Source organism: Pseudomonas sp. S3E12 (assembly GCF_001702295.1).
Classification (GTDB): Bacteria; Pseudomonadota; Gammaproteobacteria; order Pseudomonadales; family Pseudomonadaceae; genus Aquipseudomonas; species Aquipseudomonas marginalis.
In genome coordinates, this window is record NZ_MBDT01000008.1 from 1 (window position 1) to 54,641 (window position 54,641).

The following is a 54,641-nucleotide window of genomic DNA, read 5'->3' on the forward strand; positions in this document are numbered from 1 at the left end:
GACGAAAAGCGCATGATCAACTGCCGCGCCGACCTCAACCAACTCGTGCCCTTCAAGTACGACTGGGCCTGGCAGAAATACCTCGACGGCTGCGCCAACCACTGGATGCCGCAAGAGGTCAACATGACCGCCGACATCGCCCTGTGGAAAAACCCCGAAGGCCTGACCGACGACGAACGCCGCATCGTCATGCGCAACCTCGGCTTCTTCTCCACCGCCGACTCCCTGGTCGCCAACAACCTGGTGCTGGCCGTGTACCGCCTGATCACCAACCCGGAGTGCCGCCAGTACATCCTGCGCCAGGCTTTCGAAGAAGCGATCCACACCCACGCCTACCAGTACTGCATCGAATCGTTGGCCATGGACGAAGGCGAGATCTTCAACATGTACCACGAGATCCCATCGGTCGCCAAAAAGGCAGCGTGGGGCCTGAAATACACCCGCTCGATCTCCGATCCGAAGTTCGAAACCGGCACCGTCGACACCGACAAGGAACTGCTGCGCAACCTGGTCGCCTACTACTGCGTGCTGGAAGGCATCTTCTTCTACTGCGGCTTCACCCAGATCCTGTCCATGGGCCGCCGCAACAAAATGACCGGCGTGGCCGAGCAGTTCCAGTACATCCTGCGCGATGAGTCGATGCACTTGAACTTCGGTATAGATGTGATCAACCAGATCAAGATCGAAAACCCGCATTTGTGGGATGCCGAGATGAAGGAAGAAGCGACCCAGATGATTTTGCAGGGGACGCAGCTGGAGATCGAATACGCGCGGGATACCATGCCGCGTGGGGTGCTCGGTATGAACGCTGCGATGATGGAAGACTATTTGAAGTTCATCGCTAACCGTCGCCTGTCGCAGATTGGTTTGAAGGAAGAGTATCCGGGGACGACTAACCCGTTCCCGTGGATGAGCGAGATTATGGACTTGAAGAAAGAGAAGAATTTCTTTGAGACTCGGGTTATTGAGTATCAGACGGGTGGGGCGTTGAGCTGGGATTAATTCTTAGCACAGCTAAACCGAGAAGCCCTGACTTGTTCAGGGCTTTTTTATGCAAGCTCGCTTGAAACCTTCAAGACAAAGCAGCCAATTCAGTTACCAATGGCGTTGTCCGCTCATTCCTGTCAGAACGTAGGAAATTTCGTAGACGCAATAATGGCTACTCAGTATCGTCCGAGGGTTTTCTACCCTCGGCGGCTGTATGGACATTACGAAAGACAAAACGGACTGGAGCGACGCGGAGCTGGCAGCTGCGGTCGAGGCGTATTTGAAGATGCTGACCTGGGAAAAGAGCGGCCAACCTTTTAACAAAGCCCTCGAAAACCGCCTTCTACGCGAAGGCCCGGTGGCAGGCCGTGCAAAGGGCTCTATCGAGTTCCGTATGCAAAATATCTCCACCGTGCTTGTGCGTATGGGCTGGGACCGTATCGAAGGCTATAAGCCTGCGAAGAACGTAGGCACAGGCGTCGAACAACGTATCCGCCAAGCGCTGGCCGCACAGGGTGTATTCGAATCCGAAGACGCCGCCCAAACAGCAGACGAGCAAACGCTTATCCGCCGCGCGTCCAAACTGCAGCAGCAACCGTTCACTCAGCTACCGGACGGCATTGCCCAGCCGCAGAAGGTCTCGACCGTCAGCACCGCTTTTGTTCGCGACCCAAAGGTACGCGCCTGGGTACTGAAAGAGGCCGAGGGCATCTGCGAAGGCTGCGGCGCTAACGCGCCGTTTGAGGTCGACGGTTTGCCATTTCTTGAAGTACATCACGTCAAGCACCTGGCCCAGAAGGGTTCGGATCGCATCACCAATGCTGTAGCCTTGTGCCCCAATTGCCATCAGCGTTGTCACCGGTCGAGTGACCGGGAGGCTTTCACCGAAGGGCTTTACGCCAAGGTCGGAAGATTGGCACGGGAGTAGACTCCTGCTGTCACACCTGATGCACGCTCAAAAAAATACTAGATAGGACCGAGGCCAACCCGTGAACCCAGACATGCTCGAAGCCGGCCCTGTGGATGCCAAAGTACTCTCCGTCTTTGACTTCGACGGCACCCTGACCCACCACGACAGTTTCGTGCCCTTCCTCAAGTTTGCCTTTGGCACCGGCGAGTTTTATGGCCGAATGGTCAAGCTGGCCGTGCCCGGGCTGCGCTTTTTGGTGCGGCAGATCAGCCGGGATGAGTTGAAGGCGCAGTTGATCCGCACCTTTATGACCGGGGTGGAGAAGACGTGGGTGCAGCAGAAGGCCGAGGAGTATTGCCAGCGCAATTGGGCACGGTTGATGCGCCCGGCGGGGGTGTTGTCGGTGGAGCAGGAGTTGGGCTCGGGGGCGGTGGTGACGCTGTGTTCGGCGTCGCCGGCGTTGGTGCTGCAGCCGTTTGCCGATCGGCTTGGGATCAAGTTGATTGGCACTGAGCTTGAGGTGGTCGACGGGGTGTTGACCGGCAAGCTCACCGGGAATAACTGCCGGTGTGAGAATAAAGTGCTGCGGCTGGAAGCGGTGTATGGCGATTTGGGCGAGTATCGGCTGCGGGCCTGGGGCGATACGCGTGGGGATCGGGAGTTGTTGGCGGCCGCGCAGGATGCGCATTTTCGGCATTTTCATGCGAAGAAGAAAAAGCGGGCTCGGTTGCAGCGGTGATTCGGGGGGCGCAGAACCTGGCGGCGTTCGGTGAGGCGATGAGCCCGGTGATATGCGGGTATCTGCTGATCAACGCGGCGCCGGCCAGCATGTTCTATGCCTTGGGTACACTCACAGCGATAGGCGGGACCTTGTGCTTCCTCAGCGGACGACGGGTTGCAGGTTCTTGCTGATATTTACGCGGGTTCCCGCTATTAATAGCGAAACCTCTCACGGACCCGAGCCCCATGAAATTCGACACGGCCTACAGCCTGAGTCTCGATGACAAGCTGTCGATCTACGACGTACGAGACCTGAATTTCGACGAAACCGCCACCTACGATTCCGACCAGGACAGTTTCCTGTGCCCCAACGATGCCTGTCGTGCCGCCTTCGAAGCAGGCAATGTGCTGAGCACGTTCAACGCCAAGAACGTCAACTACCAACGCACCCCGCACTTCAAAAACACGCCGAGCACCCGGCATATCGACGGCTGCCGCTATGCCAGTCTCCACAAGAGCGCAGAGGGCGAAAACGGCGATGAGCGTGAGGATAATTTCCCATCGGAGTTTGTGCTGACACGTCGTACGTACGAGCGTAAAACCGCGGAGGTCGGCACCGAGGGGCTGGTCCCACAAGATTCAGCGAAAACACCTTCACCCCGCAGCGGCGAATCTGTCAGTTCCAACGACACCACCCCGGACAAAACCAGCGTGTTTGCCCACCCCGTGGAATGTTATGTGTCGAACATCGACGACAAGGAAAAGCTGAAAAACATGCCGCTGAAAATCGGCGAGCACTCCGCGACTTACGCGGCGTTTTTCAAGAAGATCGAATACCTGCAAGACAACAAGGGCCTGATCTACTGGGGCAAGGTCAAAGCGATCAAGGACTACACCAGCAGCTTTCGCATCGACTTTGAAAAGAAGGTGTGGCTCGACAAAAAGCCCTACTCGGTCAACGTCTACCTGAGCAAAAAGCTCATCGAGAACTACCGCAAGCGCAAGGCGTTCCTGGAGCAGATCAGGGCGGCGGCGGACAGTGAGCGGGCGTTGTATTGTTTCTTCTACGGGGTCACACCGGAGCTGAAACAGGTGCCCAGCAAGAAAAACCCCGAGCAGACGTTCGGGGTGTTCAGCGCGAATATCGAGAACCTCGATCACCTGATCATTCGTGAGGCGCCGGGGTTGGAATAGTGGGTCGATAAACATCCAGTTGATGAGCGGTCAAAACAACTGTACAAAAACACAGTATAGTTTGCCTTCCCCCGTCGAACCCTGGAGAAACCCCATGTCCTCCCTGGCAATGAGCTCTTTCGTAGAACAGCAGATCGTCCTGCATCAATTCACCGCCAAACACAGCGTACAGGCCCGCGCGATGCTGGGCTGGAGCCGCGAGGAGCTGGCCCGCCAGGCGGGTGTAACGGTGGATGCCATCCAACAGTTCGAAAGCCAGGGCGACGTGGCTGATGAAGCCCGCCTGGCATTGGCTTTTCGGTTTGAGGCGCAGGGGCTGGTGTTTTTCCCGGGGTTTGCGCCGGGGTGGGGCATGAGTGTACGGCGGTTTGACACCGCCCCTGCCGAACCCGCAGCACAAAACATTATGTCGCGGTTGATGGGCTCAACAGCGGCATCAATTGATTCACCAGCGCCCCAACCACATGGTGCGTAGAGTCCAAGCGGATCACCGGACAGGTCAGTGCCGCCAACCAGGTTTCATGCCGACGCAGGCTGCGTAGGCTGTGGTTGCCGTTGTCGTAACGAGCGGCCCAGGCCAGGAAGGCGACGCTGTTCTCGTGGCGACTGCCACCTTCCAGGATTTCATCACCGTAGCGTTGCACTTCCCTCAGGCGCAGGCGGTGCAGGCGCACGTGCGGGTCGAGGCGCAGGAACACCACGTGGGTGAACTGCGCGATCATCGCGTCGCCCCAGCCGCACAGTGAACCGGACAGCACCCAGCCTTCCAGGCCGGCAGTCTGCTCCTGCAGCAGGCGGATGCGTTCATCCTTGGGCCGGGCAACGGTGAAGGGGGCGTCGGTTTGCTGCCAGTAGTAGTCGTCAGTGTCGAAGTAAGCGACGTCCAGACTCTCTGCCAAGGCCCTGCCCAGGGTGGTAGTGCCCGCCCCCGCAGCACCGAGGATATGAATTCGATAGGCCATGGCGTCCCTCCATCGCATTGAGTGTGTCTTTTGAAGGCGTCAGCCCTTGAGTTTACAAACGCCAACAACCGCCTGTTGTTCAACGCCCGGTCCTGGAACCTGCCTTCGCGGCTTGCTCGTAGCCATGGGCTACGGCAAGCAGTGTGGGTTCGGTCCAGCGGGCACCAAAGAAGTATGCACTGGCCGGCATGCCGTGCTCGTCTTTGCCGGAAGGTACCGAGATCCCTGGATAACCGGCCACTGCGACTGCAAAATAGCTGTTCGTTTCAAAGTCCGACACCACGGCATCGAGCTTTTCCCCGTCAATCAGCTCATCCACTGTGCTGCGAAAATCCTGGATAAGTGCATCCCATAGCGGCTTGCGCTCCTCGGATGTCAGGGTGGATGCGTCGATTTCCTTGAGCAGCGGCTGGTGGTCGATGTCGTTGCCATCGCGTTTTTCATTGAACGCGATCAACTCGGAAACTGACTTGACCGGCAGCCCACCGCGCTTGTCCAAGTAATCATTCAACTCACTCTTCACATCAGCAAACAATAGTTCGCCATAGCGTGATGCATCCGCCAGCCGCATGTTTACCGGTACGAGTACTGCACCTTGTGCGCGAAGCACATCAAGGGTTTTTTGAAACTGAGGGCTATTGTCCACCGGCAGGTTTTCACCATTCACGGAAAAGGTTGCGGGATAACCAATACGTTTATCCTTCAAGGCGCCAGGCTTGAGCAACGCGGTGTAGTCAATGCCTTGGGGGGCATCCACATTGGCTGAATCCTGAGGGTCGCTGCCCGACATGGCGTTGAGCAACAACGCGGCATCAAACACCGAACGCGTCATGGGCCCCGGCGTGTCCTGTCGATGGCTGGCAGGAATGATGCCGCTGCGGCTCAGCACCCCCACGCTCGGCTTGAAACCGACCACCCCGTTAAACGCCGCCGGGACTACGATCGAACCATTGGTTTCGGTGCCGACGGCCAAGGGCGCCAAACCAGCCGCGACCGCTACAGCCGAGCCCGAGCTTGACCCACCCACCTCTGCGTCCGCTTGATGTGGATTGAGCGTTTGCCCGCCCCGCTGGCTGAAACCGTCGGGGCTGCCGCGAAAGCCGGCCAGTTCGGTCAGGTTGGTTTTACCCAGGATCACTGCGCCTTGCTGGCGCAGGCGTTCGACGATAAACGCGTCCTTGATCGCCGCAGCCCCCACCAATCCGAAGGCGCCTGCGCTGGTTTGCTGGGTGTCGCCCGTCTCGATATTGTCCTTGATGAGCACGGGAATGCCATGCAGCGGTCCTCGGACCTTGCCGCTGGCGCGCTCGCGATCCAGCTCGCGAGCAATCTCCAGCACCTGCGGGTTGAGCTCGATGATGGCGTTTAATCCAGGGTCGCGTTTGCGAATGCGCTCCTGCAGGAAGGTGACCAGATCTTCCGATGTGAGCCCGCCTGGCCTGGCCATTTGTTCACTGAGCGCGCGAACACTGGCCCATTCCGTTCCCGGCGGTACCGGTTTGGAGGTATCGGCTGTCAACGGCAACCCCATCCAAGACGCCGCATGGCTGACAAACGCATTCACACCATATCCAATTCCAAACATGAACCACCTCGGGAGAAGAGTAAGAAATGACGAAGGACCATCATTGAGCCGTGCGCCAGTCTAAAAACTTCCCTCTCCCCATCCTGCCTGATGCAGGCAGTTCAACCCGTGGGATTGTTCAACACACCCGGTAGCCCATGCTGTGCATTTTCCAGGCAACAAGCATTGCGATAACCCTGCGCCAGCGCCGCCAACGATTCCTTCGACCATCGTGCACCGTAGAGCCACAACGTCCCGCCGCCATCGAGAGCCTCGCCAAACCTCGGGTAACCACTCCAGCACGCACCATGGAATGCAGCACTTTGGCTGTCCGACACGAGAGCATCCAGCCGGTACTCATTTACAAGTTCATCGATTTCATTATGCGTGTGCAGGTTGAACGTGAGGGTGCCGTCGACCCGTTGCGCCGGCACCGGTATCAGTTGCGCCCCGGCCCGGCGCAAAACGTTCAGCGCCCGTATGAAGGGCGCACGGTGTTGAATCGGTTCGTGACCATCGCCACGTCCATATCGGTCGGCATACCCCACGCGCCTGCCGGCCAACACTTGCATGGCGGTAAAGGGACTGTTGTTCTGCACCAGCGGAACCTCCACCATCACCTGGCCCTCTGGTTCGATACCGCTTAAGGCAATCAGCATCAACGAGGGATCACGCATGGGTCTGATGGGAAGTGCCGGTACGTTATACCCGGGGATCAGGCCCCCACCATTGGGGTGGGTTTGAGGGTGGGGATCGACATCAAACGCGATACTGCGGGGGGGCGCTTGATCGGTGGAAGGGCGCAGGCATGAAGGCGCCGAATTGGTCATATCCAAGAGCGCAGGCAACGGCTGGCCCACCTGGCAAACCGCATCCGCTCGAGAAAACTTTCTGCATTTGCTGTCCATCGGAACGTCTCCCCTGAAATCATTTTCCGGGGATCATCGCATCCTCGTCGGAGCCTGTCGCAGACCCGAAACAACTTGAAAACTCCTTTTCCATTACCTCTGCGCCCTCAGCCCACAAGGTGCTCTTGTGCACCTTGGGTTTCCACTTCCAGCCACCATGCATATCCACGCTCCGGCTGGTTCAAGCTGAACGCCTGGCCCATCGGCGGTGTGGTAATCGACACATTGCGCTCCCACGCCAGCGCCATGATGCGGTCGAAAGGTTCGTGCCAGGCATGGAACGCCAGGTCGAAAGTGCCGTTGTGGATCGGCAGCAGCCAACGGCCCCTGAGGTCGATATGCGCTTGCAGGGTTTGCTCCGGCTGCATGTGCACATGGGGCCAGTCGACGTTGTAAGCACCGGTTTCCATCAACGTCAGATCGAACGGGCCGTACTGTTCGCCGATGCGTTTAAAGCCGTCGAAGTAGCCGGTGTCGCCGCTGAAAAAGATGCGGCGCGTGCCGTCAATCATCACCCAGGAACACCAGAGGGTCTGGTTGGCATCAAACAGGCCGCGCCCGGAAAAGTGCTGCGCCGGCGTGGCGACAAAGCGAATGCCATCCACCTCGGTGCCTTGCCACCAATCCAGCTGCCGCACTTTGCTGGCGTCGACACCCCACTTGACCAGGATGTCGCCCACGCCCAGCGGCGCGATAAAGTAACGGGTCTTGCCGGCCAGTTGGACCACAGCCTTATGGTCAAGATGGTCGTAGTGGTTGTGGGAAAGAATCACCGCCTCCAGGGGCGGCAGCTCTTCAAGACGGATAGGCGGCTGGTGGAAACGCTTGGGGCCAGCCCAACTGAATGGCGAAGCACGCTCGGCGAACACCGGGTCGGTCAGCCAGAACTTGCCGCGCATTTTCAGCAATACGGTGGAATGCCCCAGGCGGAACACGCTGTGATCAGGCGCCGCCAACAATTGCTCGCGGGTCAGCGGTTGCACCGGGATCTGCCCCACCGGGCGCGTGCTGCGTGGTTTGTTAAACAGCATGTTCCAGAAGATACGCAAGGTCTTGCCAAAGCCACCGTGCTGCACGGGGGCCTCGTTGCTGAAACGCCCCAGGTCCTGCTCGGCAGGCTTGGGCGCCGCAGGTGAAGACTTGAGGCGGGTTGAGATGGTGGCCATTACAGAGTGACTCCTACGGTCCGCTCATAAGTTACACTGCACAGTGTAGTTTCAAGATTGCAACAAAATCCGCAGCAAGTAAACTACCCAGTGTAATTTACCCTCAAGAGCCGAACGCCACCCATGACTGCCCCTCAACGCCTCACCGACCGCAAACGCCAAGCCATCGTGGCAGCGGCCATCGCTGAGTTTCGCGATAACGGCTTCGAGGTCACCAGCATGGACAAGGTCGCCGCCACCGCTGGGGTGTCCAAGCGCACGGTGTATAACCATTTCGCCAGCAAGGAAGAGCTGTTCGCCGAAATCCTTCACCAGCTCTGGGCCAGCAGCGTCGCCCAACTCGATGTCAGCTACACCAGCGAGCGCCCGCTGCGCGAACAATTGCGCGGGTTGCTGGACGCCAAGATGAAGATGATGTCGGACACCAATTTCCTCGATCTGGCCCGGGTAGCCATCGCCGCCACCATCCACTCGCCGGAACGTGCGCAAGACATGGTCACCCGCCTGAGCCAGCGCGAAGAAGGCTTTACCCAGTGGGTACGCGCCGCCCAGGAAGACGGCCGCCTCTCCTGCACCGACCCGGCGTTTGCCGCCCACCAGATTCAAAGCCTGCTCAAGGCTTTCGCGTTCTGGCCGCAGATCACGTTGGGCCAGCCGACCCTGGATGCCGCTCACCAGGCGCGCGTCATTGAGTCGGCCATCGACCTGTTCCTGGCCGGCTATGAAGTCAGCGCCCCCCGCCCCGAGTAAAAACCATTGCAGGAGCGACATTCCTGGTCGCTTTTGACGCATTCGCCCTCTGTTTTGCGCAAATGGCCTGGAAGGCCACTGATTATTCCTATGGGAATAACTGACAATATTCACAGGCCTTATGCGATCAACGGTCGATCCGGTGACCGCGCGCCGCGGTAAATGTGGAAAACAGCTGAACCAGGAATTTATGGAAAACAGACGAGGCAAAGGGCTCTCATTTGCCCGGCGTATCTACCAGCCAAGGATCATCGGCCTGGGTGTCGGCAGCATCAGCGTCACCGGCGCCCTGTACCCGCTCGCCATGCCGGGCTGGGTCTGGGCATTACTGCTGTTCAATGGGTTTGCCTGGGCGCACCTGGCGTACCAGCTGTCCACCCGCTCGCCATTCCCTTACCAGGCTGAACAGCGCAACTTTCTGTATGACTCGGTACTCGGCGGGTTCTGGGCGGCGGCCACGCAGTTCACGCCGCTGACAGCCGTGACCATCCTGTCGATGATGACCATGAACAACGTCGCCGCCGGCGGCCGGCGCCTGTTCCTGCGTGGCCTGCTCGCCCAGGGGCTGGGGATCGGCGTGGCGTGGGCGCTGTTCGGCATCCAGTTCAACCCCGACGTCAGCCTGCTGCAGGTCTACTCCTGCCTGCCGATGCTGACCCTCTACCCCATGGCCATCGGCATGGTCTGTTATCAACTGGCGATCAAGCTCTCGGAACATAAACGCGCCCTCAGTGCCCTGAGCCGCACCGACAGCCTCACCGGCCTGCTCAACCACGGCTCGTGGAAAGATCTGCTGCACCTCAAGTTCCACAAGTGCCAGCAGCAGCAAAGCCACGCCACCATCGCATTGATCGATATTGACCACTTCAAGCAGATCAACGATACCCACGGTCATATCGTCGGCGACACGGTGCTGCGGCAACTGAGCCTGGAACTGCGGCGCAACCTGCGGGAAAACGACCTGGCCGGACGTTACGGTGGCGATGAGTTCTGTGTGATTCTTCCGCAAATGCCTCTGGAGCAAGCGGCGCAGATCATGGAGCAGATGCGCGAAACATTCGGCAACTACCGCACCCCGCACATACCGGAATTGCGCGTCAGCCTGAGCATCGGCCTGGCGGACTTCCAGCCGCGCTTCACCGACGCAGCCATGTGGCTGAACGCGGCGGACCGGGCACTTTATGCCGCCAAGGACACCGGGCGTAATCGAGTCAGTGTCAACGACGATCGGATAGCCTGTTCCGCCTGACGTTGTCCTGCGACACCGGTCTGAATCCTCCCTGCAGCCCCGCACGAGATAGCACAATGCCTCCACTGGTCGCCTACCCAAAAATGGTCCTGCCCATGGGGCGAACTTCTTGTCAGGCTGATGACTCTTAACCCGTTGTTCCACCCCCCGCTGTCAGCACAAGGAAGCTGACAATGAGCAGGTCAACCGTAGGGCAAATGCCTTACGGAGGCAGGCGCCTATACATGGATCCTCCCAGACGCGTGCTTGCCCGAGCCCCCGAACATGCTATTCAACGCCCATAAGAAAACCATCGATACCCTGCAACACACCGTGGCTCACCAGGCCAGCCTGCTGGACGCCATCGAACGCTCCATGGCGGTGATCGAATTTGATCCGCAAGGCCTCGTGCTGCGGGCCAATGACAACTTCCTCAATACCCTGGGCTACCGCGCCGAGCAGATCGAAGGCCAATCCCACCGGATGTTCTGCACGCCCGCCTTCGCCCGCAGCGCCGAGTACCAGCAACTCTGGGCCAACCTGCAAAAGGGTCAGTTCCAATCAGGTACCTTTGAACGGGTGGGCGGCAATGGTCAGTCGGTGTGGCTGGAAGCCAGCTACACCCCGGTACGTGATAACGCGGGCCGTGTGATCAAAGTGGTGAAGTACGCCCTGGACGTTACCCCGCGCCTGCAGGCCGAAAGCGAGGCCAACGCCAAGTTGGAAGCCATCGGCCGGGCCATGGCCGTCATCGAGTTCAACCTCGACGGCACGATCATCACCGCCAACGCCAACTTTCTGCAGCGCATGGGCTATAGCCTGGCGCAGATCCAGGGCCAGCATCATCGTCTGTTCTGCACCCCGGAGACCGCCGCGAGCTCAGCCTACAGCGAGTTCTGGCGACGCCTGAACCAGGGTGAATTGTTCAGCGGCCAGTTCGAGCGCGTGGATAAAAACGGCCGGCCTGTTTGGCTCGAAGCCAGCTACAACCCGGTGTACGACGCCAGCGGACGCCTGCGCAAAGTGGTGAAGTTCGCCTCGGACATCACTGCGCGCGTGCAACAACATGCCGCTGACGCGCAGAGCGCCGCCCAGGCTTATCACCTGTCCCTGCACACCCAGGACATGGCGGAAAAAGGCGCCGACGTGATCCAGAAAACAGCCAGCGGCATGCGTGAAATCTCCTCGGACATCGACAACTCCTCGCAACTGATCGCCAAGCTGGGCGAGCGTTCGCAGCAGATCACCACCATCGTCAACACCATTCGCGGCATTGCCGAACAAACCAACCTGTTGGCACTCAATGCCGCTATCGAAGCGGCGCGCGCGGGTGAACAGGGCCGTGGTTTTGCCGTGGTGGCCGATGAAGTGCGGCAGTTGGCGGCGCGCACCAGCGGGTCCACCACGGAGATTTCCAGCATGATCGCGGTGATCCAGGCTGAAACCCGCCAAGCCATCGACAGCATGGACGCGACCCGCGACCGCGCCGCCCAGGGCGTGGAGCTGGCCGACCAGGCCGGTACGGTGATGCTGCAGATTCGCGAAGGCACCAGCGAGGCGGTGCACGCGGTGAGTGCGTTTGCCAATGAGCGGGGTGCCCACTAAGTAGGCCACGGGTTATTCATGTGTAAGACAGGTCGCCAGGACTATAGTGATTCACTGTCTTAACGTTGATGACCCGAGCCGACCATGACCCCCGACAAGCCCGAAACCGCCCCCGTCGATCACCTGCGTTTTCACCGCCGCCACGCCCACCTGGCGCCGACCTTCGGCAACGATACCTTTGCCCTCAAGGCCGAGGCCTTTGCGCGCTTCTTTGGTACACCGACCTTCCTCGGTGCGCAAACCGCGATCGTGATCTTGTGGGTGGTGCTGAACGTAACCGGCATCACCCACTTCGACGTGTACCCGTTCATCCTCCTCAACCTGGCCTTCAGCCTGCAATCCGCCTATGCCGCGCCGCTGATCCTGCTGGCCCAGACGCGCCAGGCGGCACGCGACAAAGCCCAGTCCGACGCCGATGCGCAACACCGTGAAGCCCTGGCCATCGCCAATACCGAACGCCAGGCCCAGGCCGCGCAAACCACCAGACAGCTGCTCGAATTGCTGGAGCAAAACACCCGGCTGACGGAAATGACCAAGCAACTGACCGAACACATCGAAACCCTGACGTGCGAAATGCATGAGCACTACGTGCGAAAACCTCAATAACAACGCGAATGCCATGTGGGAGGGAGGGTGTGTCAGGGTTTCATCTGCACATGCCGGCCCAACTCATCAAACAGCGTCACCACCGAGCGCAACGCGCGGCAATCGGGGCGCGTCAGCAGCCATAACGCGGTGTCGTGCCCGGCCAACGCGGGGCCCAGGGGTTGCAGGCCGTCATCCAGCAGAAAATCAGGCAGCGCCGCCACCCCCAACCCGGCCCGCACCAGTTCGGTCACCGACAACATGCTGTTGCAGCGATAGCTGGGGCGTACACCGGGCAGGTGTTCGCGGCGCCAGGTCACGGTGGGATGGTCGGGCAGGAAGTCGTCCGGCGCGATCCAGGCCAGGTCCGCCAGTGAGCGTGCGGCGTGTTGATGCGCATACGTGAGGCTGGCACATACCTGATACGCCACGGCCCCCAGGCAACGGCCGACCAGATGCGCCGGCGGAGTCCTGGTCAGGCGCAGGGCGATGTCGGCATCGCGGCGGCTGAGGTTGGCGAAATCATTCGACGTGCTCAGCTCCAGGGTCAGCGCCGGGTAGTCAGGCATGAACTGCGCCAGCGCCGGCAGCAGCAGCCCTTGCAGCACCGAGTCGGTACAGGTCAGGCGCACCGTGCCGCTGATCACCTCGCCGCCCTGCTCCACGCCGATGCGCGCCGCCTCCAGCGCTTGTTCGGCACGTTCGGCCTGCTGCGCCAGGTTGCTCGCCAGGTTGGTGGGCAGGTAGCCGGCGCGGCTTTTTTCAAACAGCGTCTGGCCCAATGCGGCCTCCAGCCGTCGCACCGCGCGGAACACCGTGGACACATCCACCCGCAATAACGCCGCCGCCCGCGCCAGGGTGCCGCCACGCACCAGGGCGAGGATCAACGACAGGTCGGGGTAATCGAGTTGATAGTGCGTGGCTGCATTGAGCATGTGGGTAAACGCCAATATTGATTGCGTGCGCGCCAATCTATAGTGCGTATCAGGACACCACAAGCCATGGGACGCACACGATGAAAGCCACCACCCTGCACCTCGCCCTGATCGGCGATTACAACCCCGATGTCATCGCGCACCAGGCCATTCCCGTCGCGCTGCAACGGGCCGCCGAAACCCTCGGTTTGCAGGTTCAAATGCAATGGCTCGACACCGACACCCTCACGCCCACCACAGCATTGCACGGCTTCGACGGTTTCTGGTGCGTGCCCGCCAGCCCCTACCGCGACACCGACGGCGCATTGCGGGCGATCCGTTTTGCCCGCGAACAGCGGCGACCTTTCCTCGGCACTTGCGGTGGTTTTCAACATGCAGTGCTGGAATACGCCCGCAACGTGCTGGGCTGGGCCGATGCCGAACATGGCGAACTGGCGCCGGGCGCTGAGCGCGCAGTGATCACCCCCTTGAGCTGCGCACTGGTTGACGCCACCGACAGCCTGCGCCTGACACCCTACACGCGCATCGCAGAAGCCTATGGCCGTCTTGACATCGAGGAAGGTTACCGCTGCCGCTACGGCATCAACCCCGAATTCGCCGATGCGCTGCTCGAGCGCGAGATGATTCCCAGCGGGCATGATGCAGCCGGCGATCTGCGCGCGGTGGAGTTGCTCGACCATCCATTTTTCGTCGCCACCCTGTTCCAGCCTGAACGCGCCGCCCTCAAGGGCATCACGCCGCCTTTGGCGATTGCCTTGCTCAAGGCCTGCCAGGAGCAATACGCATGATCGCCAAGACCCCCGCCCCGCCCTACTACGCAGTGATTTTCAGCTCATTGCGCACCGACGGCGATCAAGGCTACGGCCAGGCTGCCGCCCGCATGCTGGAGTTGGCTCGCGATCAACCGGGGTTTCTCGGGGTGGAATCGGCGCGGGAGGATGGCCTGGGCATTACCGTGTCCTACTGGAGCAGCGAGGCGGCGATCCTGGCCTGGAAGCAGCAGGCCGAGCACCGGGCGGTGCGCGAACAAGGACGTGCCACCTGGTACTCGGCGTTTCAGACACGGGTGTGCAAGGTGGAGCGGGCCTACACATTCCAAGGCCAGTAACCGTCGTATCGCCTGGCCCTCTGTGGCGAGCAGGCCTGTTGTGGTGAATGGGCCGGTTGTGGTGAGTGGGCCCGTTGTGGTGAGCGGGCTTGCCCCGCGCTGGGCTGCGAAGCAGCCCCAATTCAGTTAACGCGGTTCTCCTGACTAACCGCAGCGTCTGGCTCAGGGGCCGCTTCGCGCCCCAGCGCGGGGCAAGCCCGCTCACCACAACAGGCCAGCTCACCACAACAAACCGGCCTGCCACAGAACGCTCGCTCACCGCCTACGCCGTCTAGCTCACCAGACTGCGCAGCGCACTGATCTGTGGAATCTCCACCCGTTTCATGTACACGCGCAGCGGCTCGCTGATGTTGATGCGGTCGTCGATATTCTGGTCGAGCAGCAACTGGATACGCTCGCGGGACAGGGTCATGGTCTGCTCGGGGGCCGGCAGCCAGACAAATTCAGCGGTGGGGATAATGCCGTCGTCGGCCACGTCCATGCCGAAGGAGTCTTCGCTGAAACGCACGATGTACTGGCCGGTCTTGCGGTTGAGGCCAACAAAACCGTGGAGTTGGTCGGCGGCCTGGCAGATAAGCTCGGAGGTGATGCGCATGGTAAACCTCACTGAAAAGTCCCACAGGGACTGGAAAGATGGTTTACACGCGTGGCAGAAAATACCGTCCTCTGGCGGGGCGGCTGTGAGCAAGAGTACTGCAATGCCGCGCAAAAAAACCGAGAAAATTGGCACGTGCGCACGTTAATGTCGGTTTGGTGATAGCGCCTTTCGCAATCAATTGTTAAAAAGGAGGCCTTCTCAAAGCTACCTCCACGAAAGGACTTCGCATATGCCTGTCACGTTTTCCAAGAGCGCCCTGCTGCTCGCACTGGCGCTTGGCCTCGGCCAGGCACAGGCTGCCGAACCGATCAGCCCGGCTGAACTGGCGACAAACGAAGGCATTCCCTACCCCGCCGTGATCGCTCACCGTGGCGCGTCCTACGACGCGCCGGAATCCACCGCCGCCGCCTACAAAGTCGCGCGCGACCTGGGAGCCGACTACCTGGAACTCGACCTGCAGCGCAGCAAGGACGGCGTGCTGTTCGCCCTGCACGACAACAACCTGCAGCGCACCACCGACGTGACCACCAAGTTCCCTGAGCGCAAGGACGCTCCGGCCAACGAGTTCACCTGGAAAGAACTGCAAACCCTCGACGCCGGCAGCTGGTTCAACGCTGCCTACCCGGACCGTGCGCGTCCAGGTTTCGTTGGCCTGAAGATCCTGAGCCTGGACGACATCATCAAGATCGCCGAAGGCAACCCGCAGCACAAACCCGGCCTGTACATCGAAACCAAGGAGCCCAAGCAATTCCCGGGTATCGAAGCCGACCTGAAAAACAAGCTGCTGGATAAAGGCTGGTTGAGCTCCGCCGGCTCCAAGCTGGGCAAGAGCAACACCGGCGTCGGCCAGGGCAAGGGTCGTGTGGTGCTGCAGACGTTTGAAAAAGACAGCTTGAAAGAGCTGCAGAAAGAGATGCCGAACACCCCGAAAATCCTGCTGTTGTGGGTTGGCCCGGGCAGCATCGAGCCGAAATCCACGCAAACCTTTGCCGAATCCGGCGAACCGACCAAGGCCGCCTATTACGCCAAGCAAGAGCCGAAAGACGCCGCCGAGTTCGAAAAGTGGGTCGACGAAGCCAAGCGCCTCGGCGCCATCGGTACCGGCCCATCGGCTGAGCTGACCGACCACGGCGACCAGAGCTACACCGACCTGGTGAAACCTGAAATGAACAAGCTGACCCACGACAAGGGCCTGCTGGTGCACGTCTACACCGTGGACGAGCCAGTCGACTTCGACAAAGTGATGAAGGCCGGCGTCGACGGCATCTTCACCAACCGCGCCGCCGAGCTGCTGAAGTTCTACAAGCGCTGGCCGTCGTCCAGCGTTCAGGACCTGCTGAACGACTATAAGTACTGAGTAAGCCGGGCATTGGTGTCAGTGCGCCATTAAGGATGAGTTAAGTTGCGCCGGTTAATCTGGCGCCACTTAAACAGCTCACCAGAGAAGGATACACACCATGAAAACCCTGACCGCCCTGTTCGCCGCCACCGCCCTGACCCTGACCGCCGGCCTGGCCCAGGCCGATGTTCGCCCGGACCAGATTGAAGGCCTGCTCAAGTCCGGCGCCGTGATGCCGTTCGAGAAACTCAACGCCGCCGCCGTCGCCACACACGCCGGTAGCAGCATCACCGACACCGAGCTGGACCACAAAAACGGGGTACTGGTCTACGAAGTCGACCTGACCGACACCGCCGGCAAGCGCTTTGAAGTGAAGCTCGACGCCAAGACCGGCGCGGTGCTGGAAAACAAGCAAGACACTTGAGTTGAACCTAGAAAAAACGCGCCACCTCCGGGTGGCGCGTTTTTTTATGCGCACCGTTAAAACGTCATATAACTGTCATACCTCCTTGCAATGATTCGCCCACGCGAACCTGTGAAACGTCCTACAGGCGCTTTCTCTGCGAGTCTCCATGAACCACAGCCTCGACCACAGCCACCAGGACTCCGACCTGTTTGGCTTGCTTTACGGTTTTCGTTTTCGTCCCGGTGAAAAGGGCGAACAGATTGATTCGGCCGCAGCCCTTGCGGCCTTGCAGCAACCCGCAGACCCGGAAGAGTTCCTGTGGCTGCACCTGAACCTGGCCCACGCCGCCTGCGAACGCTGGATGCAGGCCAACCTGGATTTACCCGAAGAATTCTTCGAGGCCCTGCACGAAGGCTCGCGCTCCACTCGCATCGAACACGTCGACTCAGCCTTGCTGGCGGTGGTCAACGACGTGGTGTTCAACTTCAGCAGCATGGTGTCGTCGGATATTTCCACGCTGTGGGTCTGCGCCCGCAGCCGGCTGTTGATCAGCGCACGCCTGCAACCCTTGCACTCGGTGGACAAGTTGCGCTCGTCGGTCAAGGCCGGCGAACGCTTTCGCTCGCCGCTGGAGTTGCTGGTGCACCTGCTGCGCGACCAGGGGGAAGTGCTGACCCAGATCGTGCGCAAGACCAGCATCAGCGTCGACCATATCGAGGACCAGTTGCTGTCCTCGCGCCTGTCCACCAACCGCGCGGAACTGGGGGCGGCGCGCCGGGTGCTGGTGCGCCTGCAACGCCTGCTCGCTTTGGAACCGGGTTCGCTGCTGCGCCTGCTCAACCGCCCGCCGCAATGGCTGCAAAAGGAAGACGTGAAGGAACTGCGCAAATCCACCGAGGAGTTTGCGCTGATCATCAACGACCTGACGGCGCTGGGCGAACGGATCAAGCTGCTGCAGGAAGAGATCGCCGCCAACCTCAACGAGCAAAGCAGCCGCACGCTGTTCACCCTTACCGTGGTGACGGTGCTGGCGTTGCCGATCAACATCATCGCCGGCTTTTTCGGCATGAACGTGGGCGGTGTGCCGCTCTCACAGGACCCGGAGGGGTTCTGGATCCTGGTGGCGTTGGTCGCGACCTTCACGCTGATCGCCGGGCGCTGGGCGTTTCGCAAGTTTTCAAATTGAAATGAAACCAACGGTCGAATCGTCGCACCGCCCCTCCCCCATGAGGACTACGGTGTTTTGTAGACCAGTGGCAGATCCAATTACCTAAACAATGACCTGCGGCAGCATCGCTGTAACATTCTGCAATGAATATGAACGGCATCCTCCCCACACGGATGCCCGGCATGGCCACCCCTTCCCTGACTGCCTCCACGCACTCATCCTCCGTCGATTCAAAACCGCGCCTGGACAAGAAACCCGGCCTGGTGACGGTGATCGTTTTCTTCGCCGTGCTTGCCATGGGCCTGTTGTTTACCGCCTACAGCCTCATGCACGACATGCACGAAATGGGCGCCCAGCTCACCACGTGGACGCCGTTCCTGCTGCTGGGTGTGGCGCTGTTGATTGCCCTGGGTTTCGAGTTCGTCAACGGTTTCCACGATACAGCCAACGCGGTGGCGACGGTGATCTACACCAACTCGCTGCCGCCGCAGTTTGCGGTGGTGTGGTCGGGCTTCTTCAATTTCCTCGGTGTGCTGCTGTCCAGCGGCGCGGTGGCGTTCGGCATCATTGCCTTGCTGCCGGTGGAGCTGATTCTGCAGGTGGGTTCATCGGCCGGCTTCGCGATGATCTTCGCGTTGCTGATCGCCGCGATCCTGTGGAACCTCGGCACCTGGTGGCTGGGTTTGCCGGCCTCGTCGTCCCACACCCTGATCGGTTCGATCATCGGCGTCGGCGTGGCCAATGCCTTGATGCACGGGCGTGACGGCACCAGCGGTGTGGATTGGAGCCAGGCGATCAAGATCGGTTATGCGCTGCTGCTCTCGCCGCTGATCGGCTTCGCCTTTGCCGCCTTGCTGTTGCTGGCCCTGCGCGCCTTTGTGAAAAACCGTGCGTTGTACAAGGCCCCCAAGGGCGACACTCCGCCGCCCTGGTGGATTCGCGGCATGCTGATCGCCACCTGCACCGGCGTGTCCTTTGCCCACGGTTCCAACGATGGGCAAAAAGGCATGGGCCTGATCATGCTGATCCTGGTGGGTACCCTGCCGATGGCCTATGCGCTGAACCGCGCCATGCCGGCCGAACAGTCGTTGCAGTTCGCCGCAGTCGCCGAAGTGACCCAGGTGGCGCTGATGAAAACAGCGCCGCTGGCGTTGGCGGGTGACCCGCGGCCGGTGCTTTCGACCTACATGCGCACCAAGGAAGCCACGCCCGAGTTGATTCCCGCCCTCGCCGCCCTCGCCGGCCAGATCGGTGACCAGGTCAAAGGCTACGGTTCCCTGGCCAAAGTCCCCGCCGAAGCCGTGGGCAACGTGCGTAACGATATGTACCTGAGCAGCGAAACCATTCGCCTGATGGACAAAGGCAAGGTCGGCAATTTCGACGCCGACACCCAAGGCAAGCTGCAACTGTTCAAGCAACAGATCGACGATGCCACGCGCTTTATTCCGCTGTGGGTGAAGATTGTCGTGGCCATCGCCCTGGGGCTGGGCACCATGGTTGGTTGGAAGCGCATCGTGGTCACCGTGGGCGAGAAGATCGGCAAGACCCACCTGACTTACGCCCAGGGCGCCTCGGCCGAGACCGTGGCGATGCTGACCATTGGTGCAGCGGATATGTTCGGGCTGCCGGTATCGACCACCCATGTGTTGTCGTCGGGTGTGGCGGGGACCATGGTGGCCAATGGGGGTGGGTTGCAGATGCGGACCATCCGCAATTTGCTGATGGCGTGGGTGCTCACCTTGCCGGCGGCGATTCTGCTGTCCGGCAGCCTCTACTGGCTGTTCACCAAACTCTTCTGACCAACCTCAGATTGAAAATGTGGGAGGGAGCAAGCCCCTCCCACATTTGGATGTCAGTTGTTGAAGAGTCCCGCCATGGCCTTGAGCCGTTTTTTGTACACCCGCCGCGCCTCCAGTGCCTGCTCCAACGTCACCGCCACAAACCCCGCCCGCTGGTTCGGCTGCATCTGCCCGATCAAGTCCAGGTCGGCACTGATCACCGTGCCAATCATCGCGTAGCCGCCGCCCGATACCGCATCGCGGTGCAGCACAATCGGCTCCAGCCCCGCAGGTACCTGGATCGAACCGATGGGGTAGCAACTGTCGACAATATTCGACGGATCAGACCCCGCGCCGAACGGCTGCTCACGCGGTTCAAAGCTCAGCGCACTGCCGCCCTTGAAGCGGTAACCGATGCGATCCGCCTCGGAGCCGACCGTCCACGGTTCGGCAAAAAAACTGCGCTTGGCACCCGCGGTCAAGCGCTCGTAATACAGCCCCGGCACCACGCGCAACGTGACATCGCCGCCCACCGAGCGGCGCAATGCCATCGGCAAACTGTTGCCTGCCCGCCCGAGACCGCTGGCTTCACCGATGGGCAGCTCATCGCCTGCCTGCAAGCGTCGCCCGTGGAAACCACCAAGGGCGCCGAGGGTGTAGGTGGAACGGCTGCCAAGCACCAACGGCACGTCAATGCCACCGGCGACGGCGAGGTAAGTGCGGGCACCGGCCTTGGGAAATTCGAAACGCAGCACCTGCCCGGCACGTACCTGGAACGCGGTGTCCTGATGCACCACTTCACCGTCCAGGCGCGGCGACATCAACGCACCGCTGAGCGCGACCAGGGTATCGCGTTGAAACGCCAGTTCCGGCCCGATCAAGGTGCATTCCAGGCCGGCAGCACCCACCGGGTTACCCACCAGATGGTTGGCCGCACTCAGGGCGTATTGGTCCAAAGCACCCGATGGCGGAATGCCCAGGTGGTAATAACCTTCACGGCCCAGGTCCTGCACAGAGGTGGCGAGGCCGGGTTTGAGGACCTTGATCATGCCAGCGCCTCCTGCAGGGTTTTCGGATAGCCGATGGGGTCGGCGAGAAACGCATCGAGGGAAAATTCCACCGGGCGAATGCGCAGGTCGAAACGTCCTGCCTCCACCTCGGCAACCGCCAGGTCGTAGGCGTCCCGGTCGATGGGTTTGAATTGCACGATGTCACCCGGCCGGAAGAACACCATATGCGCCTTGAGGTAGGCCAACTGCTGCGCGGGGTCGTAGATCGGCGCCGGGGTCACACCAAACATCTGGTAGCCGCCGGCGCCGCGCACCGAGTAGATGCAGCCGAAGCAACCGCCATGGCCGAGGGTCAGCTTCGGCGTGTCGGTGCGCGGGCGCAGGTACTTGGGCACCTGCAACTGCCGCTCGCGCTCGACCATCTGGAACATGAACGGCAAGCCCGCGACAAAACCCACCATCGAGACAAACCACGGCGCACCACTGTGGGCGGCGATAAACGCCTCGACATCGGCCAGGCCATTGATGCGCGCGGCATATTCCAGGTCGGTGCCGCCGGGGTCTTGATGGCGGTCGCGAAACCGCATCAGGGTTTCATGGGTCCAGGGGTCGTTATAGAGCACCGGGATTTCGATGATGCGCGTGTGCAGGGTGCGTTCGGCCACGGCCTGGGCTTCGGCGCTCTGCACGGCGTCGAGCAGCACATGGGGGGCGATGCGGTCGGGATCGAAGCGAATCTGGAACGAGGCATTGGCCAGGCACACATCCAGCACGCCCTCCAGCGCCAGGCGCTCCACGGCACGGGTCACGGCCATGCCCTTGAAAAAAGCCTCAAGGGACATGCTCTCGCTGACTTCGGCGAACAGGTGTTCATCACCGCCGAAGCTGTAGCGGATGGGGGACGTTTCAGCCATGTCTGTTCCTCTTGGAATCGTTATAGAAAGGCAGGCAAAAAAGTAAATGTGCGATCTTATTAGGGTGTTTTGACTGTGATACCGGCCTGGTCCAACGCTTCACGGGTGGCCTCCACCAACTCCAGCGCGCCGGGGGTGTCGCTGTGCAGGCAGATGGAGTCGAATTCAATAAACAGGTCTTCGCCTTCTACGGTACGCACCAGCCCCGTCTGACATGCGCGCAGGACGCGGGCCGCGACAGTGGCCGGGTCCAACGCACGTACGTTGCGGGTAAACACAATGGAGCCGGTGAGATCGTACTCACGGTCGGCATAGAATTCGCGCACCACCGGCTGCCCGAGTTCCTTGGCCACGCGCCAGATCACCGAGTTGGGCATGCAGTACAGCAACAGCGTCGGCTCGATGATTTGCAGGTTCTGTACCAGCAGGCGCGCGGCTTCTTCGTCGCGGGCCAGGTGCATGTAGAGCGCGCCGTGAGGCTTGATGTGTTGCAGGGCCATGCCCTGGGCGCGGGCGATTTCGCGCAGGGCGCCCAGTTGGTAGAGCATGTCGTCCACCAGTTCCTGGGCCGGCGCATTGATATGCCTACGACCGAAGCCCACCAGGTCGCGAAAGCCCGGATGCGCACCGATGGCCACCCCCAATTGCTTGGCACGCGCGACGGTGCGGCGCATGGTGCCGGGGTCGCCGGCATGGAAGCCGGTGGCGATATTGGCGGAGCTGATATAGGCCATCAGCTCCGCGTCGACGCCGTCGCCGATGGTCCAGGAACCGAAGCCTTCGCCCATGTCTGAATTGAAATCCACTGCCTGCATCGGGGACGCTCCGCCAAAAGGTGATGCTCGAAAGTAGGCTGCGGCTTGACCCCTTGGGAAGATCTATTATCAGATGACCTATCTTCTGAAAATCAGATAAAGCCATGTCCCTGACCTTGCGCCAAATCCGCTACTTCGTGGCCACCGCCGAAATCGGCCAGATTTCCCAGGCGGCGATTCACCTGAACATCTCCCAGTCTGCCGTGACCACGGCGATCAAGGAGCTGGAAGCGCTGCTCGGCGTGCAGCTGTTTGTGCGCTCGGCCCAGGGCATGAACCTGACCGATGCCGGGCGGCACTTTCTCAACCGCGCCTACGTGATTGTGCGCAGTGTCGACGATGCGCTGAACAGCCCGTTGCCCGACTACCGCGCCAGCGGCGTGCTGCGGCTGGCGGCCAGCTACACGGTGCTGGGTTACTTCCTGCCGCACCACCTGCAGCGCATGGAACACTGGCACCCGGATGTGACTCTGGAGGTGTTCGAGCAGGAGCGCCAGGCCATCGAACAGGGCCTGCTCGACGGCCAGTTCGACATGGCCGTGGTCCTCACCGCGAACCTCACTCACCCGGCGATCGTCTCGGAAATCCTGTTCAACTCGGAACGTCGTTTATGGCTGCCCAGCCATCACCCATTATGCGAACGCGGTGCGGTGAGCCTGGCGGATGTGGCGCAGGAGCCGTACATCCTGCTCACCGTCGATGAGGCCGAACACAGCGCCATGCGGTACTGGGAACAGGCCGGGCAAACGCCCAAGGTGCGGCTGCGCACCAGTTCGGTGGAGGCGGTGCGCAGCATGGTCGCCAATGGCAGCGGCGTGGCGATCCTGTCGGACCTGGTGCACCGGCCCTGGTCGCTGGAAGGCAAGCGCATCGAAACCCTGACCGTCACCGACCCCGTCACGCCCATGAGCGTCGGCCTGGCCTGGCACCGCGAACGCGCCTTTACCCCGGCAATGCAGGCGTTTCGCGATTACTTCCACGACGCCTTCCTGGCGCCGCAACAGCTGTCGGCGCGGCGTTAAAGCTGCGAATGCAGAATGGTCGCCAGCCAGTCCATGAACACCCGCACCCGCAGAGGTAAATGTCGCTGCCCGGCATACAGCAGAGACACATCCAGCGGCGGGGCCGGATAGTCCGGCAATACCGCCACCAACTCCCCGCTGGCCAATTCGTCACCCATGCCCAGGGCCGGCACCTGAATAATCCCGAAACCGCCCAGGCAGGCAGACTTGTAGCCATCGGTGCTGTTGACCGTGACCCGACCGGCCATGGGGACGCGCAGCACCTTGTTGCCCTGCACGTACTCAAACCCCGCCGAACGTGAACCCAACGGCCGCACGTAATGCACCAGGTGATGGTCGGCCAGGTCGGCCAGTGTCCGGGGCACGCCGTAGCGTTGCAGGTAGGTGGCGCTGGCGCAGTTGATCATCGGCATGCTGCACAGCAGCCGCGCCACCACGCTCTGGTCCGGCTGGGCGCCCACGCGCAGCACGCAATCGAAGCCTTCGGCGAGCAGGTCGACCTGGCGGTCGGTGGTGCTGATCTCCAGTTCGATCAGCGGGTGCGCGTCCATGAATTGCGGCAGACGCGGCAGGATCAGGTCCCGCGCCATCATGTTGGGCATGTCCACCCGAATCCGCCCGGCCAGTTGCGCTTCGTCCTGGCGAAACAGCCCCTCCAATTCCTCCATGTGTGCGAGCAAATCCTTGCTGCGCTCATACAGCACGCGGCCATCCTGGGTGGCCTGCACCTTGCGCGTGGTGCGCTGCAACAGGCGGGCGCCGAGCAGCTCTTCCAGCGCCTGCACATGTTCCGACACGGTGGAGCGCGGCAGGCCCAGGCTCTCGCCGGCGCCGGTGAAACTCGACAGTTCGGTGACGCGCACGAAGGTGCGCAACAGCTCCAGTTTATTCATGGGGATTGTTCGCCTTATTCGGCCAGTGATTCCGGTATAGCGCTGTTTATCACGTTACGACCGGACAAATACACTGCTTCCCACACTCAATCACCGAGGACATCACCATGACCCGTAAAATCGCATTGATCACCGGTGCCAGCCGTGGCCTGGGCAAAAACACCGCCCTGCACCTGGCGGCACAAGGCGTCGACATCATTGGCACTTACCACAGCAAGGCCGATGAAGCGCAGGCATTGGTCGCACAGATCGAACAACTGGGCGGCCGTGCCGCGATGCTGAAACTGGACGTGAGCCAGAGCGCGACGTTCGCTGATTTCGTCGGCGAGGTTGCTGGCGTGCTCAAGGATGTTTTCGCACAGGACCGCTTCGATTTTCTGATCAACAACGCCGGTATCGGCATTCACGCCAGCTTCGCCGAGACCACCGAAGCGCAGTTCGATCAATTGGTGGCGATCCAATTCAAGGGTCCGTTTTTCCTGACCCAACAGCTGTTGCCGTTGATCCGCGACGGCGGGCGCATCGTCAATATTTCCAGCGGCCTGGCGCGTTTCAGCCTGCCCGGCTACGCCGCTTACGCCGCCATGAAAGGCGCGATGGAAGTGCTGACCCGCTACCAGGCCAAAGAGCTGGGCGGCCGTGGCATCAGCGTCAACATCCTGGCCCCCGGCGCCATTGAAACCGACTTCGGCGGTGGTGCCGTGCGCGACAACGCCAACCTCAACGCCATGGTCGCCAGCAATACCGCCTTGGGCCGTGCCGGGTTACCGGACGATATCGGCGGCGCGATTGCCAGCCTGCTCGCCGACGGTAGTGCCTGGATCACCGGCCAACGTATCGAGGCGTCGGGCGGCATGTTTCTGTAGGAGCTTGTCGCGCAGTACGTCATACCCCCAGTGATACACATAGGTGTACGGCAGGAAAAACAGCAGTACGCCTATGTCGAGGATAAACGCCTGCACCAGGCTGATGTTCAGCCAGGCGGCAATCAGCGGTACACACACCAGGATCAACCCACCTTCAAACATCAAGGCGTGCAGCACGCGGGTCCAGCCGTTGCTGGCCAGTTGCAGGCGCGCCTTGAGGCGGTCGAACAGGCCGTTGAAAATCACGTTCCAGGCCAGCGCCAACAGGCTGATCGCCAGGGTGACCATGCCCATCTCCAGGGCAGGCTTGTCCATGATCCACGCCAGCAACGGGGTGCAGATCAACAATGCCAGGGCTTCGAAACCAATGGCCTGGCAAACGCGTTCAGTAATCGACTTGGTAGGGTTCATGACCCGGCTCCGTGAGTGACGATGGTTGTCATCATTAGCCTTTGACTCGATACTTCATAACCAATAACCATCGATCAAGGCGATAGTCATGGCCTCTAACGAAGTGCTGCAGGCGTTTGTGCAGGCTGCCACCCAAGGCTCGTTTTCGGCGGCGGCGCGCAAGCTCGGCAAGAGCCAGTCCACCGTCAGCGCGGCCGTGGCGAGCCTGGAGATTGACCTGGATGTGGTGCTGTTCGATCGCAGCAGCCGCAAGCCGACGCTGACGCCGGCGGGCCATGTGTTGCTGCAACGCGCCGAGCAGGTGCTGGAGGCCAGCAGCCGGCTGGAGTTGGCGGCGAGCCAGTTGGCCCAGGGGTTGGAGCCGAAGCTGAGTATCGCCATGTCCGACACCTACCAGTCCGACCGTTTCGAGGTCGCCCTCAGCGCCTTTGAACAGCGCTACCCGGACCTGGAGCTGGAATGCCTGATCGCCGAGTGCGAAGACCTGATCGCCCTGGTCCAAAGCGGTCGCGCGCAGATTGCGTTTATTGAACACCAGGAAGAGTATCCGCCGGACCTGACCCGCGCCCCCGTGGACGAGCGCACGGAAATTGCCCTGTTCGTGTCACCCAGACATCCGCTGGCGGGCGTCGGTACCCTCACCGCGCACACCCTGCAACAGCACCGCGAATTGCGCCTGGCCAGCATCATCAACCCGAACGAAACCCGCGCCAATGGCCGTGTGTGGTCGGCCCCCAGTTACCTGATGCTGTTGGAGATGGCCCAGTTGGGGTTTGGCTGGGCACCGATTCCGCGCTGGCTGGTGGAGCGCTTTGGTGGCGGGCAACTGGTCGAACTCAAGGCCCGGGGTTGGCCGCGCTCGGTGGCCGTGGATGCACTGTGGTCCCGACACCATCCGCCGGGGCCGGCGGGGAGTTGGTTGTTGGGGAAGATGCTGGAGTGATCTTCATTGCTTGGGGGGATTGAGTTCGGCCAGGCGGCGTTCCAGGAATTGCTTTTCCGGAATTTGCCGGGTCAGTGACAAGGCTTTTTCGTAGGCTGCCCGGGCCTCTTCCACCTGCCCCAATTGCCGACAAAACTCGCCCCGCGCCGAATACGCCAAGTGGTAATCCAGCAACGCCCCGCGCGCCAGAATGCCTTCCACCAACTGCAGCCCCGCCAACGGCCCTTCGCCCATGGCCACCGCCACGGCGCGGTTCAACTCGATCACCGGCGACGGCACGGCACTGAGCAACACATCGTAGAGCCCGATAATCTGCGGCCAATCCGTTTCCCCGGCGCTGGGCGCTTCGGCATGCACCGCTGCAATCGCCGCTTGCAGGCAGTACGGGCCAAAGCCGCGACGGCTCAGGGCCTGTTCCACCAGCCCACAACCTTCGACCATCAGGGACGCGTCCCACAACGAACGATCCTGCTCATCCAACAACACCAGCTCGCCGCTGGCCGAGGTGCGCGCCGCGCGGCGGGACTCGTGCAACAGCATCAGCGCCAGCAGGCCCATCACTTCCGGCTCCGGCAGCAACTCCAGCAGCAGGCGGCCGAGGCGAATGGCTTCGCGGGTCAGGTCCTCGCGCGTGAGGTCCGCGCCCATGGACGCCGAATAGCCTTCGTTGAAGACCAGGTAAATCACCCGCAGCACGCTGTCGAGGCGCTCGGGCAGCTCGGCCAGCGACGGCACCTGATAAGGGATTTTGGCTTCGCGAATCTTGCCCTTGGCGCGCACGATGCGTTGGGCGATGGTGGTCGGGGTGGCCAGAAAGGCGCGGGCGATTTCCTCGGTGGTGAGGTCGCAGATCTCACGCAAGGTCAGCGCCGCCTGGGCGTCGGCCGCCAACGCTGGGTGGCAGCAGGTGAAGATCAGGCGCAGGCGGTCGTCTTCCACGTCCTCAACGCTCCAGTCAGCGGCTTCCAGTGCGTCGGCCTGCGCCTGCAATAACGGGGTAAAGCGGGCCTGGCGGCGTAAACGGTCGATGGCCTTGAAGCGTCCGGTCGACACCAGCCAGGCCCGTGGGTTGTCCGGCACCCCCTCTTGCGGCCAGCGCTCGACCGCGACGAAGAACGCCTCGTGCAAGGCTTCTTCGGCGAGGTCGAAACCCCCCAGCAGGCGGATCAGGGTGGCGAGGACGCGCCGGGATTCACTGCGGTAGATCGCCTCGATGGTAGGCGTCAATCGCGCATGCCCTGGGTCACCAGCGTCACCAGGCGGTCCAGGCTCTGGCCCCAGCCGTCGTGAAAGCCCATGGCTTCGTGGGCCTGTTTGTCTTCGGCGCTCCAGTGCATGGCGCGGGCGGTGTAGAGGGTCTTGTTACCTTCGACTTCCTGCAGGATCACTTCGGCGGTCATGAACGGTTTGCCCGAGGGGATCCAGCCCGGCGTATAGGCGTCGGTAAACACCAGGCGTCGAGGGGCGACGATTTCCAGGAACACGCCCTGGGTCGGGTACTCACTGCCATCCGGCGCACGCATCAGGGTGCGAAACAGACCACCGACCCACAGGTTCATTTCGCACTCGGGGGTGGTCATGCCGTGGGGGCCCCACCATTGTTGCAACAACGCGGGTTCGGTCCAGGCGCGGAATACACGGCTGCGCGGCGCATCGATCAAGCGGCTGATGGACAGTTCAAATTCGGCAGGTTGCGTAGGCATGGCTAAACCTCCTCAAGTCTTATGGTTGTTGTGCTCAGAGATTCAATTCGCGAACGGGGCGCACTTCCACACTGCCGACCCGGGCGGCCGGAATGCCACCGGCCACCTGGATCGCTTCATTCAAGTCCCGCGCCTCGATCAGGTAGAACCCGGCGAGCTGCTCCTTGGTTTCGGCAAACGGCCCGTCGGTGATCGACAGCTTGCCATTGCGCATGCGCACCGTGGTGGCCGTGGTTACCGACTCCAGCGGCTCGGCGGCGAGCATCCGCCCGCTTTTTTGGATGGACTGCGCGTATGCAAGACATTCCGGGTCTGCGGGGCTGTCCGGCGAGGTGTGCAGCACCTGCTCGTTGCTGTAGATCAGGCAGAGGTATTTCATGTGCGTCTCCGTCTTCGGACTATTGACTATAGTTCGCGGCGCTCAAGGTTTCAGGTCGAACAGTGCTGTGCCGCTGGCCATGTCGAACGGCGCCGACCAGTGCTCATGCACCACCTTCCAGTCGCCGTTGAAGCGTTGATAACCAGCGGTCACGCGCATCCAGCAAGCCTTTACTTCACCGTCCGGCCCGGCGCCGCCGCAGTGGGCGAGCCAGTGGGCGAATGCGCTGTCCTGGGACTCGACGATACGCAGTTCGTGGAACTCGAAAATGCCCGGGCCGGGGCAGTGCTCCATGCAGGCCTCCCAGTGCGCACGGTAGGCCGCCTTGCCTTTGAATTGCAGGGCGGTCACGGCGTCGAACGAGACGATATCGTCGGCGTAATAGCTGACAATTTTATCGATATTCCGGGAAAGCACGGCTTGCTTCCATTGCTCGATCAGGGTGTTGATTGCGGTACTCATGGCGATACTCCTTCGGGTTGGAAAATCACGGAAGACACCCTTAGTCGAACGGCCCTCGGGCAAATCGACAGCCCGTTGAAAAATAATGTCGTCCAGCACAAACCCGATAGACTGCGCCCTTCCTTGCCGCTGTTCGGACACGCCGATGCAAACCCGCCTTGTCGCCTACGAAACGCTGAATGCCGTGCAACAACAGCACGTCAGCGCCATCGAAGTTCACCCTGAACAGTTGCCGTTTTGCGGCGACATGTACTGCGCCCTCAATTCTCTCCTGGCCAAGCCCAGCCCCGGCGTCAAAGGCTTTGCCCTGCTGGCCGACGACATTCCGGTAGCCTTCCTCCTGCTTAAACGCCCACCCTGCCTGCCCCACTGGGCCGATGAACACAGCGCAACGCTGCATGCATTGCAGGTGGATCGGCAGCAGCAAGGGCGTGGATTCGGCAAGGCCTGTTTGCAAGCCTTGCCGGCGGCGGCATTGCAGGTGTGGCCGCAGATCAAGGCACTGGAGTTGTCGGTGGACACGGACAATGTGGCGGCGATGGGGTTGTATCTGGGCGCAGGATGGGTGGACAGCGGGGAGGCGTATAAGGGGCGGGTTGGGTATGAGCGGAGGTTGAGGTGGGTGTATGCGTCTTAACCATGGCTCTGCTGACGGGCTGCGCAGCGGTAGGTTTGGGGGGCTGCTGCGCAGCCCAATGCGGGACAAGCCCGCTCGCCACAAAGGAAGGGTCCAGCCAGTGCTTACTTGGGTTCTACAGGCAACCAGATCTCCACCGTCCCCGTGCCCTTGCGCTCATCAAAATCCGCGCTATAACGCTCGAAATCCGCCCCCGCCACCTTGTAGCCCGAGTGCGGCAACCACTCGAACATGATGCGCTCATAGGTCTGCTCCAGTGCCTGCACCGGGCCATAGTGCGGGAACACGGCGTAGTGGTGCGCAGGCAGTTCGACGCACTCGAAGTTGCTCGGCACATCGCCCTTGGACGGTACTTCCACCCCGGCCATGTAATCGAATTCACCGTGGCTGGGGCTATGGCAAACGCCGTAGGCCACCCCGCCGACGCGTTTCTTGATGTGTTTTACGCTTTCGTCGAACACGCTCCACAACTTGGGGATATCCCCCACGGTGGCCTTCGAATAACGCCCTTGCACCCCGGCGATCACCAGGGCTTTGCCGTCTTCCATGCGGGGTTCTAACGGTTGTTTTGTCTGCTGGTCCATCTGAACAGTCTCCTTCTTATGAGGGAACAAACCCGTATCGAGTATAGGGGCATATCCTTGCAGTACTCCATGCAGAAAATTTCCCGACACATCTGGACAACTGGCCATCATCGACCGTATTGTCTGCCCCGCAGGCCACCGCAGTGGCCGACGTCGCTCGGACGGTTCCGGGCGCTTACGTACTCTCGAGGCAACAATGGCAGACCTTGGTTCGCCGCGCCGCTTTGCGCGCATAGATCGACTCCCCCCTTACGTTTTCAATATCACTGCCGAGCTGAAGATGGCTGCGCGTCGGCGCGGCGAAGACATCATCGACTTGAGCATGGGTAACCCCGACGGCGCCACGCCTCCCCATATCGTGGAGAAGATGGTCACCGTCGCCCAGCGTGAAGACACCCACGGCTATTCCACCTCCAAAGGCATTCCACGTCTGCGCCGGGCAATTTCGCGCTGGTACAAGGATCGCTACGCAGTGGACATCGACCCCGAGACCGAAGCCATCGTGACCATCGGTTCCAAGGAGGGCCTGGCGCATTTGATGCTGGCCACCCTGGACCAGGGCGATACGGTGCTGGTGCCCAACCCGAGCTACCCGATTCATATCTACGGTGCCGTGATTGCCGGCGCCCAGGTGCGTTCGGTGCCGCTGATTCCAGGCGTGGACTTCTTCGCCGAGCTGGAACGGGCGATCCGTGGCTCGATTCCCAAGCCGAAGATGATGATCCTCGGCTTCCCGTCCAACCCCACCGCGCAGTGCGTGGAGCTGGATTTCTTCGAACGGGTGATCGCCCTGGCCAAGCAGTACGACGTGCTGGTGGTGCATGACCTGGCCTACGCCGACATCGTCTACGACGGCTGGAAAGCCCCGTCGATCATGCAGGTGCCGGGCGCCAAGGACATTGCGGTGGAGTTTTTCACCCTGTCCAAGAGCTACAACATGGCCGGCTGGCGCATCGGTTTCATGGTGGGCAACCCGGAACTGGTCAACGCCCTGGGGCGGATCAAGAGCTACCACGACTATGGCACCTTCACCCCTCTGCAAGTCGCCGCGATTGCCGCACTGGAAGGCGACCAACAGTGCGTGAAGGACATCGCCGAGCAGTACCGCCAGCGCCGCAATGTGCTGGTCAAGGGCCTGCATGAGCTGGGCTGGATGGTGGAGAATCCCAAGGCGTCGATGTACGTCTGGGCGAAGATTCCCGAGGCGTATGCCGCCATGGGTTCGCTGGAGTTTGCCAAGAAGCTGCTGCTGGAAGCGAAGGTCTGTGTGTCGCCGGGGATTGGGTTTGGCGAGTACGGGGATGATCATGTGCGCTTCGCGCTGATCGAGAACCAGGACCGGATTCGCCAGGCGGTGCGGGGGATTCGCGGGATGTTCCGGGCGGATGGGCTGGTCCAGAAAGCCTGAGCCATTTCTGTTGCAGAAATGCAGTTAAAAATTGTGGGAGGGGGCTTGCCCCCGATAGCAGAGGTTCAATCACTGCATCTGGTGACTGACCCACCGCCATCGGGGGCAAGCCCCCTCCCACATTTGATTGGGTTTTCACCCTTGCCTTGTGGTGTGTCTGTTAGACCACCAACGACAGCAACATGATAAAGATCAGTGCCACAACGGACAGGATGGTCTCCATTGCCGTCCAGGTCTTGAAGGTCTCGGCCACGGTCATGTTGAAGTACTGCTTCACCAGCCAGAACCCCGCATCGTTGACGTGAGACAGGATCAACGAACCCGCCCCCGTCGCCAACACCAGCAGCTCACGGTTAACCCCCGGAATCATCCCCACCACCGGCACTACGATGCCCGCGCCGGTAATGGTCGCCACGGTGGCCGAACCGGTCGCCACACGAATCACCGCCGCCACCAGCCACGCCAGCAGGATCGGGTTGATCTGTGCGTTCACCGCCATGTGGCCGATCACGTCACCCACGCCGCTGGTTACCAGCATCTGCTTGAAGCCACCGCCGGCACCGATGATCAGGATGATCGCGGCGGTCGGCGCAAGGCTGGCGTCGAGCAGCTTGAGGATCTGCTTGGAATGGATGCCCTGGCGACTGCCAAAGGTGTACAGCGACAGCAGCAACGCCAGCAGCAAGGCGGTGATCGGGTGACCGATCATGTCCATCCAGTTGCGCACCACGTTGCCTTCGGCAAAGGCGATGTCGGCGAAGGTTTTGAGCAGCATCAGGAACACCGGCAGCAGCACGGTGACCAGGGTGATACTGAAGCTCGGCAGGTTTTTGTTCTCAGGCTCGCGGGCCAGTTGGTCGACCAGTTCCTGGGACGGGTTGCCCGGGATGTACTTGGCGATAAACGTACCGAAGATCGGGCCAGCGATGATGGCCGTCGGCAGCGCGACGATCAGGCCGTACAGGATGGTCTTGCCGATGTCGGCGCCAAACACACCGATGGCCAGCAGCGGGCCCGGGTGCGGCGGCACCAGGCCGTGGACTGCCGAGAGGCCGGCGAGCAGCGGGATGCCGATCTTGATCAGCGACACGCCGGTGCGGCGCGCAACGATAAACACCAGCGGGATCAGCAGTACAAAGCCGATCTCGAAGAACAACGGAATGCCCACCAGGAATGCGGCGAACATCATGGCCCACTGGACCTTGTCCTTGCCAAAGGCGCGGATCAGGGTCTGGGCGATCTGATCGGCACCGCCGGATTCGGCCATCATCTTGCCGAGCATGGTGCCCAGCGCGAGGATGATGCCGACGAAGCCGAGCACCCCGCCGAAACCGTCCTGGAACGCCTTGATGATCTTGTCCACCGGCATGCCCGAGGTCAGGCCAAGGAAGCCGGCCGCGATGATCAGCGCGATAAATGGGTGAACCTTGAAGCGGGTGATCAAGACGATCAGCCCGATGATGGTAACGACTGCATCTAACAGCAGGTACGACTCGTGGGACATGCCAAACATGGGGGGTCTCTCCTGTTTGTTGTTGTTATTAAAGCGGGTGTTGAATTTCCTGCCGGGGATAGCGCTATCTTTTCCGGCAAAAAATCAGCTGGATGGTTCAAAACCGTGTGTCAGCCACCAGGCGTTGGTCTGCCTGGCCAACTCCTCGACGCTGTCTTCGCTGGCGTTGAGGGCCAGGGTCAGCGGCTCGCCCTTGGGCGATTCAAGGGTGGCGAACTGGCTGTCGATGAGGCTGGCCGGCATGAAATGGCCCGGCCGATGGGACACGCGGTCGGCGGCGACTTCGCGGGTCAGCTCCAGGAATACAAAGCCCAGGCCCGGCGCGGCTTCGCGCAGGTGGTCGCGGTATTTCTTTTTCAGCGCGGAGCAGGTGAGTACCGGATGTTCACCGGCTTTGAGCGAACGGCGCAGTTCATCGCACAGGATGTCGAGCCAACCGGCGCGGTCGTCGTCGTTGAGGGGGTGGCCGGCGCTCATCTTTTCGATGTTCGCGGCGGGGTGAAAGCTGTCGCCTTCAATGGCGGTGGCACCGTTCAGGCGGCACAGGGCCTCGCTGACGCTGGTTTTGCCACAGCCGGCAACACCCATGATGACCAGGGCGGTAACAGGTTGACTCATGAAACACCTCAAGACGCAGATAGCGCTACCTTTGCACGCCGTAAGGCAAGTGCAAAAACAGGCTTTTCCCGCGCCGTCTTGTCATTTTTATGGAGTGACGCGTGCATCCGCTCCAATCATTTGAACCGGATCAGGCAACCCATAGTTCAATAATTTGCAGCCTTTTGGAGACAGCGCTACCTTAGTGCCTCGATTTTTGTTTGGCAAGCCGCCTGATGACCTCCAAGAACGATAAAAATACCCGCACCACCGGTCGCCCTACCCTCAACGAAGTTGCCCGCCTGGCCGGCGTCAGCCCGATTACCGCCTCCCGCGCGTTGCGCGGCATCAGCACCGTAGCCACCGAGTTGGTGGAAAAAGTCCAGCACGCCGCTGCCGAACTCAACTACGTGGTCAACCCCGCCGCCCGTGCCCTGGCTTCGGCCCAGAGCCATTCGGTGGTGGTATTGGTGCCGTCGTTGTCCAACCTGCTGTTTATCGAAACCCTCGAAGCCATCCACCAGGTGCTGCGGCCCAAGGGCTTTGAAGTACTGATCGGCAACTCCCACTATTCGCGCGACGAAGAGGAAAACCTGCTGCGCAACTACATGGCCTATCAGCCTCGCGGACTGTTGTTGACCGGCTTCGATCGCACCGAAAGCGCCCGACGGATGGTCGAGGCCAGTAATGTGCCGTGTGTGTACATGATGGACCTGGACCCCAATGCCGGCGTGAACTGCGTGGGCTTCTCGCAGTTGGCGGCGGGTGAAACCGCGGCCGCACATTTGATCTCCCGCGGGCGCAAGCGCCTGGCGTACATCGGCGCGCAGTTGGACCAACGCACCTTGCTGCGTGGCGAAGGCTTCCGCCGTGCGCTGCAACAGGCGGGCCTGTACGACCCGGCGCTGGAACTGCTGACACCACGCCCTTCCTCGGTGGGCCTGGGCGGCGAGCTGTTCCTGCAACTGCTGGCCGCCCATCCGGATGTGGATGCGATCTTCTTCGGCAACGACGACCTGGCCCAGGGCGCGCTGCTGGAAGCCATGCGCCACGGCATCAAAATCCCAGAACGTGTCGCGGTGCTGGGCTTCAACGACTTGCCGGCCTCGTCCTTCATGGTGCCGCGCCTGAGCAGCATCAGTACCCCCAGGGAAGCGATCGGGCGGCGGGCGGCGGAGCATTTGTTGACGATCATGGCGGGCAACAGGATCGCCAAGCCGGTGGTGGACATGGGGTTTGAGTTGCAGGTTCGCGAGAGCACGTAGTCCCTCCCACATTTTGACCCCGCCCGCTCGGAGGCATCGCCGTAGCTTCTCCCGCCTGCTAGATTGGCTGTTCTCCATCGCAAGGAAAGCACCATGGCACATTCACTGAAAATCCTGGGTCGCACGTCCTCCATCAACGTGCGCAAAGTGCTCTGGACCTGCCAGGAACTGGGCATCGACTACGTGCGCGAAGACTGGGGCATCGGCTTCCAGCCCACCCAGTCCGCCGAATTCCTCGCCCTGAACCCCAACGCGCAGATACCCGTGCTGATCGACGACCACGGCGTGCTGTGGGAGTCCAATACCATCTGCCGCTACCTCGTGGGGCTTTACCAACGCCACGACCTGCTGCCCATCGAGCCCGCCCCACGGGCCCGGGTCGAGCAGTGGATCGACTGGCAGGCCGTCGAGCTCAACCGTGCCTGGGGCGATGCCTTCACCGCCCTGGTACGCAATAACCCGGACGGCCTGGACGCGGCGCAGATTGAAGCCGCCGTGCAACGATGGAACGACAAGATGGGCATCCTCGAGCAACAACTGAGCAAAACCGGGGCCTTTGTTGCCGGCGATGAATTCACCCTCGCCGACATCCTCATCGGCCTCTCGGTGCACCGCTGGCAGATGACGCCCATGGCGCGCCCGCCCTACCCCGCCATTGCCGCCTATTATCAGCGCCTCGGCCAGCACCAGGGCTTCCAGCTCTTCGCCCTCGACGGGCATAACTAAGGACATGCCCGTGAAAGGACTCAACGTACTGCTCACCGGCGCCTGCGGCAGAATCGGCAAGACGTTTTTCGAAGCCTCGAGAGACCGCTACCGTTTCACCCTCACCGACCGCATCGCGGCGGATTTCAACCTGGGCGAACACCGCTTCGTGCACGCCGACCTCAGCGACAAAGCCAGCCTGGCCAGCCTGCTCGAAGGCATCGATGTGATCGTGCACCTGTCGGGCATCCCCCACGCCAGCGCCACGTTCGACGAATTGCTGCCGAACAATATTCTCGCCACCACCTACCTGTTCGAAGCCGCTGTGGCGGCGGGTGTACAGCGCCTGGTGTTCGCCAGCAGCGCGCAAACTATCGAAGGCTACCCGGTAGACCGGCAGATCACCCCAGGCATGCAGGTGATGCCGGGCAACCTGTATGGCGTGAGCAAATGCTACGGCGAAGCGCTGTGTGGCTACTACGCGGCGAAAACCCCGCTGTCGACGATTGCCCTGCGCATCGGCGCGTTCGAATTCGTTGAAACCCACGACCTGAACAACGCCCGCGACCTCAGCGCCTGGCTCAGCCCGCGGGACGCCGTGCAACTGCTGCAGCGTGCAGTGGAGGCCGAGGGCGTGAAACACCTGATCGCCCACGGCATTTCCAATAACCGCTTCAAGCGCCTGGACCTGAGCGAAACCACGCGGGTGTTGGGTTACCATCCGCTGGACGATGCATTTCAGACCTTCGATATCCCGATCACTGACTGAGTTTTCCCCGCCATGCCTGCACTCCCCGCTACAGACGGCATCGATCCGATCCGCGCCGCCCATATCAGCGCGCGTATCGACCGCCTGCCCGCCGTCGCCACGGTCTGGCGCCTGGTGGCGCTGCTGTCGATCGGCGGTTTTTTCGAGCTGTATGACTTGTTCCAGACCGCCTACATCAGCCCCGGCCTGATCAGTGACGGGATTTTCCACACCGGCAGCGAGGGCGTGTTCGGCTTCTCCGACCAGGCGGCGTTCGCCTCGGCGACCTTCCTCGGCCTGTTCCTCGGCGCCAGCCTGCTCAGCCCGATTGCCGACCGCTTCGGACGCCGGGCGATCTTCACCTTCGCGCTGATCTGGTACACCGTCGCCACGGTGTTGATGGGCATTCAGACGTCCGCGCTGGGCATTATCTGCATGCGTTTCCTGGTGGGTATCGGCCTGGGCATCGAGCTGGTGACCATCGACGCCTATCTGTCTGAACTGGTGCCCAAGCGCATGCGCAGTTCGGCGTTTGCCTTTGCATTTTTCATCCAGTTCCTGTCGGTGCCGGCCGTGGCGTTGATGTCATGGTGGCTGGTGCCCCAGGCACCGTTCGGGGTGTCGGGCTGGCGTTGGGTGGTGCTGAGCAGTGCGGTGTTTGCGCTGTTTATCTGGCAACTGCGCAAGCGCCTGCCGGAATCACCGCGCTGGCTGGCGCAAAAAGGCCGCTTCGAAGAAGCCGGCAGGATCATGGACACCCTTGAGGCACGCTGCCGGAAAGACCATGGCAAACCGCTGGATGAACCCGAACCCGAAGCCGTCAGCGTGCAAGGCAGTGGCCGTTTTGCCGACATCTGGCAACCGCCGTACCGCCGCCGCGCGTTGATGCTGATTGTGTTCCATGTGTTCCAGGCCATCGGCTTCTTTGGTTTCGGCAACTGGTTGCCGGCGCTGCTTTCGGGCCAGGGTGTCAGCGTGACCCACAGCTTGCTGTACGCCTTTATCATCACCCTCGCCTACCCGCTGGGGCCATTGCTGTTTGTGAAGGTGGCCAATCGCTTTGAAAACAAATGGCAGATCGTCGGCTCCGCCATGGGTGCCGTGATCTTCGGCAGCCTGTTCGCCCTGCAAACCACGGCGGTGGGGCTGGTGATCTGCGGAGTGATGATCACCTTCTGCAACGCCTGGCTGAGCTTCAGTTACCACTCCTACCAGAGCGAGCTGTTCCCGACCAATATCCGCGCGCGGGCGGTGGGGTTCTGCTATTCGTTCAGCCGCTTGTCGACGGTGTTCAGCAGCCTGTTGATCGGTTTTATCCTCGAACACCTGGGCACACCCGGTGTGTTGGCGTTTATTGCCAGCAGCATGCTGATCGTGATGATTACCATCAGTTGGTTCGGCCCGCGTACGCGCAACCTGGCCTTGGAACATATCGCCCATTGACGGCAACGGTTGGCCGCCTGCGGGACAATGTTTGCCGCGGCGGCCAGGCCAAATCCAGTCAAACCGGGGTTATCGGACCCGGCATGTTATTTGCTCCCGCTATGGCACCGAACATTTTCCCAGGTGACCGATCATGCTGGTTAACAACAACACCCAAGCCGTGTCGACCCTTCAAAAGATCACGCGTCCCGACATGGACCCGGCCAACGCCGCCGCCAGCACGCTGTACAGCGGTGCCCTGCAAGCGGCGCAGCAAAGCGTGACCCTGCCGGCCGCGCAGAAGGATCTGGACAAGGCGGGCGATCGCATCGACGAAGCTTTCGCCAAGACCCGCGTGCAGTTGCAGGCCAGCACAGCGGCCACCACGGTGACGACGGATGTCCCCGCCACCAGCTCCGCCCGCGCAGACTTCACCGATTACATGAGCAAAACCCCGGCCGAGCGTATCCGTGAGCAATTGCTCAAGGAACAGGGGTTGACCGAGGCGGATGTGCAGAACATGTCGCAGGAAAAGCAGGACGCCATTTCCAAGCAAGTGGCCGAGCGTTTGAAGCAGCAGCAAGAGCAGCAGGTAGCGGCGAAGACCACTGACCCGCAGGCGCAGGCAGTGAAAGAAACCCTGGCGGCGATCTAAGTCACAGGTGGGGCGCCGAGCGTCCCTGGCGGCATTCCCACGCGGGTGCGTGGGAATGATCATTAACTCAGTGACCGAACAGGCCTGTCTCGGTTTTCTTGGCTTTCTTGTCGGCGCGTTTTTCGTCGGCGGTCTTTGCCGGTTTCTTCTTCGCGGCTTTCTTTGAATCCATACCTTTGGCCATGATGCATGCTCCACTTACAGGGGATGTAACACTGGGTATACCACCTATTGCCGCACAGAAGGCGCTTATAATCCCCGGCCCTTGATTATGTTGCCCAAACACCATGCCCGAACTGCACATCGCCCCCCTGGCTGAGCCGCTGTGGCCGCTGCTGAACAAGTTTTATCGCCGTCATGACTCCCCGATGAAGGCGCTCAAGGGCGGGCGTTTGTGGGTAGCGCGCGACAGCGAGATTGTCGCCGGTCTGTGCCTGACACCCGTGGTCGGCGGACAGTGGTTGACCGGCGTGTTTGTCGACCCGGCGTATCGCGGCCAGGGGTTGGCGGGGCGATTGATAGCGGCGGCGGCGGCCGAGGTGCAAGGCACGCTGTGGTTGTTGTGCCATCCGGACCTGGAGGGTTTGTATCAGCGCATGGGTTTCACCCAGGACACGCTATTGCCGCAATCCCTCAGCGAGCGACTGGTGCGCTACAAGCGCAACAAGCCGATGATCGCCATGGGCTTAGATCGTTTAGTGAGGTCGTCCTCGGATAATGTGTGATCGCCCCGCATGGGCCCCATGCTAGCCTCGGCGACACAGTGGCCCACTTTTCGGATGATCATGAAAGCGACCTTTGCAGCTCTGTCCCTTACCGCCCTCCTCGTTCCCACGTTCAGCCAGGCCGCCGACGCACCGATCAGCGCCCAGCAATACGCCAGCGTGTTGGCCGGCAACTGGCGCGACCCGGCCAACAGCGCCCGCGACGGCTATCGCCACCCGCAGCAGACCTTGGAATTCTTTGGCCTGGGCGCCAGGCAGACGGTGATCGAAATTACCCCAGGGGGCGGTTGGTACAGCGAACTGCTGGCACCGTTGCTCAAGGAGCACGGGCATTACATCGCCGCCGTGCAAGCGCCAAGCAGCAGCGCCTATGCGCGCACGTCCGAAGAGAACCTGAAAAACAAATTCGCCGCCGACCCGACGCGCTATGCCAAGGCAGACGTGGTCGAGTTCGACCCCAAGGCACCGGTGTTCGGCAAACCTGCTTCGGCGGATGCCGTGCTGACGTTCCGCAATGTGCATAACTGGGTGCTGGCCGATACCGCCGAGGCCACGTTCCGCGCGTTCTACACGGTGTTGAAACCGGGTGGCGTGCTGGGCGTGGAAGATCACCGGGCCAAGGACGGGGCCGTGCTGGAAGCGATCAAGGACAGCGGTTACCTGACCAGCGCCCAGGTGGTGAAACTGGCCACCGATGCGGGGTTCAAGCTGGCAGGCCAGAGCGAGGTCAACGCCAACCCGAAGGACACCAAGGATTATCCCGCCGGCGTGTGGACGTTGCCGCCGACGTTGAAGCTGGGAGAGCAGGATAAGGCGAAGTATGTGGCGATTGGCGAGTCGGACCGGATGACGTTACGGTTCGTCAAACCGGCCAAATAACCTGCTCCCTCCCAGATTATGTTCTCAACGGGCCGGCGATTACTCGTCAGCGGTTGGGTCCATGTCGGGAAACATCACTTCAATAAAGCCGAACTTGCTGAAGTCGGTAATGCGCGAGGGGTACAGCCGGCCGATCAGGTGATCGCATTCATGCTGCACCACCCGCGCGTGGAAGCCATCGGCAAAACGTACGATCGGCTCGCCCTTCGGATCAAACCCTTCGTAGCGAATCTGCTGGTAACGGTCCACCGCACCACGCAGTCCAGGCACCGACAGGCAGCCTTCATAGCCTTCTTCCAGCACCGGGCTGAGCGGTGTGATCAACGGGTTGATCAGGATGGTCTGCGGCACCGGCGGCGCATCCGGGTAGCGCTCGCTGGCTTCGAACCCAAAGATCACCAGTTGCAGGTCGACGCCAATCTGCGGCGCGGCCAGGCCGACGCCGCCCACGTGCTCCATGGTCTGGAACATGTCGTCGATCAATTGCCACAGCTCGGGGCTGTCGAACATTTCCGGCGGTACCGGCGGGGCGATACGCAGCAGGCGTTCATCGCCCATTTTCAGGATTTCACGGATCATCGATCAGACTTCATCGGTAGTGGGTTTGGAGTGGTCGCGGCCGAGGCCGGAGACATGTTGTTTTTCATGCGCGGGCGCGGGCTCGTCGAAGTCCTTTGCGCCAGGCTCCTTGCCTTCGGCCGACATGTGCTCGATCACGGCATTCATCTCCGCCCCCAGCAACAGCACGGCGGCGGAAATGTAGAAGTACAGGAGCAACACGATGATCGCACCGATGCTGCCATACATGGCGTTGTAGTCGGCGAAGGTTTTGACGTAGTAGCCAAAACCGAGGGAGGCGACGATCCACACCACTACCGCAAGCACCGAACCCGGGGTAATAAAGCGAAACTTCTGCTCGACGTCCGGCATCACGTAATACATGAGGGCCACGGCAAACATCAGCAGGATCACGATCAGCGGCCATCGCACGATGGTCCACAAGGTCACCACAAATTCCTGCATGCCGATCTGGCCGGCCAGCCATTCCATCACCTGCGGGCCGAGCACCATCAACGCGGCAGCGGCCAGCAGCATACCGGCGATGCCGATGGTGTAGAAAACCGACAGCGGAAAACGCTTCCAGATCGGCCGGCCTTCCACGACGTCGTACGCGGCGTTCATGGCGCTCATCATCAGGCGCACGCCAGCGGAGGCGGTCCAGAGGGCAATCACGATACCCACCGAGAGCAGGCCGCCCTTGGATTGCTGCAACTGGTCGATCACCGGGTTGACCTGCTCCAGGGCCTGGGGCGGCAGCACCAGCTCCGACTGCAGACGCAGCCAGGTGAAAAAGTCCGGCAGGTGCAGGAAACCGATCAGGGCGATAAGGAACAGCAGGAAGGGAAACAACGAGAACAGCATCTGGTAGGCCAGTGCCGAGGCGTAGGTGGACATCTCGTCATCGACGAATTCCTTGACGGTGCGCACCAGCACTGTGTGGAGCTTGAGACCATCGAGAACCGGAAAAATCATAGCGTCTCCTTTCGCCGCAAAAAGGGGGTTCATGGGCGACTCAGGGGCCGTTTTCTACATCAAGGTAGCCTATTTGGCGACCTTGAAACAATTTCGAAACTTTAATCACTGCGTGTGACATAAAAACGGCCATCCGTGGATGGCCGTCCGGCTGCACGATGGCAGTCTTACTTGGTCGCTTTTTTCACCGCGTCCTTGGTGTCGCCCACGGCTTTTTCAACCTGGCCTTTCTTTTCCTGCACGACACCTTCAGCGCGCAGTTTGTCGTTGCCGGTGACTTTGCCGACGCCTTGCTTGATGTTACCGACGGCTTCGTCTTTCAAACCTTTTGCCTTATCCGCTGTGCTGCCCATGGTATTTCTCCGAAAGAACAATCAAAGGGTTTTGGTCATTACGTAGAGATTGACCCAAGGCCGTTCGGCAGAGTTTCAATTATTTTTCGGTGAACATTTCATCGCCAACGACAGGTTTGGCTTTATGTTTTGCAGCCAACCCACGAGAATGCCCGGCACATTCAGGCTCCAACGCTGAATAACAGATCCCGTAGGAAGGTTATGAAACTCAATAAAGCACAGGCCATCGCCCGCAGAAACCAGGAACTGGGCGGTGCCGTACTCGGTGTCAACAACTGCCACTTCACCGACCTGGACCGCAAACGCAACATCTGGTGGTTCGACCTGCCGGTGGGGCGTATTGCCGTCGGCCAGTACGAGTGGATTCACCTGTTGATGCACAACGCCGAGACCGACCAGTTGCTGCACCTGAAGGTGCCGACCGTGTTCCTGCGTGAAAAGCTCGAAGGGCTGGTGGTGCGCAACGCGGGCAAGCGCAAGCCGGAGATTACCCTGGAGCTAAGTGCGGATAAGGATTCGTTCTTGAAGGATGTGCGGCCGGCGGGTGCGGGTGTGAGCTTCGCGCAGTTCGCCGTGTAAGAACGCGGTCAAAAAAATGTGGGAGGGGGCAAGCCCCTCCCACATTTGGATCGGATTACTTTTTAAGACCGAGTTTCTTCAGTTCTTCATCGCGCAACTCGCGGCGCAGAATCTTGCCCACGTTGGTGGTCGGCAACGCATCGCGGAACTCCACGGCCTTGGGCACCTTGTAGCCGGTGACGTTGGCGCGCATGTGCTCCATGACCTGCTCCTTGGTCAGGGTGGCGCCGGGCTTGACCACGATGAAGAGCTTGATGTGTTCGCCGGATTTTTCATCCGGCACACCGATGGCCGCGCACTGCAGTACGCCCGGCAGGCCCGCCAGCACGTCCTCCAGCTCGTTGGGATACACGTTGAAGCCAGAGACCAGGATCATGTCCTTCTTGCGATCGACGATGCGCATGTAGCCATCCGGCTGGATGATCGCGATGTCGCCGGTCTTCAGCCAGCCTTCGCTGTCGAGCATCTCGGCGGTGGCGTCTTCACGCTGCCAGTAGCCCTTCATCACTTGCGGGCCCTTGACGCACAGTTCGCCGACTTCACCCAGGGCCAGCTCGACACCGTCGTCGGTGATGACCTTGCACAGGGTCGACGGCACCGGAATGCCGATGGTACCGATCTGGATATGCTGGATCGGGTTCACCGTGGCCACCGGGCTGGTTTCGGTCATGCCGTAGCCTTCGCAGATGCCGCAACCGGTCACCGCTTTCCAACGCTCGGCCGCCGCCAGTTGCAGGGCCATGCCGCCCGACAGGGTGACTTTCAGCGCGGAGAAGTCCAGCTTGCGGAAGGCTTCGTTGTTGCACAGCGCCACGAACAGAGTGTTCAGGCCGACAAAGCCGCTGAACTTCCACTTCGACAGTTCCTTGACCATCGCCGGCAGGTCGCGCGGGTTGCTGATCAGGATGTTGTGGTTGCCGATCAGCATCATCGCCATGCAATGAAAGGTGAACGCATAGATGTGGTACAGCGGCAGCGGCGTGATCAGGATCTCGCAACCTTCATTGAGGTTGGAGCCCATCAGCGCCTTGCATTGCAACATGTTGGCGACCAGGTTGCGGTGGGTGAGCATCGCGCCCTTGGCCACGCCGGTGGTGCCACCGGTGTATTGCAATACGGCCACATCGCCGCTGGCCGGGCAGACTTCGTTGACCGCTTGCCCCTGGCCCTTGGCGAGTACGTCGTTGAACTTGATCGCCTTGGGCAAGTGATAGGCCGGGACCATTTTCTTCACGTACTTGATGACGCTGTTGATCAGCAGGCGCTTGAGCGGCGGCAACAGGTCGGCGACTTCGGTGACGATCACATGCTTGACGGCGGTCTTGGGCACGACCTTTTCCGCCAGGTGGGCCATGTTGGCCAGGCAGACCAGCGCCTTGGCGCCGGAATCATTGAATTGGTGTTCCATTTCCCGCGCGGTGTACAGCGGGTTGGTGTTGACCACGATCAGGCCGGCACGGATGGCGCCGAACACGGCAACCGGGTATTGCAGGACGTTGGGCAACTGCACGGCAATGCGATCGCCGGGCTTCAAGTCGGTATGCTGTTGCAGGTACGCAGCGAAGGCGCCGGACAGTTCGTACAATTCACCGTAGGTGATCGTCTTGCCCAGGTTGCTGAAGGCCGGTTTGTTGGCGAAGCGCTGGCAGGACTGCTTCAATACCGCCTGAATATTCGGATACTCGTCTGGATTGATTTCTGCAGCAATCCCGGCGGGGTACTTATCCTTCCAAAAGTCTTCGTGCATGGAAGCCCACTCCTCAGCGACGCGAATTCATCATCGCATTTGATGCGATTATTATTGGTGTATGTTTTTTTTGGTGAATCTGGCGCTTTCAAGCAGGCCTAGACGTCACAAAGCGCGCCGAGAGTAGCAGCTTTGCCAAAGGCCGACTAGAGCCTAAAGAGGGCCCCGCAGTCATAATCACGACTGTCCTACAATATTTGGTCACACTTTAAACAGAACTGAAATTCCTTGATGAAAGGCTCTGGAATAAGGCCTTCAGGACGACACACGACAAATGTGGGAGGGGGCAAACCGAATCGTCGCACCGCGACTCCCACATTTTTACCGCATTTCACATCAGGCGATGTCGCGTAGCTCCCTGCGCAGGATCTTCCCTACCGGCGTCATCGGTAACGAGTCGCGCAACACAATGTGCTTGGGCACCTTGTAACCCGTGAAGTTGGTCTTGCAGTACGCCTTCAATTCCTCAAGGCTCACCCCTTCTGCACGCGCCACCACGAACAGTTTCACCGCCTCCCCCGTGCGCTCGTCCGGCACGCCGATCACCGCGCAGTTGGCCACGGCCGGATGGGCCATCACCACGTCCTCGATTTCGTTGGGGTACACATTGAAACCCGAGACGATGATCAAATCCTTCTTGCGGTCGACAATGCGCACAAACCCATCTTCGTCGATCACCGCGATGTCACCGGTCTTCAGCCAGCCTTCGGCGTCCAGGGCCTCTGCGGTGGCGGCCGGTTGCTGCCAGTAGCCCTTCATCACCTGCGGGCCCTTGATGCACAACTCGCCCCGTTCGCCCAAGGGCAGCTCGGTGCCTTCGTCATCAATGACCTTCATCGCCGTGGCGGGCACCGGGATGCCCACGGTGCCCAGGCGTGATTTGTTGCCATAGGGGTTGGTGCTGGCCACCGGCGAGGTTTCCGTCAGGCCATAGCCCTCGCCGATCGAGCAGCCGGTGATCTGCTCCCAGCGTTCGGCCGTGGCCTTGATCAGGGCCGTACCGCCGGAGTTGGTGAGCTTGAGGTGGGAGAAATCCAGGTTCTTGAACTCCGGGTGGTCCATCAACGCCACAAACAGCGTGTTGAGCCCCAGAAGCCCGGTAAAGCGCCACTTTTTCAGTTCCTTGATAAACCCACCGATGTCCCTGGGGTTGGTGATCAGCACGTTGTGGTTACCCGAGACCATCATGCACATGCAGTTCGCGGTGAAGGCATAGATATGGTACAGCGGCAGCGGCGCGATCATCACCTCCTGCCCTTCCTTGATCAGCGGGTGGCCGTCATCGCCGGTCTGGGACATACAGGCACGGACCTGTTGCATGTTAGCCACCAGGTTGCCATGGGTGAGCATCGCGCCCTTGGCCAGGCCGGTGGTGCCGCCGGTGTATTGCAGCACGGCGATGTCATCCAGGGTCACCGGATGATGGGTCACGCCCAGGCCCGCGCCCATGCGCAAGGCGCGCTTGAACGACACCGCACGCGGCAGGTGGTAGGCCGGGACCATCTTCTTGACCTTGTCGACCACGGTGTTGACCAGCCAGCCTCTGGCGGCGGGCATGAAGTCGCCCATCCTGGCTTCGATCAGGTAGTCGATCTCGGTGTCGGTGCACACGTCCTGCACCCGCGAACCGAACAGGTTGAGGTAGACCAGGGCACGCACGCCGGCGTCCTTGAACTGGTGGCGCATCTCGCGCGGGGTGTAGAGCGGGTTGGTGTTGACCACGATCAGCCCGGCGCGCAGTGCGCCGAACACGGCAATCGGGTAGTGCAGCACGTTGGGCATCTGTACGGCGATGCGCTCGCCGGGCTTGAGGTCGGTGTGCTGCTGCAGGTAGCCGGCGAACGCCGCACTCTGGCGCTCAAGCTCGGCGTAGGTCAGGGTGACGCCCATGTTGCTGAATGCCGGACGGTCGGCAAAGGCCTTGCACGAGCGCTCGAAGACTTCGATTACCGACTTGTAGGCCGACAGGTCGATGTCATTGGGAACGCCCGCCGCGCGTTTGTCATTCCAGAAATCAGGTTGCATTATTCTTGTCCCCTTACCTGAAGGTGTCCGGCCGCTTTTATAGAAAGCGGAGCTTGGGGGACGTTAGCAGCTATGGCCAAACAGGCAAATACAGCAAATTGCGTCATTGATTGTATGAATCTTGTCCCTGATGCGCAGGCAGATACCCCGTCGCCTGACAGATGAGCTATACACTGCAACAACGTCGAGCAGACCTTGAGCAGACCTTGAGAAAGGGAACCCCATGAACCACAGCACCTTCTGGCTGACCGCGAATGACCGCAGCCGCCTGTACGTCAATCATTGGATGCCCGACGGGCCGGCCAAGGCGGTGGTCATGCTGTCCCACGGCATGGCGGAGCACAGCGGGCGCTATGCGCGGCTGGCCGAAGCCCTGGGCAGTGCCGGCTATGGCGTGTATGCGCCGGACCAGCGTGGTCACGGCCGCACCGCCGACGAAGGCACGCTGGGCCTGTATGCCGAAAAGGACGGCTGGAACAAAGTGGTGGGCGACCTGGCCAGCCTCAACCAGCACATCGGCCAGCAGCATCCGGGGCTGCCGATCATTTTGCTCGGCCACAGCATGGGCAGCTATATCGCCCAGGCCTACCTGCTGCACCACAGCGCCAGCCTGCATGGAGCGATTCTCAGCGGTTCGAATTTCCAGCCGGTGGCGCTGTACCGCGCCGCACGGCTGATCGCTCGCGCCGAACGCCTGCGCCAGGGTGTCCGTGGGCGCAGTGCATTGATCGAGTTCCTGTCGTTCGGCTCGTTCAACAAGGCATTCAAGCCCAATCGCACCGCGTTCGACTGGCTCAGCCGTGACCCGAACGAAGTCGACAAATACATCAACGATCCACTCTGCGGCTTCCGCTGTACCAACCAACTATGGATCGATCTGCTCGGCGGCTTGCAGCAAATCAGCAAAGCGTCCAATCTCGCCCAGATCGATCCGGGCCTGCCGATCCTGGTGATGGGCGGCGAATGTGATCCGGTCAGTGAGGGCAAGCGTCTCAAAAGCCTGGCCGATGCCCTGCGAGAGGCCGGCAGCCAGCACCTGCAACTGAATATCTACCCGCAGGCGCGTCACGAAGTGTTCAACGAAACCAATCGCGACGAAGTCACCGCCGATGTGCTGAGGTGGCTCGACCAGGCCCTGACCTTGCGCAGGCCGGCCCACTGCGAATAAATTTACTTTTAAAATCAGACAGTTAAATTACCGATTAGCCACAGGATGCACCTTTAGATGACCCAGGTAACCAACACCCCGTACGAAGCCCTTGAAGTCGGCCAGACCGCCAGCTACAGCAAGACCGTCGAAGAGCGTGATATCCAGCTGTTTGCCGCCATGTCCGGCGACCACAACCCGGTGCACCTGGATGCCGAATACGCCAAGGCGACCATGTTCAAGGAGCGTATCGCCCACGGTATGTTCAGCGGCGCCCTGATCAGCGCGGCCGTTGCGTGTGAGCTGCCCGGGCCGGGCACTATCTATATCGGCCAGCAGATGACCTTCCAGAAGCCGGTGAAAATCGGCGATACCCTGACCGTGCGCCTGGAAATCCTCGAGAAGCTGCCGAAATTTCGCGTACGCATTGCCACCCGTGTGTTCAACCAGCGCGATGAGCTGGTCGTGGATGGCGAGGCGGAAATTCTTGCACCCCGCAAGCAGCAGGTCGTGACCTTGACCGAGCTGCCGCCGATCAGCATCGGCTGAGTACGGTTTTCAGGGCCAACACAATACAAATGTGGGAGGGGGCTTGCCCCCGATGGCGGTGTGTCAGTCATTGAAATATCGACTGATCCACCGCTGTCGGGCGCAAGCCCCCTCCCACATGTGTTACACAGCAGCGCTTAGGACTGAGCGCGAGCCTGGTTACGCAGGGCTTTTACCTGGTCGTGATTGCGTTGCACGCCGTGGTACTGACGCTCAACCAGGTCACGAATGCCCAGCAGATTGTGCTTGTTGATCTTCTCGATGGCTTCTTTGTAAGCCTTCAGTGCGTGGTCTTCGCCGCGCTCGGCTTCGTTCAGCACAGCCTCTTCGTCCTTACCGGTCAGCATCGACTTCACGTCGACCCAGCCACGGTGCAGGGCGCCGGCTACGCTGCCGGAGTCTTCCGGATCACCGCCCAGGGCACGCACCGCGGTCTTCAATTCGGCTGCGGCGGTAGCGCAGTCAGCGGAGCGCTTGGCAAACAGCGCCTTGAGTTCCGGATGCTTGATGTCTTCTGCGCATTCCTTGAAGCCTTTCTGGCCGTCGATGCTGGTCTCGATCAGGTCGTTCAGTACGGAGATCGATTCTTTGTTGATGTCAGTCATTTTTCAATTCCTTAGGCAGGTGAAGAAGGGTTGTCTTAATGATTGCAGCGCTCGTGCCAGGTTTTGAAAAATTACTTTTATGTTTATTTTCAATGACTTAAAAATATTTGAACCATCTGTATGTACGTTATTTGCATGATCTGTCATTTGGCCTTCATGCAGAATGCCTGTATTTTCGAAGACCTCGCCTCACTCAACACGAAGCCCATGAATCCCGAAAAACTCGAACTGCTGATCACCCGCGAAATGCCCTTCGGCAAATACAAGGGCCGGATCATCGCCGACCTGCCGGGTCCCTACCTGAACTGGTTCGCCCGCGAGGGCTTTCCCCACGGCGAACTGGGCGGGCTGCTGGCATTGATGCAGGAAATCGACCACAACGGCTTGTCCGAATTGTTGGAACCGCTGCGCGTTAAACACGGCAAACCCGCCCCCCGCCATTAAGAGACTCGCCATGCCAAGGAATGCTGACAACGAACCTCACTGGCAGGCCATCGCCCAGCGCTATGCGCTGGAGCCCGGCCCGATCAACCTGGAGAACGGCTACTTCGGGCGTATGAGCCGCGAGGTGCAGGCGCAGTACCTGGAGCATGTGGCGTTTATCAACCGCAGCAACTCGCTGTATGTGCGCCAGCGCTTCGAGCAAGGTGAAAATGTCGAGATCCGTCGCCAACTAGCGGGCCTGATCGACGTCGACCCCGAGGCAGTCGCCTTTACCCGCAACGCCACCGAAGCCTTGCAGTCGCTGATCCGCAACTACAACCGCCTGCAACCCGGCGATCAGGTGCTGATCAGCGACCTGGAATACGACACCGTCAAAGGTGCGATGCGCTGGTTGGCGGGTGTTCGCGGTGTGGAAGTGATCGAGTTGTCCCACACTCATCCGGCCAGTTTCGACAGCCTGGTGCAGACCTATCGCGATGCGTTCGCCCGGTACCCGCGCCTGAAGCTGATGGCACTCACCCATGTGACCCACCGCACCGGCCTGGTGATGCCCGTAGAGGCCATCGCCAAGGCCGCGCGTGAGCATGCCATCGACGTGATCCTCGACGGCGCCCATGCACTGGGCCAGATCGAGCTCAACCTCGCCGAACTGGGCATTGCGTTCGCCGGCTTCAACCTGCACAAATGGATCGGCGCGCCGCTGACCCTGGGGTTCCTCTATATCGCCCCCGAACGCCTGGCTGACATTGATCCGGACATGGGCGAGTTCCACTACCCCGCCACCGACGTGCGTGCGCGTACGTCGTACAGCACGCCGAATTTCCCCGCGTTAATGACGTTGCCGCTGGTGTTTGAAGAACATCGCGCCATGGGCGGCGCGGCGGCCAAGGGTGCGCGGGTCAGTTACCTGCGGGATGTGTGGGTGAGCCAGGTGCGACCGTTGCCGGGGATCGAGGTGCTGACGCCGGACGATCCACGGCTGTATTGCGGGATCACGGCATTCAAGTTCAGCGAGCGGGATCAGCAGGTGATGGTGGATCGCATGCTCAAGGACTATGGGCTGTTCACTACTACGCGCACCGGTGCGGCGTTTGGTACCTGTATCCGCGTGACACCGGGGTTGGTGACGTCGGCGGAGGACATCAATGTCCTGGTCAATGCCATTACCGAGCTAAGCAGAGATTAAAGGCGGGCCTCAGGTTTTTACCGGCAAAAAAAAGCGGTACACCGACCAAGTGCACCGCAAAAATGCCGTTAAGCACAGCAACAACGATTCGATGAATCAGATCAATCCAGCAGCGCCAGCGCCTGCGCGGTGACTTCCTGGATGCGGGCCCAGTCGCCGTTCTTGACCCACTCCGGGTCAAGCATCCAGCTACCGCCCACGCACATCACGTTTTTCAACGCCATGTAGCTCTTGATATTGGCCGGGCCGACGCCGCCGGTCGGGCAGAATTTCACTTCGCCGAACGGGCCGCCCAGGGCCTTGATCGCGGCAACACCGCCGCTGACCTCGGCCGGGAACAGTTTGAAGCGGCGGTAGCCCAGGCCGTAGCCTTCCATGATGCCGGAGGCGTTGCTGATGCCTGGCAGCAGCGGGATCGGGCTGTGTACCGAGGCTTCCAGCAGGTCGCGGGTGATGCCGGGGGTGACGATAAATTGCGAACCGGCGACTTCCGCCGCTTCAAGCATGTGGCGGTCGAGCACGGTGCCGGCGCCGGTGCACAGTTCAGGCCGCTGCTCACGCAGCACCTGAATGGCCTTGAGGCCGAACTCGGAACGCAAGGTCACTTCCAATGCGGTCAAACCACCGGCTGCCAGGGCATCGGCCAGCGGCAGGATGTCCTGCTCGCGAGCGATGGTGATCACCGGCAGGATCCGCGCCTTGGCGCAGAGGCTGTCGATCAGGGCAACTTTATCCGCCATGGACACGGTCGGTTGAGGGCTTTTCATAGCGGCTGATCCTTGGCTCATGGGCACCAGTAAATCTCTAAAGTAGGTTGCAAAAACGCGCGAATCGGCATGGCAGCAACGTCGTCACTGGCCAGCGCGGCGCTCAAGGTGGTCAATTTCGAACTGCCGGAAATCGACAGCGCGGTGTAGTGGGCGGTGGCCAGCAATGCGCGACTCATGGTCAGGCGCTGGTGCGGCACGGTCGGCGCCAGCATCGGCCAGCAACGGCGGGTACCGTCGGCCTGCAGTGCAGCGGCGAGGTTCGGGCTGTTGGGAAACAGCGATGCGGTGTGGCCGTCATCGCCCATGCCCAGCACCAGCACATCAATGGCCGGCAGCTCGGCCAGCAGGCGATCGGCCTGCTCGGCAGCGTCTTCAAGGTTGGCGGCGGCGCTGTACAGGCTGAGGAACCTGGCCTTGGCCGCCGGGCCTTGCAACAGGTGCTGCTTCAACAGGCCGGCATTGCTGTCGGCGTGTTCCACCGGCACCCAGCGCTCATCGGCCAGGGTGATGGTGACCTTGGACCAGTCCAGGCCTTGCTTGGCCAGGTTCTGGAAAAACGCCACGGGGCTGCGGCCACCGGACACCACCAAGGTCGCTTCGCCACGGGCACTGATGGCCGCGCGCAGTTGTTCAGCCACGTCGTTGGCCAGGCCGTCCGCCAGCAGCACAGGCGTGCGGTACTCGTGGGCAGTCACGCCCCGAGGCAGTTTCAATTCAGATATCGCCATACCAAGACCTCCCATCCCGCGTGATCAGTGCAATCGAGCTCATCGGCCCCCAGGACCCCGCCGCATACGGCTTGGGCGCATCACCGGATTTTTTCCACCCGGCGATCAACTGGTCACACCACTTCCACGCGGCTTCGATTTCATCTTTGCGAACAAACAGGTTCTGATTGCCGCGCATCACTTCCAACAGCAAACGCTCGTAGGCATCGGGGATGCGCGCGCTGCGGTAGGTATCGGAAAAATTCAGTTGCAATGGCCCGCTGCGCAGTTGCATGCCTTTGTCCAGACCCTGCTCCTTGGTCATCACGCGCAAGGAAATACCTTCGTCCGGCTGCAGGCGGATGATCAACTTGTTGCTGATCTGCAGGCGCTGTTCGGGGGCGAAGATGTAGTGGGACGGTTCCTTGAAGTGGATGACGATCTGCGACAGCTTCTGCGGCATGCGCTTGCCGGTGCGCAGGTAGAACGGCACCCCGGCCCAACGCCAGTTACGAATATCGGCGCGCAGGGCGACGAAGGTCTCGGTGTCGCTCTGGGTGTTGGAGTTCTCTTCTTCCAGGTAACCGGGCACCGGCTTGCCGGCGCTGTAGCCGGCGATGTACTGGCCACGCACCACTTGAGTGGTAAGGCCATCCGGGCTGATCGGCGCCAGGGCCTTGAGCACCTTGACCTTCTCGTCACGGATGCTGTCGGCGGACAAGTCGGCCGGCGGGTCCATGGCGATCAGGCAAAGCAGTTGCAGCAAGTGGTTCTGGATCATGTCGCGCAGCTGGCCGGCCTTGTCGAAATAGCCCCAACGGCCTTCGATGCCGACCTGCTCGGCCACGGTGATTTCCACATGGGAAATGTAGTTCTGGTTCCACTGGGTTTCGAACAGGCTATTGGCGAAACGCAGGGCGATCAGGTTCTGGACGGTCTCTTTGCCCAGGTAGTGGTCGATACGGTAGGTGCGGTTTTCCGGGAAGAACTGCGCCACGGCGTCGTTGACCTTGCGCGAGGATTCCAGGTCCGACCCGATGGGTTTCTCCAGCACGACGCGGGTGTTTTCCGCCAGGCCGACCTTGGACAGGTTCTCGCAGATCGCACCGTACACCGCCGCAGGCGTGGCGAAGTAGGCAATCAGGCGTTGCTCGGTGCCGGCCTTTTCCGCCAGGGCCACGTAGTCATCGGCTTTCAGGAAGTCGACGTGGACATAGGTCAGGCGCGCCAGGAAACGCTGGGCGATGCTCTCGTCCAGTTCCTTGCCGACGTATTTACGCAATTCTTTTTCGATATGGGCCAGGTGTTGCTGCTCGGAACCGGCTTCCCGGGCCAGGGCCAGGATACGGGTATCGTCGTGCAGGAGCCCGGCGCCATCGAGTTGATAGAGGGCAGGAAATAACTTGCGCAGCGCCAGATCACCCAAGGCGCCAAACAGGGCAAAGGTGCAGGGTTCTACGGTTATCGAAGGCATGATGTTTGTTCTTTTATCAAGTTAAGCTACAAATACCTTTTTTCAAGGCATCACTCAAGGAAAAATGTAGTAATAACCACAACATTTTCCCGAAATACGCATTCCGAGTGGTGGTGTTCAGCTACCCTCAGTAGGATAGGCCACCGCAAAAGGCCACTCGTCGATTGGTTGCCACCCTTTATTTGCATCGTCGCCCGAAGGAAAGACTGAATGGACCGCGTGCGAAATCTTCTGGAACAGATCCGGAACCGCCTCGAAGAATTGAACAAGGCTGAGAAAAAAGTGGCCGAGGTCATCCTGCTCAACCCGCAGCAGGCGACCCGCTTCTCCATCGCAGCCCTCGCCCAGGCCGCCTCGGTCAGTGAACCGACGGTCAACCGTTTCTGCCGTTCGTTCGGCGTCAGCGGTTACCCTGAACTTAAATTGCAGTTGGCGCAAAGCCTGGCCAGTGGCGCAGCGTACGTCAGCCGCGCCGTGGAGGCCGATGATAACCCCGAGGCCTACACCCAGAAGATCTTTGGCAGCGCCATCGCCTCGCTGGACGCCGCCTGCCAGGCCCTGGACCCGGCCCTGATCAGCAAGGCCGTGGACCTGTTGATCCAGGCGCGGCAGATCCACTTCTTCGGCCTGGGCGCTTCGGCGCCGGTGGCCATGGACGCGCTGCACAAGTTTTTCCGCTTCAACCTGGCGGTCACCGCCCACGCCGACGTGCTGATGCAACGCATGATCGCCTCGGTGGCCCACACGGGCGAGCTGTTCGTGATCATTTCCTACACCGGGCGCACCCGTGAGCTGGTGGAAGTGGCGCGTATCGCCCGGGAAAACGGTGCGTCGGTGCTGGGCGTAACCGCCGAGAACTCGCCGCTGGCCAAGGCCAGTACCGTAAGCCTGAACATTCCGCTGCCCGAAGACACCGACATCTATATGCCGATGACCTCACGGATCATTCAGTTGACGGTGCTGGATGTGCTGGCCACCGGCATGACCTTGCGCCGCGGGGTAGATTTCCAGCCGCATTTGCGCAAGATCAAAGAGAGCTTGAATGACAGCCGGTA

The 54,641-nt window shown here is 60.9% G+C and carries 59 protein-coding genes and 3 pseudogenes (1 of these 62 running past the window's edge); 35 read left to right on the forward strand and 27 right to left on the reverse strand.

From position 1 onward, the window contains the following. The 6 genes and pseudogenes from BB029_RS10135 to BB029_RS10155 all read left to right on the forward strand — a co-directional run. A partial coding sequence (locus tag BB029_RS10135) for a ribonucleotide-diphosphate reductase subunit beta (protein ID WP_065939102.1) occupies window positions 1-1,002 on the forward strand: 1,002 nt, incomplete at its 5' end. Between the two features lie 199 nt (window positions 1,003-1,201). After that, window positions 1,202-1,915 carry an HNH endonuclease signature motif containing protein gene (locus BB029_RS10140; protein WP_065939103.1) on the forward strand — a complete coding sequence of 238 codons (714 nt, stop codon included), beginning with the start codon at window positions 1,202-1,204 and terminating at the stop codon, window positions 1,913-1,915. 73 nt (window positions 1,916-1,988) lie between these two features. Further along, the gene (locus BB029_RS10145; protein WP_043293519.1) at window positions 1,989-2,636 is read left to right on the forward strand and encodes an HAD-IB family hydrolase; all 648 of its coding nucleotides are present in this window, start codon (window positions 1,989-1,991) and stop codon (window positions 2,634-2,636) included. A gap of 5 nt (window positions 2,637-2,641) precedes the next feature. After that, a pseudogene (locus BB029_RS33680) lies at window positions 2,642-2,809 on the forward strand (MFS transporter); the annotation flags it as partial. Window positions 2,810-2,863: 54 nt separating this feature from the next. Next, entirely contained in the window at window positions 2,864-3,811 is a 948-nt protein-coding gene (locus tag BB029_RS10150; RefSeq protein WP_065939104.1) for a hypothetical protein, read from the forward strand. A gap of 94 nt (window positions 3,812-3,905) precedes the next feature. Then, window positions 3,906-4,286 carry a helix-turn-helix transcriptional regulator gene (locus tag BB029_RS10155; protein WP_065939105.1) on the forward strand — a complete coding sequence of 127 codons (381 nt, stop codon included), beginning with the start codon at window positions 3,906-3,908 and terminating at the stop codon, window positions 4,284-4,286. Here BB029_RS10155 and BB029_RS10160 read toward each other — a convergent pair. From BB029_RS10160 to BB029_RS10175, 4 genes are all read right to left on the reverse strand, one after another. Further along, window positions 4,216-4,773, reverse strand: a complete 558-nt coding sequence (locus tag BB029_RS10160; protein ID WP_065939106.1) for an AAA family ATPase — start codon at window positions 4,771-4,773, stop codon at window positions 4,216-4,218. The genes BB029_RS10155 and BB029_RS10160 overlap by 71 nt on opposite strands. A gap of 79 nt (window positions 4,774-4,852) precedes the next feature. Next, complete coding sequence (locus BB029_RS10165) at window positions 4,853-6,358, reverse strand: amidase family protein (protein ID WP_065939107.1); 1,506 nt, start codon at window positions 6,356-6,358, stop codon at window positions 4,853-4,855. Between the two features lie 101 nt (window positions 6,359-6,459). Beyond that, the gene (locus BB029_RS10170) at window positions 6,460-7,245 is read right to left on the reverse strand and encodes a hypothetical protein (RefSeq protein WP_256558187.1); all 786 of its coding nucleotides are present in this window, start codon (window positions 7,243-7,245) and stop codon (window positions 6,460-6,462) included. A 107-nt stretch (window positions 7,246-7,352) separates the two neighbouring features. After that, window positions 7,353-8,411: an MBL fold metallo-hydrolase gene (locus tag BB029_RS10175; RefSeq protein ID WP_065939109.1), complete on the reverse strand. Its 1,059-nt coding sequence runs from the start codon at window positions 8,409-8,411 to the stop codon at window positions 7,353-7,355. Window positions 8,412-8,534: 123 nt separating this feature from the next. Between BB029_RS10175 and BB029_RS10180 the strand changes: the two genes are divergently transcribed. The 5 genes and pseudogenes from BB029_RS10180 (at window position 8,535) to BB029_RS10195 (ending at window position 12,600) form a co-directional block, all read left to right on the forward strand. Further along, window positions 8,535-9,161 (forward strand): TetR/AcrR family transcriptional regulator, encoded by a 627-nt coding sequence (locus tag BB029_RS10180; RefSeq protein WP_065939110.1) that lies wholly within the window; start codon window positions 8,535-8,537, stop codon window positions 9,159-9,161. Between the two features lie 190 nt (window positions 9,162-9,351). Beyond that, a complete protein-coding gene (locus BB029_RS10185; RefSeq protein ID WP_065939111.1) occupies window positions 9,352-10,410 on the forward strand; it encodes a diguanylate cyclase in 1,059 nt (352 codons plus the stop codon). A 264-nt stretch (window positions 10,411-10,674) separates the two neighbouring features. After that, window positions 10,675-11,445, forward strand: a pseudogene (locus tag BB029_RS34140) (PAS domain-containing protein); the annotation flags it as partial. Between the two features lie 111 nt (window positions 11,446-11,556). Beyond that, window positions 11,557-11,994: pseudogene (locus BB029_RS34145) on the forward strand (methyl-accepting chemotaxis protein); the annotation flags it as partial. Window positions 11,995-12,078: 84 nt separating this feature from the next. Continuing rightward, complete coding sequence (locus BB029_RS10195; RefSeq protein WP_065925253.1) at window positions 12,079-12,600, forward strand: DUF1003 domain-containing protein; 522 nt, start codon at window positions 12,079-12,081, stop codon at window positions 12,598-12,600. Between the two features lie 32 nt (window positions 12,601-12,632). Here BB029_RS10195 and BB029_RS10200 read toward each other — a convergent pair whose 3' ends face one another. Beyond that, window positions 12,633-13,514: a LysR family transcriptional regulator gene (locus tag BB029_RS10200; RefSeq protein WP_065939112.1), complete on the reverse strand. Its 882-nt coding sequence runs from the start codon at window positions 13,512-13,514 to the stop codon at window positions 12,633-12,635. Window positions 13,515-13,594: 80 nt separating this feature from the next. On the opposite strand from BB029_RS10200, the gene BB029_RS10205 reads away from it, so the two are divergent. Next, the gene (locus BB029_RS10205; protein WP_065939113.1) at window positions 13,595-14,302 is read left to right on the forward strand and encodes a CTP synthase; all 708 of its coding nucleotides are present in this window, start codon (window positions 13,595-13,597) and stop codon (window positions 14,300-14,302) included. Continuing rightward, window positions 14,299-14,622, forward strand: a complete 324-nt coding sequence (locus tag BB029_RS10210) for an antibiotic biosynthesis monooxygenase (protein WP_027605635.1) — start codon at window positions 14,299-14,301, stop codon at window positions 14,620-14,622. The genes BB029_RS10205 and BB029_RS10210 overlap by 4 nt, the downstream gene beginning before the upstream one ends. A gap of 271 nt (window positions 14,623-14,893) precedes the next feature. Here BB029_RS10210 and BB029_RS10215 read toward each other — a convergent pair whose 3' ends face one another. Next, window positions 14,894-15,217: a DUF2025 family protein gene (locus BB029_RS10215; RefSeq protein WP_027605634.1), complete on the reverse strand. Its 324-nt coding sequence runs from the start codon at window positions 15,215-15,217 to the stop codon at window positions 14,894-14,896. Between the two features lie 232 nt (window positions 15,218-15,449). On the opposite strand from BB029_RS10215, the gene BB029_RS10220 reads away from it, so the two are divergent. From BB029_RS10220 to BB029_RS10235, 4 genes are all read left to right on the forward strand, one after another. Next, window positions 15,450-16,577, forward strand: coding sequence for a glycerophosphodiester phosphodiesterase family protein (locus tag BB029_RS10220; RefSeq protein WP_065939114.1), 1,128 nt, complete (start codon window positions 15,450-15,452; stop codon window positions 16,575-16,577). 100 nt (window positions 16,578-16,677) lie between these two features. Further along, window positions 16,678-16,983 (forward strand): PepSY domain-containing protein, encoded by a 306-nt coding sequence (locus tag BB029_RS10225; protein WP_027605632.1) that lies wholly within the window; start codon window positions 16,678-16,680, stop codon window positions 16,981-16,983. A gap of 148 nt (window positions 16,984-17,131) precedes the next feature. Further along, window positions 17,132-18,151, forward strand: a complete 1,020-nt coding sequence (locus BB029_RS10230; protein WP_027605631.1) for a transporter — start codon at window positions 17,132-17,134, stop codon at window positions 18,149-18,151. Between the two features lie 164 nt (window positions 18,152-18,315). Continuing rightward, on the forward strand, window positions 18,316-19,932 hold the full coding sequence (locus BB029_RS10235; RefSeq protein ID WP_065925286.1) for an inorganic phosphate transporter: 1,617 nt from the start codon (window positions 18,316-18,318) through the stop codon (window positions 19,930-19,932). A gap of 53 nt (window positions 19,933-19,985) precedes the next feature. Here the strand turns inward: BB029_RS10235 and BB029_RS10240 are convergent, their stop codons facing one another. From BB029_RS10240 to BB029_RS10250, 3 genes are read right to left on the reverse strand one after another with little or no spacing between them, the layout of a single operon-like run. Next, window positions 19,986-20,960: a biotin-dependent carboxyltransferase family protein gene (locus BB029_RS10240; protein WP_065939115.1), complete on the reverse strand. Its 975-nt coding sequence runs from the start codon at window positions 20,958-20,960 to the stop codon at window positions 19,986-19,988. After that, on the reverse strand, window positions 20,957-21,835 hold the full coding sequence (locus BB029_RS10245; protein ID WP_065939116.1) for an allophanate hydrolase subunit 1: 879 nt from the start codon (window positions 21,833-21,835) through the stop codon (window positions 20,957-20,959). The genes BB029_RS10240 and BB029_RS10245 overlap by 4 nt, the downstream gene beginning before the upstream one ends. A gap of 59 nt (window positions 21,836-21,894) precedes the next feature. Continuing rightward, a complete protein-coding gene (locus BB029_RS10250; RefSeq protein ID WP_065939117.1) occupies window positions 21,895-22,650 on the reverse strand; it encodes a 5-oxoprolinase subunit PxpA in 756 nt (251 codons plus the stop codon). A 104-nt stretch (window positions 22,651-22,754) separates the two neighbouring features. On the opposite strand from BB029_RS10250, the gene BB029_RS10255 reads away from it, so the two are divergent. Beyond that, entirely contained in the window at window positions 22,755-23,672 is a 918-nt protein-coding gene (locus BB029_RS10255; RefSeq protein ID WP_027605626.1) for a LysR family transcriptional regulator, read from the forward strand. Here BB029_RS10255 and BB029_RS10260 read toward each other — a convergent pair. Beyond that, the gene (locus tag BB029_RS10260) at window positions 23,669-24,565 is read right to left on the reverse strand and encodes a LysR family transcriptional regulator (RefSeq protein ID WP_065939118.1); all 897 of its coding nucleotides are present in this window, start codon (window positions 24,563-24,565) and stop codon (window positions 23,669-23,671) included. The two genes, BB029_RS10255 and BB029_RS10260, sit on opposite strands and share 4 nt — an antisense overlap. Before the next feature lie 107 nt (window positions 24,566-24,672). On the opposite strand from BB029_RS10260, the gene BB029_RS10265 reads away from it, so the two are divergent. Then, the gene (locus BB029_RS10265; protein WP_065939119.1) at window positions 24,673-25,431 is read left to right on the forward strand and encodes an SDR family NAD(P)-dependent oxidoreductase; all 759 of its coding nucleotides are present in this window, start codon (window positions 24,673-24,675) and stop codon (window positions 25,429-25,431) included. Here BB029_RS10265 and BB029_RS10270 read toward each other — a convergent pair. Further along, window positions 25,330-25,842, reverse strand: coding sequence for a multidrug/biocide efflux PACE transporter (locus BB029_RS10270; RefSeq protein ID WP_043293516.1), 513 nt, complete (start codon window positions 25,840-25,842; stop codon window positions 25,330-25,332). The two genes, BB029_RS10265 and BB029_RS10270, sit on opposite strands and share 102 nt — an antisense overlap. Window positions 25,843-25,930: 88 nt before the next feature. Between BB029_RS10270 and BB029_RS10275 the strand changes: the two genes are divergently transcribed. Continuing rightward, the gene (locus BB029_RS10275; protein WP_065925265.1) at window positions 25,931-26,785 is read left to right on the forward strand and encodes a LysR family transcriptional regulator; all 855 of its coding nucleotides are present in this window, start codon (window positions 25,931-25,933) and stop codon (window positions 26,783-26,785) included. Window positions 26,786-26,788: 3 nt separating this feature from the next. On the opposite strand, the gene BB029_RS10280 is transcribed toward BB029_RS10275, so the two are convergent. The 4 genes from BB029_RS10280 to BB029_RS10295 are packed head-to-tail and all read right to left on the reverse strand — an operon-like array spanning window position 26,789 to window position 29,329. Further along, on the reverse strand, window positions 26,789-28,012 hold the full coding sequence (locus BB029_RS10280) for an RNA polymerase sigma factor (RefSeq protein ID WP_065939120.1): 1,224 nt from the start codon (window positions 28,010-28,012) through the stop codon (window positions 26,789-26,791). Then, a complete protein-coding gene (locus BB029_RS10285; protein ID WP_065939121.1) occupies window positions 28,009-28,488 on the reverse strand; it encodes an SRPBCC family protein in 480 nt (159 codons plus the stop codon). The genes BB029_RS10280 and BB029_RS10285 overlap by 4 nt, the downstream gene beginning before the upstream one ends. A 34-nt stretch (window positions 28,489-28,522) precedes the next feature. Further along, a complete protein-coding gene (locus tag BB029_RS10290; RefSeq protein WP_065939122.1) occupies window positions 28,523-28,867 on the reverse strand; it encodes a YciI family protein in 345 nt (114 codons plus the stop codon). Between the two features lie 42 nt (window positions 28,868-28,909). Then, complete coding sequence (locus BB029_RS10295) at window positions 28,910-29,329, reverse strand: nuclear transport factor 2 family protein (RefSeq protein ID WP_065925269.1); 420 nt, start codon at window positions 29,327-29,329, stop codon at window positions 28,910-28,912. Between the two features lie 145 nt (window positions 29,330-29,474). Between BB029_RS10295 and BB029_RS10300 the strand changes: the two genes are divergently transcribed. Further along, window positions 29,475-29,966 (forward strand): N-acetyltransferase, encoded by a 492-nt coding sequence (locus BB029_RS10300; protein WP_065939123.1) that lies wholly within the window; start codon window positions 29,475-29,477, stop codon window positions 29,964-29,966. A 104-nt stretch (window positions 29,967-30,070) separates the two neighbouring features. Here the strand turns inward: BB029_RS10300 and BB029_RS10305 are convergent, their stop codons facing one another. Continuing rightward, window positions 30,071-30,550 (reverse strand): GyrI-like domain-containing protein, encoded by a 480-nt coding sequence (locus BB029_RS10305; protein WP_065939124.1) that lies wholly within the window; start codon window positions 30,548-30,550, stop codon window positions 30,071-30,073. A gap of 196 nt (window positions 30,551-30,746) precedes the next feature. On the opposite strand from BB029_RS10305, the gene alaC reads away from it, so the two are divergent. Further along, on the forward strand, window positions 30,747-31,958 hold the full coding sequence (alaC, locus tag BB029_RS10310; protein WP_065939125.1) for an alanine transaminase: 1,212 nt from the start codon (window positions 30,747-30,749) through the stop codon (window positions 31,956-31,958). Window positions 31,959-32,118: 160 nt separating this feature from the next. Here alaC and BB029_RS10315 read toward each other — a convergent pair whose 3' ends face one another. Continuing rightward, window positions 32,119-33,471 (reverse strand): GntP family permease, encoded by a 1,353-nt coding sequence (locus BB029_RS10315; protein WP_027605614.1) that lies wholly within the window; start codon window positions 33,469-33,471, stop codon window positions 32,119-32,121. An 84-nt stretch (window positions 33,472-33,555) separates the two neighbouring features. Continuing rightward, the gene (locus BB029_RS10320; RefSeq protein WP_065939126.1) at window positions 33,556-34,089 is read right to left on the reverse strand and encodes a gluconokinase; all 534 of its coding nucleotides are present in this window, start codon (window positions 34,087-34,089) and stop codon (window positions 33,556-33,558) included. A 212-nt stretch (window positions 34,090-34,301) separates the two neighbouring features. Between BB029_RS10320 and BB029_RS10325 the strand changes: the two genes are divergently transcribed. From BB029_RS10325 to BB029_RS10355, 7 genes are all read left to right on the forward strand, one after another. Continuing rightward, the gene (locus BB029_RS10325) at window positions 34,302-35,333 is read left to right on the forward strand and encodes a LacI family DNA-binding transcriptional regulator (RefSeq protein ID WP_168166804.1); all 1,032 of its coding nucleotides are present in this window, start codon (window positions 34,302-34,304) and stop codon (window positions 35,331-35,333) included. Between the two features lie 93 nt (window positions 35,334-35,426). Continuing rightward, window positions 35,427-36,059, forward strand: a complete 633-nt coding sequence (locus tag BB029_RS10330; protein WP_065939128.1) for a glutathione S-transferase family protein — start codon at window positions 35,427-35,429, stop codon at window positions 36,057-36,059. Between the two features lie 10 nt (window positions 36,060-36,069). Further along, window positions 36,070-36,807 carry an NAD(P)-dependent oxidoreductase gene (locus tag BB029_RS10335; RefSeq protein ID WP_065939255.1) on the forward strand — a complete coding sequence of 246 codons (738 nt, stop codon included), beginning with the start codon at window positions 36,070-36,072 and terminating at the stop codon, window positions 36,805-36,807. A gap of 12 nt (window positions 36,808-36,819) precedes the next feature. Further along, the gene (locus tag BB029_RS10340; RefSeq protein WP_065939129.1) at window positions 36,820-38,229 is read left to right on the forward strand and encodes an MFS transporter; all 1,410 of its coding nucleotides are present in this window, start codon (window positions 36,820-36,822) and stop codon (window positions 38,227-38,229) included. A 133-nt stretch (window positions 38,230-38,362) separates the two neighbouring features. Continuing rightward, complete coding sequence (locus BB029_RS10345; protein WP_065939130.1) at window positions 38,363-38,863, forward strand: hypothetical protein; 501 nt, start codon at window positions 38,363-38,365, stop codon at window positions 38,861-38,863. Window positions 38,864-39,150: 287 nt separating this feature from the next. Next, on the forward strand, window positions 39,151-39,588 hold the full coding sequence (locus BB029_RS10350) for a GNAT family N-acetyltransferase (RefSeq protein WP_027605607.1): 438 nt from the start codon (window positions 39,151-39,153) through the stop codon (window positions 39,586-39,588). Window positions 39,589-39,648: 60 nt separating this feature from the next. Then, on the forward strand, window positions 39,649-40,467 hold the full coding sequence (locus BB029_RS10355) for a class I SAM-dependent methyltransferase (protein ID WP_065939256.1): 819 nt from the start codon (window positions 39,649-39,651) through the stop codon (window positions 40,465-40,467). Between the two features lie 39 nt (window positions 40,468-40,506). On the opposite strand, the gene def is transcribed toward BB029_RS10355, so the two are convergent. The 3 genes from def to BB029_RS10370 form a co-directional block, all read right to left on the reverse strand. Continuing rightward, complete coding sequence (def, locus tag BB029_RS10360) at window positions 40,507-41,046, reverse strand: peptide deformylase (RefSeq protein WP_027605605.1); 540 nt, start codon at window positions 41,044-41,046, stop codon at window positions 40,507-40,509. A gap of 3 nt (window positions 41,047-41,049) precedes the next feature. Further along, window positions 41,050-42,000: a YihY/virulence factor BrkB family protein gene (locus BB029_RS10365; RefSeq protein ID WP_027605604.1), complete on the reverse strand. Its 951-nt coding sequence runs from the start codon at window positions 41,998-42,000 to the stop codon at window positions 41,050-41,052. 167 nt (window positions 42,001-42,167) lie between these two features. Then, complete coding sequence (locus BB029_RS10370) at window positions 42,168-42,353, reverse strand: CsbD family protein (protein WP_016973106.1); 186 nt, start codon at window positions 42,351-42,353, stop codon at window positions 42,168-42,170. A 201-nt stretch (window positions 42,354-42,554) separates the two neighbouring features. On the opposite strand from BB029_RS10370, the gene BB029_RS10375 reads away from it, so the two are divergent. After that, entirely contained in the window at window positions 42,555-42,932 is a 378-nt protein-coding gene (locus BB029_RS10375) for a hypothetical protein (protein WP_027605603.1), read from the forward strand. A 55-nt stretch (window positions 42,933-42,987) separates the two neighbouring features. Here the strand turns inward: BB029_RS10375 and fadD1 are convergent, their stop codons facing one another. Beyond that, the gene (gene fadD1, locus BB029_RS10380; protein WP_027605602.1) at window positions 42,988-44,679 is read right to left on the reverse strand and encodes a long-chain-fatty-acid--CoA ligase FadD1; all 1,692 of its coding nucleotides are present in this window, start codon (window positions 44,677-44,679) and stop codon (window positions 42,988-42,990) included. 336 nt (window positions 44,680-45,015) lie between these two features. After that, window positions 45,016-46,704: a long-chain-fatty-acid--CoA ligase FadD2 gene (fadD2, locus tag BB029_RS10385; protein ID WP_065939131.1), complete on the reverse strand. Its 1,689-nt coding sequence runs from the start codon at window positions 46,702-46,704 to the stop codon at window positions 45,016-45,018. A 223-nt stretch (window positions 46,705-46,927) separates the two neighbouring features. Here fadD2 and BB029_RS10390 point away from each other — a divergent pair, with 223 nt between their 5' ends. Together BB029_RS10390 and BB029_RS10395 are read left to right on the forward strand one after the other, a co-directional pair. Beyond that, the gene (locus BB029_RS10390; protein ID WP_065939132.1) at window positions 46,928-47,872 is read left to right on the forward strand and encodes an alpha/beta hydrolase; all 945 of its coding nucleotides are present in this window, start codon (window positions 46,928-46,930) and stop codon (window positions 47,870-47,872) included. A 57-nt stretch (window positions 47,873-47,929) separates the two neighbouring features. Beyond that, entirely contained in the window at window positions 47,930-48,400 is a 471-nt protein-coding gene (locus BB029_RS10395) for a MaoC family dehydratase (protein WP_024077080.1), read from the forward strand. 137 nt (window positions 48,401-48,537) lie between these two features. Here BB029_RS10395 and BB029_RS10400 read toward each other — a convergent pair whose 3' ends face one another. After that, window positions 48,538-49,005: a PA2169 family four-helix-bundle protein gene (locus BB029_RS10400; protein ID WP_010208206.1), complete on the reverse strand. Its 468-nt coding sequence runs from the start codon at window positions 49,003-49,005 to the stop codon at window positions 48,538-48,540. A 207-nt stretch (window positions 49,006-49,212) separates the two neighbouring features. Between BB029_RS10400 and BB029_RS10405 the strand changes: the two genes are divergently transcribed. Both BB029_RS10405 and BB029_RS10410 read left to right on the forward strand, forming a co-directional pair. Next, window positions 49,213-49,449 (forward strand): DUF3820 family protein, encoded by a 237-nt coding sequence (locus tag BB029_RS10405; protein ID WP_017139191.1) that lies wholly within the window; start codon window positions 49,213-49,215, stop codon window positions 49,447-49,449. Window positions 49,450-49,459: 10 nt separating this feature from the next. Beyond that, the gene (locus BB029_RS10410) at window positions 49,460-50,635 is read left to right on the forward strand and encodes an aminotransferase class V-fold PLP-dependent enzyme (protein WP_065939133.1); all 1,176 of its coding nucleotides are present in this window, start codon (window positions 49,460-49,462) and stop codon (window positions 50,633-50,635) included. A gap of 101 nt (window positions 50,636-50,736) precedes the next feature. Here the strand turns inward: BB029_RS10410 and BB029_RS10415 are convergent, their stop codons facing one another. From BB029_RS10415 to zwf, 3 genes are read right to left on the reverse strand one after another with little or no spacing between them, the layout of a single operon-like run. After that, window positions 50,737-51,402, reverse strand: coding sequence for a bifunctional 4-hydroxy-2-oxoglutarate aldolase/2-dehydro-3-deoxy-phosphogluconate aldolase (locus BB029_RS10415; RefSeq protein WP_026067364.1), 666 nt, complete (start codon window positions 51,400-51,402; stop codon window positions 50,737-50,739). A gap of 17 nt (window positions 51,403-51,419) precedes the next feature. Continuing rightward, the gene (gene pgl / locus BB029_RS10420; protein WP_027605597.1) at window positions 51,420-52,133 is read right to left on the reverse strand and encodes a 6-phosphogluconolactonase; all 714 of its coding nucleotides are present in this window, start codon (window positions 52,131-52,133) and stop codon (window positions 51,420-51,422) included. Next, window positions 52,120-53,586 (reverse strand): glucose-6-phosphate dehydrogenase, encoded by a 1,467-nt coding sequence (gene zwf / locus BB029_RS10425; protein WP_065939134.1) that lies wholly within the window; start codon window positions 53,584-53,586, stop codon window positions 52,120-52,122. The genes pgl and zwf overlap by 14 nt, the downstream gene beginning before the upstream one ends. A gap of 219 nt (window positions 53,587-53,805) precedes the next feature. On the opposite strand from zwf, the gene BB029_RS10430 reads away from it, so the two are divergent. After that, a protein-coding gene (locus BB029_RS10430) for a MurR/RpiR family transcriptional regulator (RefSeq protein ID WP_169898656.1) crosses the window boundary here: on the forward strand, window positions 53,806-54,641 show its 5' portion. The gene runs 25 nt beyond the window's last position; the window shows 836 of its 861 coding nt (coding positions 1-836); the start codon lies at window positions 53,806-53,808; the stop codon falls past the right edge of the window.

Excerpts from the sequence above, each read along its gene's own strand:
- BB029_RS10395 (WP_024077080.1), top strand. The coding sequence starts at position 47,930 with ATGACCCAGGTAACCAACACCCCGTACGAAGCCCTTGAAGTCGGCCAG.
- BB029_RS10275 (WP_065925265.1), top strand. The coding sequence starts at position 25,931 with ATGGCCTCTAACGAAGTGCTGCAGGCGTTTGTGCAGGCTGCCACCCAA.
- BB029_RS10375 (WP_027605603.1), top strand. The coding sequence starts at position 42,555 with ATGAAACTCAATAAAGCACAGGCCATCGCCCGCAGAAACCAGGAACTG.
- fadD1 (WP_027605602.1), bottom strand. The coding sequence starts at position 44,679 with ATGCACGAAGACTTTTGGAAGGATAAGTACCCCGCCGGGATTGCTGCA.
- def (WP_027605605.1), bottom strand. The coding sequence starts at position 41,046 with ATGATCCGTGAAATCCTGAAAATGGGCGATGAACGCCTGCTGCGTATC.
- BB029_RS10295 (WP_065925269.1), bottom strand. The coding sequence starts at position 29,329 with ATGAGTACCGCAATCAACACCCTGATCGAGCAATGGAAGCAAGCCGTG.
- BB029_RS10370 (WP_016973106.1), bottom strand. The coding sequence starts at position 42,353 with ATGGGCAGCACAGCGGATAAGGCAAAAGGTTTGAAAGACGAAGCCGTC.
- BB029_RS10265 (WP_065939119.1), top strand. The coding sequence starts at position 24,673 with ATGACCCGTAAAATCGCATTGATCACCGGTGCCAGCCGTGGCCTGGGC.
- BB029_RS10205 (WP_065939113.1), top strand. The coding sequence starts at position 13,595 with ATGAAAGCCACCACCCTGCACCTCGCCCTGATCGGCGATTACAACCCC.
- BB029_RS10405 (WP_017139191.1), top strand. The coding sequence starts at position 49,213 with ATGAATCCCGAAAAACTCGAACTGCTGATCACCCGCGAAATGCCCTTC.
- BB029_RS10285 (WP_065939121.1), bottom strand. The coding sequence starts at position 28,488 with ATGCCTACGCAACCTGCCGAATTTGAACTGTCCATCAGCCGCTTGATC.
- BB029_RS10215 (WP_027605634.1), bottom strand. The coding sequence starts at position 15,217 with ATGCGCATCACCTCCGAGCTTATCTGCCAGGCCGCCGACCAACTCCAC.
- BB029_RS10345 (WP_065939130.1), top strand. The coding sequence starts at position 38,363 with ATGCTGGTTAACAACAACACCCAAGCCGTGTCGACCCTTCAAAAGATC.
- BB029_RS10400 (WP_010208206.1), bottom strand. The coding sequence starts at position 49,005 with ATGACTGACATCAACAAAGAATCGATCTCCGTACTGAACGACCTGATC.
- BB029_RS10350 (WP_027605607.1), top strand. The coding sequence starts at position 39,151 with ATGCCCGAACTGCACATCGCCCCCCTGGCTGAGCCGCTGTGGCCGCTG.
- BB029_RS10225 (WP_027605632.1), top strand. The coding sequence starts at position 16,678 with ATGAAAACCCTGACCGCCCTGTTCGCCGCCACCGCCCTGACCCTGACC.
- BB029_RS10290 (WP_065939122.1), bottom strand. The coding sequence starts at position 28,867 with ATGAAATACCTCTGCCTGATCTACAGCAACGAGCAGGTGCTGCACACC.
- BB029_RS10175 (WP_065939109.1), bottom strand. The coding sequence starts at position 8,411 with ATGGCCACCATCTCAACCCGCCTCAAGTCTTCACCTGCGGCGCCCAAG.
- BB029_RS10390 (WP_065939132.1), top strand. The coding sequence starts at position 46,928 with ATGAACCACAGCACCTTCTGGCTGACCGCGAATGACCGCAGCCGCCTG.
- BB029_RS10270 (WP_043293516.1), bottom strand. The coding sequence starts at position 25,842 with ATGAACCCTACCAAGTCGATTACTGAACGCGTTTGCCAGGCCATTGGT.
- BB029_RS10150 (WP_065939104.1), top strand. The coding sequence starts at position 2,864 with ATGAAATTCGACACGGCCTACAGCCTGAGTCTCGATGACAAGCTGTCG.
- BB029_RS10340 (WP_065939129.1), top strand. The coding sequence starts at position 36,820 with ATGCCTGCACTCCCCGCTACAGACGGCATCGATCCGATCCGCGCCGCC.
- BB029_RS10220 (WP_065939114.1), top strand. The coding sequence starts at position 15,450 with ATGCCTGTCACGTTTTCCAAGAGCGCCCTGCTGCTCGCACTGGCGCTT.
- BB029_RS10410 (WP_065939133.1), top strand. The coding sequence starts at position 49,460 with ATGCCAAGGAATGCTGACAACGAACCTCACTGGCAGGCCATCGCCCAG.
- BB029_RS10245 (WP_065939116.1), bottom strand. The coding sequence starts at position 21,835 with ATGGCTGAAACGTCCCCCATCCGCTACAGCTTCGGCGGTGATGAACAC.
- zwf (WP_065939134.1), bottom strand. The coding sequence starts at position 53,586 with ATGCCTTCGATAACCGTAGAACCCTGCACCTTTGCCCTGTTTGGCGCC.
- BB029_RS10415 (WP_026067364.1), bottom strand. The coding sequence starts at position 51,402 with ATGAAAAGCCCTCAACCGACCGTGTCCATGGCGGATAAAGTTGCCCTG.
- BB029_RS10145 (WP_043293519.1), top strand. The coding sequence starts at position 1,989 with ATGCTCGAAGCCGGCCCTGTGGATGCCAAAGTACTCTCCGTCTTTGAC.
- BB029_RS10250 (WP_065939117.1), bottom strand. The coding sequence starts at position 22,650 with ATGCAGGCAGTGGATTTCAATTCAGACATGGGCGAAGGCTTCGGTTCC.
- BB029_RS10315 (WP_027605614.1), bottom strand. The coding sequence starts at position 33,471 with ATGTTTGGCATGTCCCACGAGTCGTACCTGCTGTTAGATGCAGTCGTT.
- pgl (WP_027605597.1), bottom strand. The coding sequence starts at position 52,133 with ATGGCGATATCTGAATTGAAACTGCCTCGGGGCGTGACTGCCCACGAG.
- BB029_RS10365 (WP_027605604.1), bottom strand. The coding sequence starts at position 42,000 with ATGATTTTTCCGGTTCTCGATGGTCTCAAGCTCCACACAGTGCTGGTG.
- BB029_RS10210 (WP_027605635.1), top strand. The coding sequence starts at position 14,299 with ATGATCGCCAAGACCCCCGCCCCGCCCTACTACGCAGTGATTTTCAGC.
- BB029_RS10320 (WP_065939126.1), bottom strand. The coding sequence starts at position 34,089 with ATGAGTCAACCTGTTACCGCCCTGGTCATCATGGGTGTTGCCGGCTGT.
- fadD2 (WP_065939131.1), bottom strand. The coding sequence starts at position 46,704 with ATGCAACCTGATTTCTGGAATGACAAACGCGCGGCGGGCGTTCCCAAT.
- BB029_RS10230 (WP_027605631.1), top strand. The coding sequence starts at position 17,132 with ATGAACCACAGCCTCGACCACAGCCACCAGGACTCCGACCTGTTTGGC.
- BB029_RS10140 (WP_065939103.1), top strand. The coding sequence starts at position 1,202 with ATGGACATTACGAAAGACAAAACGGACTGGAGCGACGCGGAGCTGGCA.
- BB029_RS10155 (WP_065939105.1), top strand. The coding sequence starts at position 3,906 with ATGTCCTCCCTGGCAATGAGCTCTTTCGTAGAACAGCAGATCGTCCTG.
- BB029_RS10255 (WP_027605626.1), top strand. The coding sequence starts at position 22,755 with ATGTCCCTGACCTTGCGCCAAATCCGCTACTTCGTGGCCACCGCCGAA.
- BB029_RS10185 (WP_065939111.1), top strand. The coding sequence starts at position 9,352 with ATGGAAAACAGACGAGGCAAAGGGCTCTCATTTGCCCGGCGTATCTAC.
- BB029_RS10180 (WP_065939110.1), top strand. The coding sequence starts at position 8,535 with ATGACTGCCCCTCAACGCCTCACCGACCGCAAACGCCAAGCCATCGTG.
- BB029_RS10165 (WP_065939107.1), bottom strand. The coding sequence starts at position 6,358 with ATGTTTGGAATTGGATATGGTGTGAATGCGTTTGTCAGCCATGCGGCG.
- BB029_RS10355 (WP_065939256.1), top strand. The coding sequence starts at position 39,649 with ATGAAAGCGACCTTTGCAGCTCTGTCCCTTACCGCCCTCCTCGTTCCC.
- BB029_RS10300 (WP_065939123.1), top strand. The coding sequence starts at position 29,475 with ATGCAAACCCGCCTTGTCGCCTACGAAACGCTGAATGCCGTGCAACAA.
- BB029_RS10170 (WP_256558187.1), bottom strand. The coding sequence starts at position 7,245 with ATGGACAGCAAATGCAGAAAGTTTTCTCGAGCGGATGCGGTTTGCCAG.
- BB029_RS10305 (WP_065939124.1), bottom strand. The coding sequence starts at position 30,550 with ATGGACCAGCAGACAAAACAACCGTTAGAACCCCGCATGGAAGACGGC.
- BB029_RS10240 (WP_065939115.1), bottom strand. The coding sequence starts at position 20,960 with ATGATCAAGGTCCTCAAACCCGGCCTCGCCACCTCTGTGCAGGACCTG.
- BB029_RS10160 (WP_065939106.1), bottom strand. The coding sequence starts at position 4,773 with ATGGCCTATCGAATTCATATCCTCGGTGCTGCGGGGGCGGGCACTACC.
- BB029_RS10235 (WP_065925286.1), top strand. The coding sequence starts at position 18,316 with ATGGCCACCCCTTCCCTGACTGCCTCCACGCACTCATCCTCCGTCGAT.
- BB029_RS10260 (WP_065939118.1), bottom strand. The coding sequence starts at position 24,565 with ATGAATAAACTGGAGCTGTTGCGCACCTTCGTGCGCGTCACCGAACTG.
- alaC (WP_065939125.1), top strand. The coding sequence starts at position 30,747 with ATGGCAGACCTTGGTTCGCCGCGCCGCTTTGCGCGCATAGATCGACTC.
- BB029_RS10200 (WP_065939112.1), bottom strand. The coding sequence starts at position 13,514 with ATGCTCAATGCAGCCACGCACTATCAACTCGATTACCCCGACCTGTCG.
- BB029_RS10330 (WP_065939128.1), top strand. The coding sequence starts at position 35,427 with ATGGCACATTCACTGAAAATCCTGGGTCGCACGTCCTCCATCAACGTG.
- BB029_RS10195 (WP_065925253.1), top strand. The coding sequence starts at position 12,079 with ATGACCCCCGACAAGCCCGAAACCGCCCCCGTCGATCACCTGCGTTTT.